Genomic DNA, 57,671 nt, shown 5'->3' on the forward strand with positions numbered 1-57,671 from the left:
GGGAAGTGTACGGCGGTCTGCTGCACTGCTTAAGAGAACTCATCGTTCCAAGTGCGCAGTGCGGAAATGCATTCGCGACCGGCTGCATCCTTGCAGCCAGTCGCGAAGAGGGTGACGACTCGTTGTTCAATGGGGCTTGCGAGCGACGTCGCAATGAATCAGGCGGGATATCTCGATCATATCCACAACGGTTTTGTCATCGACCGCAAAACCGCTGTCTGAAACCCCGGTGTTGCTGTTACTTGAGGGTGACGTCGAGCATCGGCGGGATGTAACCGTAGTCGTACTCGGCCACCACGAACGTCTGCAGCCCTTTTATTTTCATGCCCACCGTTGGAGCCTCGGTGCCACCGACACGAATCTGCGTGCCGGTTTCGTCGGTCGGTACGCTGTCGATGAAGGAGGTCACCAGGCCGTTTGGCATTACATAGTGCGAGTAGGTCTGGAATGGCTGCGAGGACGGGTTGCCCAGCACCAGGCCGGAACCGTTCAGCGGCACGTAAGGGCCGAACAGCGAGTCCGCGACGAAACCGTACACCCCGTCTGGCCCGGTCACACCGTCGGCATAGGTGAAGGTATGGCTGATCGTGAACAGGTAGTACTTGCCATCCTGGAACACGAAGTGCGGGCGCTCGGTCTGGTCGTTGACCCCGACGGCGGTCAGCAGTGGCGGCAACATTTCCCAGTCATCACCGTCCGCGTCGCGGGCCACGGCGATGCCGACACAGGCGGTCTGGAAGCGCGAGTTGCCGACATCTTCATAACCCGGCGGCACGTCGCCGATTTCTGCCTCGCCTACTTTGTGCGAGCCGCGCTCACCGGCCACGTTGCCCTCGAACAGCATGTACAGCTTGCCATCTTTCGGGTCGCGGAAAGGCCATGGGTCGCGGAAACCCCAGAACGCGTTTTGTGCTTCGGTCTGATACATCTTGCCGTCAGCCTCGAACAGCGGCTTGACCTTCTCGAAGCCGACCATGCTGACACCGTGTTCAGTGGTTACTACCCGGCCACGCACCTTGACGATGGTCGCGCCTGGGGTGACGGCGGTGTAATACAGATCCACTTCACCTCGGTCGTTCAACAGGATCGGCGTGCCGGCCCATTCGCGAGCGGTCGGCGAAACGCCTTCGGCCATCACGCGGCCACCGAATTCCCAGTTCTTGCCGGTGCGAGAAAACCAGTAGTACATCTTTGCCCGACCGTGGCGATCGTTCCAATCGCGGAGGATGTCGTAGTTGCCGTCCTCGTCGAGGTACTGCGGGTCGTTTGGATGACGATCGGCCGTCAGGGTGAAGATCACCGACCAGCCATCGACAGACGTCACGTTACCGTCCAAATCGCGCAGGGGCATGGTGTCCCAGATGAACACGTCGTTGTTCAGTACCGGGAAATCCGCGCTGACCAGCGGCTGGGTGGTGGTGGGGTCATCTGCCCGGACTTTCAACGCGTCGGCGCGGGTCCAGAGGCTGGGTTGATGGGGGGTTACACCGAATTTTTCAGTGGTGGTTTTCATAAGGTAATACCTCGTCCATGAATGGATTCAAATAAATGACGCTCTAGAAATACTGTATGCGCATACAGTGAAACCACCTTATAGGGGGTTATGCATGTGGGTCAAGCATAAAAATGCATTTGTGCATAATTTGAGTTTTTGTTGGGGCTGATACGTTTCAGCTGTGAACGTTTGCAGAAGTTAGTTCATGGGGAGATTGACGACGTTGGCTGCACGGTCGGTGCTTTGAACGCAGCTCGGTGGAAGGCGTGCGTAACTGGGCAATGGGTGGAAGCAGTGCATAGGGGGATTGGTTAACTGAGGCTGCGGGTTTTGCGCAAAGGCCAATGCAAGGTGGGGAGCCGAACAAAAAGCTTTGATTTGTCGCCGTCGGCGATATGAAAGGAATCGGGTCGTCTTGAGCTATTCGTGAGGTGGAGAGTCAGCGGTAGTGATGTTGACTGGTGTGCCGCCATCGCGGGCAAGCCTTGCTCCCACAGGGGTTTGACTTGGTTGCGGGGTTGGGTTTACTGGCCTTTTCGTGAACAAGCCCGCTTCCACAGAGGGCTGCCACAACGTGTCGCTGTTTTTTGATTTCTGCGACACGTTCTCTTCTCATGTCGCTGCCGGCGACATGAGAAGAGAACGTGTCGTCAAAATGGCGTTTTAGCAACATGAAAGGTAAAGCGACTCCTTCGGACTGACTCGCCCCTCACCCCAACGTATTCAAACAAACCACCTTCGGCTGGGTCATTTCCTCGTACGCGAAGCGCACCCCTTCCCTGCCCAAACTGCCGTACTTGGAACCGCCGAACGGCATCGCATCAAACCGAAAATCCGACGAGTCATTGATCATCACGCCCCCCGCCTCGATCCGCCGGGCAGCGCTCATCGCGGTGTTGAGATCGTTGGTGAAGATCCCGGCGTGAAGCGCGTATTCAGGTTCGTTAGCCAAAGCGATGGCTTCATCAAACGTGTCGAACGGCTGCAACACCACCACCGGGGCGAAGGCTTCGTTGCGCCAGAGGCGGCTGGAATGATCGACGTTTTCCAGGACGGTGGCGGCGTAGCAGGTGCCTTGGCGGCGGTGGCCGCAGAGTAAGGTGGCGCCTTGTTGCAGGGCTTCGTTGACGACCTGTTCGGCGTTTTGCGCGGCTTGTTGGGTGATCATCGGGCCGATGTCGGTGTTGGCGAGCAGTGGGTTGCCGACGACGAGGGCTTGGGCCTGGTTGACGAAGCGTTCGCGGAAGGCGGCATAGATCGGTGCGTGGATGAGCAGGCGTTGGGTGCCGATGCAGTTTTGCCCGGCGGCCCAGAAGGCGCCGGAGACGCAGCTGTCGACGGCGGCGTCGAGGTTGCAATCGCCCATGACGATGACGGGGGCGTTGCCGCCGAGGTCCATGGCGAGTTTTTTCAGGCCGGCGGTGCGGGCGATTTGTTCGCCGGTGACGAAGCCGCCGGTGAAGGAGATCATTCGCACGTCGCGGGCGGCGACCAGGGCTTTGCCGAGTTCGGCGCCGCCGGTGGCGACGGTGACCACCGTTTCAGGCAGGCCCGCCGCGACCAGGTACGAGACCAGTTTGAGCGCCGACAACGGCGCCAGCTCGGACGGTTTGAGGATCACCGCGTTGCCGCCGGCGATGGCCGGGCCGAGTTTGTGGGCGACCAGGTTCAGCGGGTCGTTGTAGGGGGTGATGGCGACGATCAGCCCCAAAGGTTCGCGGGTGAACCAGCCCTGGCGCGATTCGGCGCCTTCGTAGGCATCGAACGGCACGATTTCGCCGGCGTTGCGTTTGGCTTCTTCGGCGGAGAGTTTGAGGGTGTTGACGCAGCGTTTGACTTCTTTTTCGGCCTGTTTGAGGGTCTTGCCGGCTTCGTCGACGATCAGTCGGGCGAAGGCTTTGGCGTCGCGTTCGATGTTCAGTGCGGCTTGTTCGAGGATGCTGGCGCGGCGATGACGTGGGAGTGCCGCGCAGGCTTTTGCGCCGTTGCGTCCGGTTTCGAGCAGGTGTGGGACTTCTGAGGCGCACACGTCGGCGACGGTGCCGACGATGCTGCCGTCAAACGGGTTGAGGACTTCGATGTGCGGTTCGACGACCGCCAGGGCCAGGCGCGATACGTTCACAGGTTGTGCTCCTGTTTGAGGGTTGCCGATTGGTGGATGTGAATGATGTCCGACAGCAGTGCGAAGGCGGTTTCGGTGCGGCCTGCGCCCGGACCGGAGACAGTGACGGCGCCGAGCAGTTCGCTGGTGAACGACACAGCGTTGGTGGCGCCGCTGATGCTCGCCAGTGGATGGTCGTTGCTCAGCAGGCGCGGCTCGACGCTGGCGCTGATGGAGCCGTCGGCCTGGCGGGTGGCGGCGCCGATGAGTTTCCAGCGGGCGCCGTCGTGGCGGGCTTTTTCGATGTCGTCGAGGGTGAGGGAGGCGATGCCGTTGCAGGTGACGTCGTTGACGGTGAGTTTGGCGTCCAGCAGTTCGTTGGCGAGGATCACCACTTTGAGGCGCACGTCATGGCCTTCGACGTCTGCCGTTGGGTCGGCTTCGGCGTAGCCCAGGGCTTGGGCCTGGCTGACGGCTTCGGCGAACCCGAGGCCGCCTTCCATGCAGGTGAGGACGAAGTTGGAGGTGCCGTTGAGGATGCCTTCGAAACCGGTGATCGAGCTGCCGGCCAGGGACTCTTTGGCGAGGCGAATGACCGGGGTGCCGCTCATCACTGAGCCTTCGTATTCGAAGGCGACGTTGTTGCGTTGGGCCAGGGCTTTGAGCTCGGCGCCGTGCAGGGCGATGGGGCCTTTGTTGGTGGTGACCACGTGTTTGCCGCGCTCCAGGGCCCAGCGGCAGAACGAGGTGGCGGGCTCGCCGTCCACCGGGTTGGTGAAGGTGGCTTCGGCGATGATGTCGGCGCCGCAGTCTTTGATCACCGCTTCATTGAGGGCATCGAGGGTGCCGCCGGGGAGCTGGGCCATGGCGCCCTTGGTGGTGGGCAGTTTGGCCAATGAGGCGGCGTCGAGGCCGTGGCGGTCCATCACCGAACCGAGGAACAGGTCGGTCACGCCGACGATTTTCAGGGTGAAGCCGAGTTCGGTTTTCCACTGCTGGTTGCGCTCGGCAATCAGTTGAGCCAATGCCCGGTTCACACCGCCGAAGCCGACCAGCGCCAGTTTGTATTCAGTCATTTTTGTTATGTCCTTGATCCGGGTGATGAGGTTGTTGGGATCTAGGTTAGGGGGGCGGGGTTGGCAGTGAAATATGCCAATTTGCTCTATTTCTTGGGCGTTTTGACCAGGGGGTGGGCAAAGCGTCAGGCATGAAAAAAAACAACAGGAATCGTTTGGCCAGACACAACCCTTTGTGGGAGCGAGCTTGCTCGCGATGGGGCCAGCTCAGGCAACATTGATGTCGACTGGTGTACCGCTATCGCGAGCAAGCTCGCTCCCACAGGTTTTTTTCAGTGTTTGGGCTATTGGTGTCAGGGCATGCACCTCCGCCGGTTCTTGTGGCGAGGGAGCAAGCTCCCGCTGGGCTGCGCAGCAGACCCAAAACCATGCGGCGCGGTGGGTCAGGTTGATTGAGGGTGACCAGGTTGGGGCTGCTTCGCAGCCCAGCGGGAGCAAGCTCCCTCGCCACAGGTTTGTGGTGGCTGGCTTATCTATGTTTTTTCCACTGGCCGGGCACAAGCTCCTGTGGGAGCGAGCTTGCTCGCGATGGGGCCAGCTCAGGCAACATTGATGTCGACTGGTCTACCGCTATCGCGAGCAAGCTCGCTCCCACAGGTATTTTCAGTGTTTGGGCTATTGGTGTCAGGGCATGCACCTCCCGCCGGTTTTTGTGGCGAGGGAGCTTGCTCCCGCTGGGCTGCGCAGCAGACCCAAAACCATGCGGCGCGGTGGGTCAGGTTGATTGAGGGTGACCAGGTTGGGGCTGCTTCGCAGCCCAGCGGGAGCAAGCTCCCTCGCCACAGGTTTGTGGTGGCTGGGGTGTCTGCGGGCATCAGTAGCAGCGGTGAGCGTGCTTGACCCATTGGCCGGGCACATTCTCCTGTGGGAGCAAGCTTGCTCGCGATGGGGCCAGGTCAGGCAACATTGATGTCGACTGGTCTACCGCTATCGCGAGCAAGCTCGCTCCCACAGGTATTTTCAGTGTTTGGGCTATTGGTGTCAGGGCATGCACCTCCCGCCGGTTTTTGTGGCGAGGGAGCTTGCTCCCGCTGGGCTGCGCAGCGGCCCCAAATCATGCGGCGCGGTGGGTCAGGTTGATTGAGGGTGACCAGGTTGGGGCTGCTTCGCAGCCCAGCGGGAGCAAGCTCCCCCGCCACAGGGTTCACTGTTGTGACGGATAGCGCGCCTAGACCACCGACGACAACACAAACGACGTCACGGTGTTCTCCACCCCCGGCAACGCCGAGATCTCTTTCCACACCTTGTGCACCCGCTCCGGGTTCGCCGCGCCGACTCGCAGCATCAAATCAAATTCGCCGCTCATCACATCGCACTGCAGCACTTCGGGCATGGCCTGCAACGCCTGCAACACCTCGGCGCCGCGCATGCGGTCGTAGCGGTAGACGAAGATCACCGCGTTGATGTTCGACGACGCGTGAGCGCCCTCCCCGGTGCGCACCGTGTAGCCCTGGATCGCGCCGTCGCGTTCGAGGCGTTCGATGCGTTGGCGCACGGCGTTGCGCGAGAGGTTGACCTTGGCCGCCAGCTCGGCGTGGGCGGCGCGGGCGTTGAGGCGCAGTTCGGCGATGATGCGTTCGTCGAGGGGGTCGAGAATTCGCTTCATGGGGCCTCCGGTTATAGGGCGCCGAGCAATTGATGAAGAGCACCGAGGTCGTCCGGCTGGATGCGATGAATCTGCGCCGGGCCTTGCTCGGACATCGTACGCTGTGGCGCCGCCACGGGGATCCCCAACTCACCGAGCAACACCGCCGATTTAATAGGTGATATCTCGCCCAAGGTCACCATCGGCGCCACCAGGCTGCGCCGGTACAAACGCGCCGCGAGCACGCCGGTGGCGGTGTGTGGGTCGATGACGTAACCAGTGTCGCGATACAGCGACGTGATTTCCTCCAGCGTCTGCTCATCGCTGACCGCGTACGAGTCGATGATCATCCGCGCCTGCAACCAGAACTCGTTGGCGATGGTCATTTCACCCTGGGTTTCGAAGGTGTCCATCAACGCGCTCACGGCCTGGTCGTCGTGCCCATAGAGCTCCCAGAGAAACCGTTCCAGGTTGGAAAAGATCGACAAATCCATGGCCGGCGACAGGGTCTTGCTGGCGCGCAATCGCGAGTAGTGGTTCTTCAAAAAGAACTGATGCAGCGCGTCATTCTGATTGGTCGCAACGATCATTTGCGTGATCGGCAAGCCCATCTTCTGCGCGATGTAGCCGGCATAGACTTCGGCAAAACTCGCCGCCGGCACGCTGAAGCCAATGGGCCGCTGACCGCCGCCCAACTGCAGCACGGCGTGGAAATAAAACACCAACTGCGCCATGACACTGACCCAGTTGCTGGAATTGAAACTGATCGCCTCATGCTGCCGGAACAGCTGGGTGACCAAGGTCTGGCATTCATCGAAACTGCCATCGACGGCCACTTGATGAACCCGCGGATGCGCCGTCGCTTGCAGGTCTTGAAGCTGGTCTTGCGGTACGCCGGCCTCGGGATAAATCACCACCACGTCGGTCTCGTCGCAGTGCTTGAAGGCCTCGATGGCGGCCAGGCCGGTGTCGCCGTTGGTGACGCCAATCACCACGGCGCGACGCCCGCGTTTACGCAGGAAGTACTGCACCAGCCGCGCCTGCAACTGCGCGGCAAAATCCTTCGAGGAGCGGGTCGGCCCATGGAACAATTCCAGGACCCATTCGTTGCGATCCACCTGATGCAACGGCGCCAACGAGCGATGGCTGAACTGGCTGCCGGCCTCCTTGAGCACCCGCTTGAAATCGGCCTCGGGGATCGCCTCGCCCACGAACGGACGCATCACTCGATAGGCCAGTTCGTCGTAGGACAAGGTCGACCAATTGGCGATGTCCTGGGGTTCGAAGTGCGGCAATGTGACGGGGACAAACAGGCCGCCATCCTCGGCGATGGCCGACAGCACGACTTTTTCGAAATCGACCTGCACGGCGGAATTTCGGGTACTCACATAGCGCATGGTCAACTCCGTAAAACAGTTCATTTAAAGCGATGCGCCTGCTCCACCAGCCAGGTGGAAAACCGCGCCGCGTCCGGGTGTTGCTCGGCCCCGGAACTGCGCACCAGGTAAAACGATTCGCTGGCTTCGATGCGCTGGGCGAAGGGCTCGACCAGGCGTCCGTCGTCGAGCATGTCACTCACCATCGATGACCGCGCCAGGGCGATGCCCTGCCCCAGTTCAGCCATGCGCAAGGTGCAGACCAGCGTGTCGAATTGCATGCCGGTCGAGGAATCCACCGAGTCGACACCGACCATTTTCAGCCAGTAGCCCCAGCCCTCTTCGTAGCCCAGCACATGCAGCAATGGATGCTTGGCCACGTCCGCCGGCACTTTCAGCGTCGCCATCAAGGCAGGTGAACACACCGGAAACAAGGTGTCCCAGGTCAGCCGCTGGGACACCAGGCCGGGCCATTGGCCGTGGCCCCAGCGGATTTCCATGTCGTCTTCGCCATCCAGCTCCTTGACCCAGATGTTGCTGATGTAGCGGATGTCGACGTGCGGATGCGCCTGGCGAAAATCCACCAGTTTCGGCGCCAGCCAGTGCACGAAAAACGCCAGGCTGCCGCGCACCTTGATTGGCCGGCGTTTGTGCTGGCCAAAGATTTCGTTAGTGCCCACCGCCAGTCGCGTGATTGCATCCTGCACCACCGGCAGGTACGCCTGGCCTTCTTCGGTCAGGCCCAGGCCACGGGGCAAGCGCTTGAACAGCGCCACCCCCAGGTGACTTTCCAATTGGCGGATCTGTTGGCTGACCGCGCCCTGGGTCAAGAATAATTCGTCGGCGGCGTGGGTGAAGTTCAGGCAGCGGGCCGACACTTCGAACGCCCGCAGCCAGTTCAACGGGGGCAACGTTTTTTGCTTCATGGTCTTACCTCGTTAACCCCCACGCACCGGGCACGTTTGCCCGCCCCATCGACGCGGTTTAGAACGCGTCGGACGGTTGTGCCACGAGGGCAACCGACAAGCGTCGCTCGCGGCTTTTGCGGGTAATGTAATACACGAAGTAACACCAGGCGATGAACGGCAAGCCGAAGTACAGCGCCACCCGCTGTTCAGGGTCGAAGGCGATCCCGACACACGCCAGGCTGCAGCACACCAGCGCCCCCAGCGGCACCCACGGATAACCGCGAACGCGGAACTTGAGGTCACGAATATCGCCGCCGTTGGCCACATAGTGACGACGGAAAGCGATCTGGCTCGCGGCGATGCTCATCCACACCACCACCACGGCCAGGCCGGAAATCGACACCAGCGCCAGGTAGATGGTGTCGGCGGCAAACACGCTGCTGAGCAACGATGCCGCACCGCCGGCCATGCTGACGATGATCGCGTTGAGCGGCGTGCCCATGCGAGTCAGGGCCGAGAACTGCTTGGGCAGGTGGCCTTGGTCGCTGAGGGTCCAGAGCATCCGCGAGGCGGCGTACAACCCGGAGTTGGCCGCCGACAACAGGGCGGTGATGATCACGAAGTTCATGATGTCGGCGGAGTACGGAATGCCGATGTAGGTGAACACGGTGACGAAGGGGCTTTCGACCAGACCGGCTTGCTCGCGGGGTAACAAGGTCGCCAGGACAAAAATGGTCCCGACGAAAAACACCGCCAGGCGCAGCACTGTGGTGCGGATGGCGCGTGGCACATTGCGTTGCGGGTCTTTGGTTTCACCGGCGGCGATGCCGATCAGTTCAGTACCGGAAAACGCGAAGGAGACCGCCAGCAGCGTCATCACGATGGGCATGAAGCCGGTAGGAAACAGTCCCTCGCGGGTGAAGTTGCTCAAGCCGATGCTGTGGGCCTGGTCGATGTTCAGCAGGCCGAGAATCGCGCCACCGCCGATCAGCAGGAACACCACCACGGTCAGCACTTTGATCAACGACAACCAGAACTCGGTCTCGGCGAACAAACGCACCGAAATCACGTTGGTGAGGAACACCACGCCGGCAAACAGCGCGCTCCAGATCCACACCGGCGTGTCGGGAAACCAGCGCGACATGAGGATGCCGGCAGCGGTGAATTCGGAACCGATCGCCACCGTCCACGTCAGCCAATACAACCAGGCCACGGTGTAGCCGGTGCCCGGGCCTAGAAACCGCGTGGCGTAGGTGCTGAACGAACCGGTTTCCGGCATCTGCACCGCCAGTTCCCCCAGGCACATCATCACCATGTACACCATGAGCGCGCCGATGATGTAGGCGATCACCGCGCCCATGGGGCCGGCCTGGTTAACGGTGTAGCCGGAGGTCAGGAACAGCCCGGTGCCGATCACGCCGCCCAAGGCCAGCATGACGATATGGCGCGTCTGCATTTCCTGCTTGAAGCCGGCCCGCGTACTCGTTTGTTGTTCTGTTATGGACATGGTTGTTCTCATGAAATGTCAGGGCGCGCATCTACGTCTACGCGAGTCAGACAAGCGCCGCTGAGCTTTTATTATTATTCCTATTCATGAACGCCCCATTCACAGCCTTGTTATGGGGTACCAACTTTCAAACTTCAGTTTGCGGTCTCGATGTGGACTTCATTGAGTTGCGAATCGAGGGTTTTTTTGACGAAGGCGAAGGCCTGTTTCAGATCGTCCAGTAGATCGTCCGTGTCTTCGATGCCGACCGAAACCCGCACCAGGCCTTCGGAGATGCCCAGGGCCAGGCGTTCTTCCAAGGTGTTCTCGACATGGCTGGTGGTGCGGGCCGGGCCGTAGATGGTTTCCACCGCGCCCAGGTTGCCCGCGCAATGGGCGAAGCGCAGGCGCGGCAGCAGCAGCTTGATCGTGTCCATGCCACCGACCAGGACAAAACTGACGATGGCGCCGAAGCCGGACATCTGCGCGCAGGCCACGGCGTGGTTCGGGTGACTCGGCAAGCCCGGGTAATTGACCGCCTCCACCAGCGGTTCGGTGCAGAGGAATTCGGCCAGGGCCCGGGCGCTGTGTTGTTGCTGACGCATGCGCAGTGCCAGGGTCTTCATGCCACGGATGATCAGGTAGGCCGAGAACGGGTCGAGGCTCGCGCCGTTGATTTCCCGGTAATGCCGCACCTGGGCCATCAAGGCTTCGCTGCCACACACCAGGCCACCGAGCACGTCGCCATGGCCGCTGAGGAACTTGGTCGCGCTATGAATCACCACGTCCACCCCCAAGGCCAGCGGGCTCTGGTTCAGCGGTGTGGCGAAAGTGTTGTCCGCCACGACCACGGCGCCGACACGCTTGGCCGCCGCCACCAGGCGCGGGATGTCGAGGATTTTCAGGGTCGGGTTGGTGGGGGTTTCCAGGTACAGCACCTGGCAACCCTTGGCGATTTCACGCTCGAGGTCGTCGTGATCGAAGGTCTCGCACAAGGTCACCGCCACACCGGTGCGCGGCAGGAACTCTTCGAAAATCTTGTTGGTGCCGCCGTAACTGTCCTTGGTCGACACCACGCGATCGCCATGGGCCAGGAAGGTGTAGAGCACGCTGCTGATCGCCGCCATGCCACTGCTGAAAGCCACGGCGGACTCGGCCATTTCCAGCTCGCGAATCTTGGCTTCGAGGGTCTCGACGGTCGGGTTGCTCATGCGGCTGTAGATAAAACCGGGGGCCTTGCCCAAGGCGACGTCGTACCAGACGTCGATGTCGTCGTAACCATACGCGGCGCTGGCCACGATAGGGGTTTGCGTGGCGTTGTAGGGGTGCCTGACTTGCTCCCCACCCCAAACCGCCCGGGTTCCTGCTCCCGCGTTATCAAGCCCTGTGCTGTCAGGTTTATTGTTCATTGAGGCTACTCACACTGAGGGGGTGGACGTTGAGCCATCCACCGAATCTGAGGGCCAATATAGGGAAAAGCCGCGCGCCCGAGAAACGATGTTATCGGTGCCAAAGGGGTGGTTTTTTTAATGGCTGAAGGCGAAGCCGCGACCTGTAAGTCACTGATAAACCTGTGGGAGCGAGCTTGCTCGCGATGGCGGTGGGTCAGCTGCCATTGAGGGTGACTGACACTTCGCTATCGCGAGCAAGCTCGCTCCCACACTGGAAATTGTGGTGACGTCGGGAATGCGTGAGCGCCAGCCCTACAGGCGACCGTTGACTTAAAGGCTGTGCGAATCATCGTGGCGAGGGAGCTTGCTCCCGCTCGGCTGCGCCGTAGGAGCTGCCGAGCGAAGCGAGGCTGCGATCTTTCCAAAGCCAGTTGAGTATCAAGCGAAAGATCAAGATCAAAAGATCGCAGCCTTCGGCAGCTCCTACCGCAACCCAGCGGGAGCAAGCTCCCTAGCCACAGGTTATCGATCGTTCCCACGCTCCCGCGTGGGAATGTCGCCAGGGACGCTCTGCGTTCCGCTTCTGGTTGTGACGCAGAGCGTCACGGGATGCATTCCCACGCGGGAGCGTGGGAACGATCAATAACACTGGGGGCGGCGTTGATTTTTTGCTGTGTGGGCCGCCCTCGTTGATTTATTTTCGACACTTAACTCAACCAATACTTACCTCACGCAACCTTGACTTGTTTTAACGTATCTATCAAAGCACCTTCTAGTTCAGCCCAACTCTTAGCCTCTGTAGAACATACAGGAGAGCCCCAGTTGCAGCCCGACACAAGAAGAACCCTGAAGCATCCACTCTCACAGAACTCAGGATACCAACCAATATCTATTATTTGCTCAAACGAAAAAGAAGCCTGGAACAGATCTTCCTTTAAATCGTCTATACCAAGCAGAACATCCCTTGACTGATCCAATCTTGAAAGATCATCAAAAACCACAGCCCCGCCAAGCTTAGTTACTTCATGCAAACCCACACACTCCCCCTTCACTTTATAAGCTTCCCTGAATGCATCTTCGATGTACGCAGAGCGTCACTGGTTGCATCATTCTTCCAGCTCACAAATTAGCTGGGCAAAGGGTTAATTTTTCGAAACTTAGACTTATAAAAAACGGAGGTCGCATAAGACAGCCCTCCAACTCAATCATTGTTTTCGTTCCATTGATATCAATTATCGCAACCCCATCCTCAGCCATGGAGACTAGAGACGCGCTTAGAAAAATGACCCTATCCTTTATGCTCAATGAAAAACGACCACCGGAAACATCGACATTATTTCCCCACGCAAACTCTTCATCTATCTCAAATTCCACATCATGTTGTTCACCGACTTTCGGAATATCGGCCGACCAAGTCGCGACCGCGCTTCCAAAATCTGTCGAAAAAGCTACTGAGATATTGCCACTGACGCTCCTAACTTCATCTATTTTTATTTTCATTTTTTGCCATTCGCCAAAGAAACGCGCACAACTGTATTGTCAACACCCATCACATTCCCCTTCAACTCATACGTCCATACCCCCTCATGATAATGGTGCTTGGTTGGCTTGCTGTTCATTTCATAGGCACCGTAACGAAAAATCTATTAGGGCTTCCAGAAATTAATACCCTCCATACGCCGCTCGATATCGTCCATATCATCTTCGCCTAGAGTTGTATCAAACCCTTCACTGATGATCTTTCTAATTTTAGCGAGCTTCTGGGTTACTTTTTCATTATCTATGAACTCCGTGGTGGCGCGCTGGTACTTTTCAATTGGCTTATCACCGTAGTAGCTACCCATCTTGTGTAGCGATATCAAAATAAACTCAATTTCAGCTAGAGCTTCAAGTGCAGACTCCCCGGAAATAACGATTTCCTTATTTCTCTCTAACATTACTTTCTCCGCTTAAAGGTTGGATTTTCTAATTTTAGATTCCGCTTGATGGTCAGCTCCATCGTGCCATGCCTTGGGTTTTTGACCCATTCCAGTTTAGATTCGATCATTCCCACGCAGGAGCGTGGGAATGATCGAAGGGGTGGTTTTTTTAATGGCTGAGGGCAAAGCCACGACCTGTAAGTCACTGATAAACCTGTGGGAGCGAGCTTGCTCGCGATGGCGGTGGGTCAGCTGCCGTTGAGGGTGACTGACACTTCGCTATCGCGAGCAAGCTCGCTCCCACACTGGAAATTGTGGTGACGTCGGCACGTGGTTTCGCCCTTGGAAACGCAGCGGTTGCTCCAGTCGCTTGCCGTCGCCGTGCCGGAGCTCGGTGAGTTTGCCGTAGCCGTTGTAGCGCGCGGCCCAAACGACTTCACCTCAGTCTGCCAATCTGCATACGGCTACTTCTTCTAGTTACCATCAAGCGGAGAGGTATCAGTGCGACTCATTACGTCCAGAATATGCTTTAGCCACATTTCACCAGACTCCCAATCCATCCAATAGCAATAATTGCAAGGCATTTTATCCATAATGAATCCTCTCAATTTCTCATCACAAAATTTAATTGTTAATAGTGTCGAGATTTCATTTTTAACCATGTCAACGATTTCAGGCGCAGAGTCCGAAACAAAATTTCTTATTATTTCATCAGGATCTGATGACTCGCACATCCAATCTTGATGAAAGTAGCATCCAAAGAACTGGAAAAGCTCTGGGTATTTATCTTTCATTTTTTTCAATAAATCCTGTAAGTAAATTATATCCGGTTGGTGACCTGTCAGATTTTCTAATAACCAACACCACAACCGACAGTGGTTCTAGATTTCCAGTTTGACGTACAACGCCGACTCCTACTGGAGAAGAGAAGGGTTGCCGTAGAGCAAGTGATGTTCTCAATCTACTACTTAGAAATTCGTCTATCTCTAATTTTCTTGTTTTTAATACACTGGAAACAGCTGACTCTGCCGTAGCCCTATCAGGGAATGTCGACGCAGTAGGTACGCGAGGCTCCAAATCAAGGCGCCTCCTCAGTTGATCTTCAGAGCGCCCCACATGTTTCTCTATTAAATGCCCACCACGAGCCTCATGCGCAGCCAACCCTCCTCCCGGCACAATTTCGCTGAACGGCCCATCAGCCTCAATATCACCAGGACACTGACATGCCAACCCCAACGGATCCACCCACCCCGTCGGGTTCAGGGTGTACCGGTACCCATTGAGCCCACCCACCAACTTGCTCGGGTCGGGCGTCAGGTAGCGGCCAGTCTCGGGATTGTAGTAGCGGTGCCGGTTGTAGTGCAGGCCGCTTTCGGGGTCGAAGTATTGACCCTGGAAGCGCAAGGGTTGCTCAAGTTGTTCGCCGCCTCCGTGCTGCAGTTCAGTGAGTTTGCCGTAGCCGTTGTAGCGCGCCGACCAGACGATCTGGCCGCTGTAGCTGGTCAGTTCCTGGGGCGTGCCCAGGTGGTCGAGGTGGTAGTAGAACGGCGTGGCTTTTTCCGGGCCTTCGCCATCGAGCATCGCCAGCGGGCGGAATGTGCCGGGTTCGTAGACGTAGCTGCGGTGGTGGCGTGGGCTGTTTTCGGCGACGACCTGGTCGCCCTGCCAGAAAAACTCCGTGGTCAGGCCGTCCACGGTCTTGCTGATGCGTCGGCCAAAGGCGTCGTAGCGGTAGGACGTTTCGCGGCCGTTGGCCGTGGTGACGCCAATCAGGCGGTGCTGGCTGTCGTAGCGGTAGGCGCTGACCAGGGCCTGGTCGCGGCGTTCGCGGATCAGGTTGCCGAAGGCGTCGTAGTCGTAGTGGCGGTCGCCCTCCTTCAGCAGGCGGTTGCCCTTGAGGGTGGTCGGGCCGGGGCGGTCCTGCATCATCAGGTTGCCGGCCGGATCGTGGCAGAAGTGTTCCGGCGGTTCGCTGTGGGAAAAGTCGATGCGGGTCAGGCGATCCAGCGGGTCGTACTGGTAGCTGCGGCGGCTTCGGTTGTCGGAAAGGGTTTGCAGGTTGCCCTTGGCGCTGTAGGCATAATCGCGCCAGAACAGTTGTTGCTGTTGGTTCTGCCACACGGTCTGGGCCTTGAGGCGGCCCTGCTCGTCGTAGTCGTAGTCACTGAGCAGCCGGCCCTGCTGGCGTTGCCGTTCACGTCCGCCGACAAAGCGGTGTTCGGTCAGGCGCGTGCCGTTGAGGTCGATGGCGGTCAGTGCGCCACCTGGGGCATGGTGGTAGTCGAGCTGGCTGTCGTCCGGCAGGCGCAGGTGGTTGAGGCGCCCGCAAGCGTCGTAGCGATAACGCAGGGTGCCCCAGCCCTGGTGCTCGCAGACCAGCCGATCCTGGGCGTCGTACTCGAAGGCCAGGGGATGATCGCTGCCGTCGTTGACGTGGACCAGCCGGCCCAGTTCGTCGTAGCGGTATTCGATGGCCTGGCCGTCGGGCAAGGTCTTGACCCGCAGCCGCCCAGCCGCGTCACGCTGGTACTGGGTGAGCCGTTGCGAACCGTCTTCGCCGTGCTCGGTTTTCTCCAGCAGGTGGCCATTGAGGTCGTAGGCGTAGGCGGTGCGTTGGCCGTCGAAGCCGACTTGCTGTCGGATCAAGCCGTTGGGCGTGTAGTCCAGCTGATATTTTTCGCCGGATTCGTTTTCGATTTCGGTCAGCAACAGCCGCGCCGAGTCGTAGCGGTACTTCAGCTCGCTGCCGTCGGGGTTCAGGCGGCGGCTGACCAGGTGCAGGTCGTCGGCGTATTCATAGCGGGTCAGACGGCCCTGTTCATCGCGCTCGGCGGTGACCTTGCCGTAGGCGTTGTAGCGCCAGGTCCGGGTGGCACCGTTGGGCAAGGTCACCTGCAGCAGGCGGCCGACGGCGTCCCATTGGTAGTGCGTGAGCGCGCCGTGTTCGTCCTGACGGCTGAGTAAACGCCCCAGGGCGTCGTAGGAAAAACACCGGCGACTGCCGTCGGGCAGGATCTCTTCGGTCAGTTGGCCCAGGCGACTCCAGGTGAACCGATGTTCGCCGCCGTCCGGGGCATACGTCGCCAGCAGTTGCCCATGGACGTCGTAGGCATATTCCGTGCGCCGGCCGTCCGGATCGATGAGGACGATCACCTCGCCGCGGGCATTGCGCCGGTAGGTCCACACGGCCTTGCCGCGCGAACGGGTGTGCAGGAAACCGTTGCGGTATTCGTAGGACGTCGGCGTCTCATCCGGGGGAAGCAGCGCCACCAGCCGTCCGACGTCGTCGTAGCGGTATTCGCTGACGCCCCCCAGCGGGTCCTGTTCGGCGATCAACCGGCCCTGTTCGTCATAGGCCTTGAGGTGCTCGCCGCCGTCGGGCTCGACCTTGCGCACCAACCGCGCCCGCTCGTCGTGGACATACACCTCCTGGCTGCCGTCCAAGTGCCGGACCGTGACGCTGCCGTCTTCGCCCCAGGTGTAGCGACTGTCCATCTGCGCAAACGAGGCCCAATGCCGTACGCAGCGGGACGCCGGTCCGACGCCTTGCCATTCCCAATAAAAACTCGCGCCACCGGCCAGTTGTCGCTGGAGGATGACGTGCTGGTCGTCGTAGTCGTAGCGTTCGCTTTCACCGGCGGCATTGGTCGCTTCGATCAGTCGGAAACGTCCGTCGTAGCGGTAGGAAACCAGCGTCTGTTCAGTCCGCCAGGCTTCGTCGAGGGTGATAGCGGGATGGAAGCTCTGGTAGTCGACGGCGATCAGGTGGCGCTGCTCGTAACGCAGGCGCAGGGCGCGCCCGGCGCCGTTGTCCAAACGGCAGATGTCGCCATGAATGTTGCGCTGGAGGGTCAGGCGGTTGTCGTAGCGGTCGCTGAGGGCGCTCAGGTGGCCGTCGCGAAAGTGCAGGAATGCTGCGTTTTCCCCGGGCTGGGCGACGATCAGTTCGTCCGCCTCGGTGCCCAGGTAGATCGCCGCGCGGGCCAGGCTGTTGTGGATCGCCGGACGCTGGGCGTTAGGCAGTGGAAAGATCGTGCGGCGGTTTTCCTGATCGACCCAGGTGACCTGCTCGCCGTCGAGTTCCAAGCGATGGGCCAGGGCATGGCTCCAACCACGCCCGAGGCCGACATCCAGGTCGGCGGCGCTGGTGCGGTACAAACGGGTGAAGACGAACGGCAAGCGGCCATCCAGGGTGCCATCGTCGAGGGTCAGCAGTTCTTCGCCGGTGACCATCGACACCGGGCAGCCGCTGGTCTGGGTCTGGGACGCGGTGTCGGCGGGGTCGCCGTTGGGGTTTTTCGATGGGGCGGGGACGTCGTCGTGGGGTTCGTATTTACTCAGTCGCGTAGATGCCTGGGATTTTTCCCGCACGATCGGAGCCGGGTTGCTGACCGACAGCGGCGCGGAATCCCCAGTGGCGATCTGTAACGGTCTGACAGGCGCCGGCCCCACCGACGGTCCTTGACCGGCGATTACTACTGGCTTCAGTACATCGGCATGTTTGTTGAGGCTGTCGCCGCCAAGTTGGCCCAAACGCTGGCTCGATGCCTGCAACCACTCGCGGGCGCGTTCCGAGCGGACATGGCGCAACACTTTGCCGCTCATACGAAGCCCAACGCCCAGCCCACCGGTCACACGCGCCAAGAGGAAGTTGATCAAAATCGAGGCGCGCATTTCCCCCAGGAGTTCGGCCAGGTACTGCGGCGGCAGCATCCGCAGCCAACCGATGAACGCCGCGGTGTAGACGAAGAGCAAGGGCTCGTCGCTGAGGATCATCAGGCCTTTGGCAATTGCCTCCGATGAGGCTTTCAGCAGTTGCTCAAGCTCAGTCTCGGTGAGGTATTCCAGCAGTTTTTCACTGTTGGCCTGTAGATCCGCCAACAGATCGAAGACCTGTTTTACGTCGTCCCATAGCCCAAACAGGGCGTTTTCAAAGCCACGTAGCTGGGCGTCCTGCAATGCGTTGAAGCGCTTTACAAAACCGCTCTCGGAAGACGCCTTCCACAACGGTTGAAACTCGTTCCATTCCGCTTTCAGCCAACCTTCGAGCTCGACGATCTCGAGCTGGTAGGACGCGTACAGCGCCTTGACATGATCGGTCGTGATACCTGGAAAAAAACTGATGCGGTAACGCTGTCCGCGGTCGCATTCGGGTACTTCCAAAATGCCGCTGGGGCCAATGACATGAGGGATCGGATCGCCAAAGATTTCCTTCCCCCGCTCGTCTTTAGTGATCGGTTCCAACACCACTGGTGTGTCGCCGATCGGCACGAAACGCGAGGCTTGGAACATGTGCACCAGCGTCAGCGGGCCTTGTGCCGGACACCTCGCCACCACGGCGCTGACCTGCTTGCCATCGTCTTTCGCGGGTGCGAGCGACACCTCCTTGCCAACTTTAAACACCTGCTTAATGTCTAGCGTCCGATTGGTCCAGAATCTTTCCGCCCAACTGTCGTAGTCACCCAGGCAGCGGCGAAAGTCCTGCAGTACTTCCTCGACATCGGGCGAGTTCATGGCGGCCAAGACCAGCGAACCGATGGCGCCGGTTAATGACGGGATCTTGTCAGGGAACTTCATGCAGGCAGCTCGCGGCGCGGGAGTGGGCGCGAGACTGTGCCGGGGATGGCAGAGGAAATAAGTCAGGTAAAGAAGCGGGGGGTGTAGGGCAATTCTCTAAATTAGGCCAACGTTGCCAGAATTTCGCCAAAACCCCTTGGTTTCTGTCGCGGTGTTTATAGTCATCGACGGGGTTCGCACGCCAAGCGTTTGAATTTAGCGAATCGCCCTACATCCTTTGTCCCCTTCCACTGACTGAATTCAACTGTCATCCACGGCAGAGTCTCGCGTCCGCCCCCGCACCGAGATTCCTGCATGCCCAACTACGACAAAATTCTTGCCCAGGGCAATGTCATTGGTTCGCTGGTGATGGCAGTCATGGACTCGGATCACCCGGATGTCGAGGCGGTGCTGCACGACTTTCGCCACTGCCTGAACGACTACGACGCTTGGGCGGAAGACTTCTGGACCGGCCAAGCGCTAGACATCGAGCAGGTGTTCAAGGTGGGCAACGAGGTGTCCCTCGCGCCCGCAAAAAATGACAGCGAGCAGTTCAGCGCCGTAGTGGCGAGGTGTCCGGCACAAGGCCCGCTGACGTTGGTGCACATGTTTCAGGCCTCGCGTTTCGTCCCGATCGGCAACACGCCGGTGACGCTCGAACCGATTATTGAGGGCGAGCCGGGGAAGGAAACCTTTGGCGAGCCAGTCCCTCACGTCATCGGCCCTAGCGGTATTTTGGAAATACCCGAATGCGACCGAGGCCAGCGTTACCGCATCACCTTTTTTCCAAATGTCACGACCGATCATGTCAAGGCGCTGTACGCGTCCTACCAGCTCGTGATCGTCGAACTCGAAGGTTGGCTGAAAACCGAGTGGAACGAGTTTCAACCGCTCTGGAAGGAATTTTCTGAAGGCGGCTTCGTGAAGCGCTTCAACGTGTTGCAACAAGCTGAGCAGCGTGGTTTTGAAAGAACTGTGTATGGGCTGTGGGACAGCGTCAAACAGGTCTTCGATCTGTTGGCGGATTTGCGGGCCAACAGTGAAAAGCTGCTGGAATTCCTCACCGAGGCCGAGCTTGAGCAACTGCTGAAAGCCTCATCGGAGGCGATTGCCAAAGGCCTGATGATCCTGAGTGATGAGCCCTTGCTCCTCGTCTACACGGCGGCCTTCACCAGTTGGTTGCGGATGATGCCGCCGCAGTACAGAGCCGAGGTCATGGGAGAAATGCGCGCCTCGGTGCTGATCAATTTCCTCTTGGCGGCAGTCACCGGTGGCCTGGGCGTAGGCCTGCACCTGAGCGGCAAGGCGCTGCACTTGATCCGCTCGGAACGGGCCCGCGAGTGGTTGCAGGCATCGAGCCAGCGCTTGGGCCAACTTGGCGGCGACAGCCTCAACAAACATGCCGATGCACTGAAGCCGGTAGTCATCGCCGGCCGAGGGTCGTCAGTGGGGCCAGCGCCTGTCAGGCCGTTGCAGATCACCGCTGGGGATTCCGCGCCGCTGTCGGTCAGCAATCCGGCCCCAATCGTGCGGGAAAAATCCCAGGCCGCTGCGCGACTGAGCAAATACGAACCCCACGACGACGCTTCCACCCAATCAAAAAACCCCAACGGCGACCCCGCCGACAGCGCCGCCCAGACCCGCACCCACGGCTGCCCAGTATCGATGGTCACCGGCGAAGAACTGCTGACCCTGGAAGACGGCACCCTCGACGGACGCCTGCCGTTTGTCTTCACCCGCCTCTACCGCACCAGCGCCGCCGAACTGGACGCAGGCCTCGGCCTCGGCTGGAGCCATGCCCTGGCCCATCGCCTTTTGATCGAAGGCGAGGAAGTCATCTGGATCGACCAGGAAAACCGTCGCACCTCGTTCCCCCGACCGAACCTACAACGTCCGGCGATCCACAACAGCCTGGCCCGCGCGGCGATCTACCTGAGCAGCGAGCCGGACGAACTGATTGTCGCCCAGCCCGGCGAAGGCCCCCCTTTCCTACACTTTCGCAACGGTCATCTGATCGCCCTGAGCGATCGGTACGACAACCGCCTGACCATCCAACGCAACATCTACGGCGATATCAGCCGCCTGGACAACGGTGCCCAGCGCAGCCTGCGCCTGCGTTACGAGCATCGTCACCTGGTCGCCATCGACTACCAGAGCTTTCACCCCGAACGGCTGCCAGATGAAGCCTGGCGCACCGAACAGACGCTGGCGACCTACCGCTACGACGCGCGTTGGCGACTCATCGAAGCGACCAACGCCGCCGGTGAAAGCGAACGCTACGACTACGACGACCGACACATAATCCTGCAGCGACAACTGGCCGGTGGCGCGAGTTTTTATTGGGAATGGCAAGGCGTCGGCCTGGCGGTCCGCTGCGCTCGGCACTGGGCTTCGTTCGCGCAGATGGACAGCCGCTACACCTGGAGCGAGGACGGCAGTGTCATTGTCCAGAACCTCGATGGCAGCCAGGAAGTGTACGTCCACGACGAGCGGGCGCGGCTGGTGCGCCAGGTCGACCCCGATGGCGGCGAGCACCTCAAGGCCTATGACGAACAGGGCCGATTGATCGCCGAACAAGACCCGCTCGGCGCGGTAACCGAATACCGCTACGACGAAGTCGGACGGCTGGTGGCGCTGATTCCGCCTGAAGGCGAGCCCACTTCCTACGAATACCGCAACGGTTTCCTGCACGCCCGGCAGCGGGGCAAAGCCGTGTGGACCTACCGGCGCAATACCCGAGGGGACGTGATCGTCCTCATCGAGCCGGAAGGCCGGCGCACGGAATATGCCTACGACGCCCATGGGCAACTGCTGGCGACGTATGACCCGGACGGCGGCGAACATCGCTTCACCTGGAGTCGCCTGGGCCAACTGACCGAAGAGATCCTGCCCGACGGCAGTCGCCGGTGTTTTTCCTACGACGCCCTGGGGCGTTTACTCAGCCGCCAGGACGAACACGGCGCGCTCACGCACTACCAATGGGACGCCGTCGGCCGCCTGCTGCAGGTGACCTTGCCCAACGGTGCCACCCGGACCTGGCGCTACAACGCCTACGGCAAGGTCACCGCCGAGTGCGATGAACAAGGGCGTCTGACCCTCTACGAATACGCCGACGACCTGCACCTGATCAGCCGCCGCCTCAACCCCGACGGCAGCGAGCTGAAATACCGCTACGACTCGGCGCGGCTGTTGCTGACCGAAATCGAAAACGAATCCGGCGAAAAATATCAGCTGGACTACACGCCCGGCGGACTGATCCGACAGGAAACCGGCTTCGACGGCCAGCGCACCGGTTATGCCTACGACCTCAACGGCCACCTGCTGGAAAAAACCGAGTTTGGCGCCGATGGCAACCAACGAATCACCGCGTACCAACGCGACACCGCCGGCCGCCTGCTGCGCAAAACCTTGCCGGACGGCGCGACGATCGATTACCGCTACGACGCTCTCGGACGCTTGGTCAGCGTCGACGACGGCCACTGGCCGCTGGCCTACGAATACGACGCGCAAGACCGGCTCGTCGTCGAACACCAGGGCTGGGCCACCCTGCGCTATCGATATGACAGCGTTGGCCGCTTGATCCATTGCCGCCTGCCCGACCACAGCACCCTCGACTACCGCCACGCACCGGGCGGCGCGCTGTTTGCCATCGACCTCAACGGCACGTGCCTGACCGAACACCGTTACAAAGGCGGGCGCGAACGGCAACGCCAGCAAGGCCTGCTGCTCAGCGATTACACCTACGACGAACAGGGTCGCCTCAAAGCCCAGACCGTGTGGCAAACCCAGCAGCAACAACTTTTCTGGCGCGACTATTCCTACAGCGCCAATGGCAACCTCGCCGCGCTGTCCGACACACGAAACCGACGCAGCTACCAGTACGACGCGCAAGATCACCTGCTGCGCATCGACTACACCCACAGCCAAGCCCCGGAACATTTCGCCCACGACCCAGCGGGCAATCTGCTGATGATGGACCGCCCCGGCCCGACCACCCTCAAGGGCAACCGCCTGCTGATGGAGGGCGACCGCCACTACGACTACGACGCCTACGGCAACCTAGCTCGCGAACGCCGCGGCAAAGCCCAGTGCCTAATTACCGAGTACCGCTACGACAGCCAGCACCGCCTGATCGGCGTCACCACCCCGGACGGCAACGAAACGTCCTACCGCTACGACGCCTTCGGCCGACGCATCAGCAAGACCGTGGACAGCCAGACCACCGAATTCATCTGGCAAGGCGACCAAGTCATCGCCGAAAGCAGCAACAGCCACTACCAAAGCTACGTCTACGAGCCCGGCACCTTCCGCCCCCTCGCACTGCTCGAAGGCGAAGGTCCGGAAAAAGCCACGCCGTTCTACTACCACCTCGACCACCTCGGCACACCGCAGGAACTGACCAGCCACCAAGGTGAAGTGGTTTGGGCGGCGCGCTATAACGGCTACGGCAAACTCACCGGACTGCTGCACGGCGACGGCAAGCGACTGGAGCAACCGCTGCGCTTCCAAGGGCAGTACCACGACCGGGAAAGCGGCCTGCATTACAACCGGCACCGGTACTACAATCCGGAGACAGGGCGGTATCTGACGGCGGATCCGAGCAAGCTCAAGGGAGGGCTTAACGCCTATCGCTACACCCTGAACCCGACGGGGTGGGTGGATCCGTTGGGGTTGGTGGATTGTCCGGGGAATGATGGGTGTAAAAAGCCGGCGGTTGGGGAGCAAGATCCGGCGGCTAAAGTCGGGGTGGATGAGGGATCTCCACCACCTCCGGCACCACCAAAACCAGACAAATGGAGTCGGCACCCTAAAAGTATCCAAGACCAGATGGCCCTAGAGTCTGCGAAAGCGGACAAAGGCCTTGTAATTATTGAAGAACTAGACGATCCAAATTACTACAAAATGGAGAAAATGGAACTAAAAGTAAAATCAAAAAACAGGAATGACTCCGTAGTGCATTATGTTCGTGACCCGAGCACAGGCAAACTGATGGACTTTAAATTTAAAAAGCACAGTACCGACGACATAAAGCCATGGGGCAATGACCCCTCGGTACCACCTGGGATTTTTGAGAAATGAAAGCCACATGCATATTGAACAATCTAAGTAGTAGCGCTCTGACGCCAGAAACAGCTGCCCGTCTGAAACGATATATATCCTTCCCCGATGGTGAGTTGAATCTCGTGATTGGCAAAGAATATATTGTTTATGGGGTGGAGTTTCGAGACAACTGCCCTTGGTTATACATCTGCATTGATGAGTACGATGAGTACCCAATACCGCTTGCAGCAGACTTCTTCAAAATCACTGACGGACGCCTTTCATCCCACTGGCAGCTCAACTTTAAAGTGACCAATACCGGAAGAAACAAAACCCAGTTAGTTTTTTTTGAATGGGCTACTGATAACTTATTTTATGAAAACCTTATCTCGGGCGACGATCACGCTGAGGTCATTTTCGACAAGTATAGAAAAATTATGGACGCAGAGTAGCTAGGACAGTTTACTGATGCGCACTTCCGGCAGGCAATCCCATAAAATGATCGCCAAAAAAATAACTATTGAGCTTCACGGAAAAATCAATCACGCAACTCTTGAATACGACAGAGGAGATATAGCTCTGACAGTAAAAATTCCTGGAAAATCAGAGAAAACATACACAGGCCTTGATTACTACACATGCCTCGGCAAGGTACGACAAGATTTCCCCAACATTAAATTTCTGTGCAAGGGTTCGAAAATCAACGTCTACCCTTCGCGTATGTGCTCGCAAATGGCTAGCGGACTAGTAGCTTACGAAGTCTCTTGGGGCAAAGCCGCAGGCAGGGAGAACATAGTCCAAATCTTTGATTACGAGGACAAAAATTTAGTCACCGACATTAACATTCAGCTAGATTATCACAAGCGATGGCTGCTATCTCTACACGAAGACTCGTGACACCTGCAATGATATTGATGGTTCATTATGCACGTGAATTCTCAAGTGTAGGACTCTAACCGCGTAAAAAATTATGCCATTGCATGCCGGGGGGAGCACACATACCGCAATCACAAACACCGCGCCATAAGCCACTGCTCTTCCCCCCAAGCCTCAAAACGCTCCAGCACGTCCCAACCCAGCTTGGCGTAATAATCACGTTGGCTGTGGGTGTGCAGGAACAAGGTGATGATTCCAGCCTCTCGCGCATGGCTGCAGATGCCTTCGATCAACTGCGCTGCAAGCCCTCTGCGTCGAGCCTCTGGGGTGATGAACACACACGCCAGCCACGGGCCCAGCTCAGGCTGGTCAGGCAGGTCGTGGCTGGCAAGTGAAGCGCCGCCGAGCAACTGGTCGTGTTCCATGGCGATCAGGCACTTCCAGCGGCCATCGTGCTGCCCCGCAGCGAATTCCTGCTGCCAACTGGCGAGGGATTGCTGGGCGAATTCATAACTGAACTCCCGATGGAGCCACTCGGCCATCTGGTCGCTTTTATCCATGTGGTTAGTGAGCCAATCCATCTGCAGCATTTGAAACACTCCTTGTATTTAGTCAGCCGGCTGCTGACCCGCTTTGCTCGAAAGAAGACACCCGCGAGCAGGGTCCGTTAACCCGTTTATGATCCGAGAGTGTTACAGCGTCCGAATCAACGCTTCGGCGTGCAGACGAAACACAACATAAGCTTCATCAAAGCTCGGGCGGACATTGCCAAAAATCAGCGGCATGAGCTTCGCGTCATACTGGCTACGAATCTGCGCATCCGAACTCGCCTGATGGAGAGCGCACTGCATGACATTTCCCGGATCGTCAGCAAATGGAGGAAACTGCCGACCAAATTCGAGCGCATCAAACTCCACCAGACGTTTGAAACCGAGAGCGGCTCGTTCGCCGACAGCCAGATCGCCACGGCTTATGCAGTAAACATCATAGATATGCCGCACCAACGTATCGTCCCACGGCTGGAGCATCGCTCCGGCTTGGTGTTGGGCGTAGCGGCGAAGAAACGAAATGACTTTCTCCGCAAGCGTTTCCTCAACCGCTACGCAGGCAATATCACCCAATCGCCCAGACCTGGCGGCGAGTCGATTGACCAGGTACTCCAGCGGCTGCTGAGTCACTTCAAACTGTGGGATTCGCGCAGTCAGCTCAAGGCTTAGATAAGGGCGCAAACTGGTGTCGTGAGGGTATTGCGGAGCATATTGCCAACGACTGGCGAAGTATCGGTTTTCATTCCGGGCAACACGCGCTTCCACTATTGCCTCGAAACCGAGCTCGGCGAGGACATGACAAACCTGAGCCTTCAGGTTGCTGAGATGCCGCTTCTGAGCCGAGGCACTTAACGCATCAGGCTCGTCCAAAACGATCTTTAAGTCGACGTCCTCCGACATACGCTCGATCAGTTGGTAAGCCTTCGACAGGCTTGTGCCGCCGCAAAACACCAGGCGAACACCTGGAAACCGCATCCCCATCAGAGCTTGCAAAGCATCCGTCAGGGGACGTCTTTTTCCAGGATGCTAGCCGTAAGCAGCCCGACATCGACCTCAGCCAACACCGCATCGATTAACTCGACCTGTTCAGGCGTGATGATTTTCATAAACGACGTACCGACCACCGAAGCCGAGCTTGCGATTAATACGCCGTGAACCTGTGTCAAAAACGATGCCGGCGGGTAGCTGCAAGCTATCGCTGGCGTTGTATTCACGCACTGCGCGTCCCGCCGTGATCTTCACGCCAAGCTTTTGCAGAACCAAAGGTGCCAAGACTTCAAGGGGGCGAACCGGTATCGGCTTGCCCGTAAGCACACTGGCCTTGGCCTTTGCGAAGACACCCACGCCGAGCTTGACCAATACACCGTTGGCCACCAGATGACGCAGCGCTCGGGATACCTGCGCGGGGCTGCCGAAGTCGGAAAACTCGGAGCGTAGAAACACATCGTCCTTTCGCAAGGCGATTGATCTTTTAAGCCGCTCTTCGATAACCATGGCTTACCTCCCGGCAGCACCTAACAAAAATTAACTCTCAACAGATTGTTTTATAAGGAGATTTAAATACAAATAGTGCTCACAGCTCGCTCAGTATAAATCAGAGTCAAAACATCGGCCAATGCAGCCTTGAAACAGGATCGCATGCACAGCGCACAATTCATTTCAGGCACAAAACCTGTAGGAGCGAGCTTGCTCGCGAATGCGGTGGGTCAGCCGCCATTGAGGTTGACTGAAACACCGCATTCGCGAGCAAGCTCGCTCCCACATTGGTTATTTCTTGCACAGATCATGGGTTTTAGATGCCTATCCGCGCTCATTCTCGAGAAATACCCGCCTGCAAGCCCTCAACCTATCGTAATCTCGCACCTGTATAAGCCCAGCCCCGCAACCGGCCGAGATCTCACCCCGATGCCCTCCATCTACCAACTCAAACCCGCCTTTCAAAACCTGCTGCGCCCCATGGTCCAACGCCTCTACAACAACGGTGTCACCGCCAACCAGGTCACGGTGCTCGCCGGCATCGTTTCGGTATTGGTCGGCGCGGTCATCGCCTGGTTTGCCAGCCATCCGTGGATCTTCGTCCTGGTGCCGATCTGGATGTTCCTGCGCATGGCGTTGAATGCCGTGGATGGCATGTTGGCGCGGGAGTTTGGCCAGCAATCGCATCTGGGCGCCTACCTCAATGAGCTATGCGATATCATCGCCGACGCGGCCCTGATCCTGCCTTTTGCCCTGTTTGCCGATTCCAGTCTGTTGCTCGTGTTGTTGGTCACGCTGTTGGCGTTGTTCAGCGAATACGCCGGCGTGCTGGGGGCAATGGTGGGGGCTTCGCGGCGCTATGACGGGCCGATGGGCAAGAGTGATCGCGCCTTTGTGTTGGGCGTGTTGGCGACCGGCATTGCCCTGGGTTGGCTCGGGGCGCTCTGGGTCGATGGTGTGATGGCGGTAGTTGCCGCCCTGCTGGTTTATACCTTGGTCAATCGGGTCCGTCATGGCCTGGGCCAAGTGAAGGAAAACGCTCCCTCAGCATAAAGGAACTTGCAATGCGCGAAGCCCAGGAACTGACGTTCACCACCCACGATGGCGTGGAGTTGTTCTACCGGCACTGGCCGGCTGTCGACGCGGCCGCGGGTGAGCCCCGCCAGGCTGTGTTGTTGTTTCATCGTGGTCATGAACACTCCGGGCGCATTGCGCACCTGGTGGATGAACTGGACCTGCCCGGGTTCGACTTCTTTGCCTGGGACTCACGCGGCCATGGCCAGTCGCCTGGCGAACGGGGCGACAGCCCGAGTTTTGCCACCAGTGCCCGGGATGTGCAGACTTTCTGCGATCACATCGGCGCGGCGCATCAGATCGACGAAGCGAACATCGCCGTGGTCGCACAAAGCGTCGGCGCGGTGATCGCGTCCACCTGGGTCCACGACTACGCGCCGCGCATTCGCTCGCTGGTGCTGGCGTCGCCGGCGTTCAAGGTCAAGCTCTACGTGCCGTTCGCCCGTTCGGGCCTGGCGCTGATGCGCAAGTTCCGTGGCAATTTCTTCGTCAACAGCTACGTCAAGGCGAAATTCCTCAGCCATGACCCGGAGCGCGTGGCGTCCTACGACAGCGATCCGTTGATCACCAAGGCCATTTCGGTGAACGTGCTGCTGGGCCTGTACGAAGCCGCCGACCGCGTGGTGGCCGATGCCCAGGCGATCCAGGTGCCGACGCAACTGTTGATCTCCGGATCGGACTTTGTCGTGCACCGCAAACCCCAGGAGCAGTTCTTCGAGCGCCTGGGCAGCCTGCACAAAGAGAAACACATCCTGCCGGGCTTCTTCCACGACACCCTCGGCGAGAAGAACCGCGCGCCGGCCGTTGCCAGTGCCCGCCGCTTCATCCTGCAGAACTTTGCCCGACCGCTGGACCGCCCTTCCCTGCTGGACGCCGATCGCCTGGGCGCGACCTGCGCCGAAGCCGAAACCCTGGCCACGCCGCTGCCGCACAACTCGCTGCGCGACCTCTACTGGCGCATGACCCGCGCCAGCATGCGCTTTGGTAGCAAGTTGTCGGCCGGGGTGAAGCTGGGCTTCGACACCGGGTTCGACTCCGGCAGTACCCTGGACTACGTCTACCGCAACCGCCCCACCGGCACCTCGGCGCTGGGCAGGATGATTGACCAGAACTACCTGAACTCCATCGGCTGGCGCGGCATTCGCCAGCGCAAGCTGAACGTCGAGGAGCTGCTGCGCCTGGCGATGGCCGAATTGCGCGCCCAAGACCGCGAGGTGCGCATCGTCGACATCGCCGCCGGCCATGGCCGCTACATTCTCGAAGCACTGCAAGGCGTCAGCCCGTTGCCCGAGTCGATCCTGTTGCGCGACTACAGCGACATCAACGTGCGCGACGGCGGTGCGCTGATCGTGGAAAAAGGCTTGGGCGATATCGCGCGATTCGTCAAAGGCGATGCCTTCGACCGCCAGGATCTGGCGGCGCTGGAGCCGAAACCCACCCTCGCCGTGGTGTCGGGCCTGTACGAGCTGTTTGCCGACAACCAACTGGTCGGCGGCTCCCTCGCCGGCCTGGCCGAAGCTGTGGAGCCTGGCGGTTTCCTGGTCTACACCGGCCAGCCGTGGCACCCGCAACTGGAACTGATCGCCCGCGCCCTCACCAGCCACCGCGCAGGTCAGGCCTGGGTGATGCGTCGACGCACCCAGGCGGAAATGGATCAATTGGTTGAGGCGGCGGGCTTCCGCAAGATCACCCTGCGGGTCGATGAATGGGGCATTTTCAGCGTTTCGCTGGCCCAGCGAGTGCAGTAATGAGCGCCGTCATCGCCCCGGCCCGCGAGCCCGCACTGCTGAAACCGGCGGTGCTGTGGCTGCTGTTGCTGGCGCCGCTGTTCTTCACCACCTATGGCTTCGCCACCTGGGTCACGTCCCAGCGTGACGACGTCGGCACGCTGGTGTTCGCCTGGGAAAGCCACATGCCGTTCATGGCCTGGACCATCGTGCCGTACTGGTCGATCGATCTGCTGTACGGCCTGTCCTTGCTGTTGCCCACTAGCCGCGAAGAACTCAAGCGCCACGCCTTGCGCCTGCTTACGGCGCAGGTGATTGCGGTCAGTTGCTTTTTGCTCTGGCCGTTGCGCTTCACCTTCCCCCGCCCGGAAATGGACGGGGTGTTTGGTTGGTTGTTCGAAGTGCTGGCGGGTTTCGACAAGCCGTTCAACCAGGCGCCGTCGCTGCACATCGCGTTGCTGGTGGTGCTGTGGGTCTGCTATCAGCGGCATCTGCAGGGCTTCTGGCGCTGGGTGATGCACGGTTGGTTCGCGTTGATCGGCGTGTCGGTGCTGACCACTTATCAACATCACTTCATTGACCTGCCCACGGGCGCGTTGGCCGGTTGGCTGTGTGTCTGGTTGTGGCCGCTGGACCGACCGAGTCCGCTGCTGAGTACGCGGCTGGCGACGGATCCTGCCTGCCGACGCTTGGCCCTGCGTTATGGCTTGGGCGCGGCGGCGCTGTTCATCCCGGCGTTTGCCTTGGGCGGCGCGTGGCTCTGGCTGATCTGGCCGGCGGTCGCGGTGCTCGTGGTGGCGCTGAATTACCTGCTGTTCGGTGCCGACGGTTTCCAGAAGCGTGCCGACGGCCGCTTGAGTCCGGCGGCGCGCTGGTTGCTGGCGCCCTACCTGGCGGCGGCGTGGATCAATTCGCGCAGCTGGACGCGCAAGCATCCGCAGCCGGACCAGGTGGCGGATAACGTCTGGCTGGGGCGAATCCCCACGCCGATGGAGTTGAAGGACAGCGCGTTTACCGGCGTGCTCGACCTCTGCGCAGAACTGTCCATGGACAGTACGGGCGTTGCCTATCGCTCGTTGCCAGTGCTCGACCTGACCGCACCGACCGCCGAGCAATGCCTGAAAGCGGCAGAGGCCATCGAAAGCCTGCGCCAGCACGGTCCGGTGCTGGTCTGCTGCGCCCTGGGTTATTCGCGCAGCGCCACGGCGGTGGTTGCCTGGTTGTTGCACAGTGGGCGGGCAGCGAACGTTGACGCGGCAATCGTGCAAATCCAGCGCGCTCGGCCGCGTATCGTCTTGCACGCGGCACACCGTCGCGCGCTGGAGCAGTTATCCACAGCACAGGGGAATGTCCATGATCACTGATATGGAGCTCCACACCGTGGCGAGCCTGTTGCGCCGGGGGCATTCGCTGGACCAGCTGTCCACCGGGCTGACGCTGCTTGGGGCGCTGCTGGGGTTGGGGCAGTGGCTGGTGGGCGTTATCGATCCGTGGTTGCTGCTGTTGAGTGCCACACTGATCGTCCTCGGCGTGCTGGAGAAATACTGGGCGCTGCGCGTGGCATTCGATGCCGATCTGTTCCAGCGCATGGCTGACAGCACCCAATCCCTGGCCGAACGCACCTATACCTTGGACCAGGCCCTCACCTCGCTGGGCCTGCAACCGGCCGCACGTGCCGGCCGTCTCTGGACCGAACGCCGGCACGGCGCGTTGTTGCTGCTGCGTCGGCAATCGCGGTTGCTGGCCATACAAGTTGTCTTGGTACTGGGCTTCATCCTGGCCAGTCCCTGGTTAGCTTCAGGTATGTAGGAGCTGGCGAAGCCTGCGATCTTTTGATCTTGATCTTCTGCTCTCGACTCAATGGGCTGTGGAAAGATCGCAGCCTCGCTTCGCTCGACAGCTCCTACAAGAGCCCAGCGGGAGCAAGCTCCCTCGCCACAGTTATGCTTATGTTTCTCAGGACAAGGAATCCTCATGTTCGAACCCGTGGTCGCTAACCTCATCACCTCCGCCGCCCGCATGGTCACGGGCGCTCGCAGCCTGTGGCTCGGCTGCGCGCCGACGCCGGTGCAACGGATCTACTTCGCCAACCACAGCAGCCACGGTGACTTCGTGTTGCTCTGGGCCTCGCTGCCGCCGGCGCTGCGCAAGCTCACCCGCCCGGTAGCGGGGGCCGATTACTGGCAAACCAGCCCGATGCGTCGCTACATCATCAACCGGGTGTTCAACGGCGTGCTGGTGGACCGTGAGCGCAAGGATCCTTCCTACAGCCCATTGCAGCCGATGCTCGATGCGCTGGAAAACGGCGACTCGCTGATCATCTTCCCGGAAGGCACACGCAATCCGGAGGAAGGCCTGTTGCCCTTCAAGAGCGGAATTTATCACTTGATGAAAAAACACCCCGAGGTCGAGGTGATCCCGGTGTGGATCGCCAACCTCAACCGCGTCATGCCCAAAGGCCGCGTCCTGCCTCTGCCGCTGTTGTGCACCACCAGTTTCGGTGCGCCGCTGTGCATCGAGGAAGGTGAAAGCAAAGAGCAATTTCTTGAACGCAGCCGCGCCGCGCTGCTGGCACTGGCCCCGGAGCACGTCTGACATGGATCGATATACCCTGATGTTGTTTGGCGGGATCGGCGCCATTCTGGTGCTGGCTTCGTTGATCGGTTTCATTCTCAGGCTGCGGACCAAAGGCGCGCCGAACTCGGTTATCGATAACCTCAACGCCCGGATCAATGCCTGGTGGATCATGGTGCTGGTGATCGGCATCGCGTTCTGGCTCGGCAATGCCGCGGTGATCCTGTTGTTCTACGCGGTGTCGTTCTACGCCCTGCGGGAATTCCTGACCCTCACACCCACCCGACGCAGCGATTATCCAGCCCTGGTGGCCGCGTTCTACCTGGCACTGCCGCTGCAATACCTGTTGATCTACTACGACTGGTACGGGCTGTTTTCGATCTTCATTCCGGTGTATGTGTTCCTGCTGCTGCCGATCCTGGCGTCCCTGGGCGGCGACAGCACGCACTTCCTGGAGCGCGCTTCCAAGGTTCAGTGGGGCTTGATGATCGCGGTGTTCTGCATCTCCTTCGTCCCGGCCCTGCTGACGTTGGACATCGCCGGTTTCGAAGGGCGAAACCTGTTGCTGATCGCGTACCTGGTGATCGTGGTGCAGCTCTCGGATGTGTTGCAGTACGTCTGCGGCAAGCTGTTCGGCAAACACAAGATCGCGCCGAACCTGTCGCCCTCGAAAACCGTGGAAGGGTTTGTCGGCGGCATTTTCCTGGCCTCGTTGATCGGTGGCGCGCTGTGGTGGATCACGCCGTTCAATCCTTGGCAGTCGTTCCTCATCGCCTTGCTGATCAACTTGCTGGGGTTTGCTGGCGGCATCGTCATGTCAGCGATCAAACGCGACCGCGGCGTCAAGGACTGGGGCCACATGATCGAAGGCCACGGCGGCATGCTCGACCGGTTGGACTCGGTGTGCTTCGCGGCGCCGATCTTCTTCCACCTGGTGCGGTACTGGTGGACCTGAGGAAAGTTCTTCTGTGAACACCTAAATCTGTGGGAGCGAGCCTGCTCGCGATAGGGACATGTCAGTCAACATCAATGTTGGCTGATCCACCGCCATCGCGAGCAAGCTCGCTCCCACAGGGGGTTCAGTGTTTGACCCACTGGCACACAGCTCTTGTGGCGAGGGAGCTTGCTCCCGCTGGGCTGCGAAGCAGCCCCAGAACCAAGCACCGCGGAGTGTCAGGCTGATTGAATTGGCCGTTTGACTGAACACATAACCCTGTGGGAGCGAGCTTGCTCGCGATAGGGCCAGGTCAGTCAACATCGAATCGGCTGATCCACCGCCATCGCGAGCAAGCTCGCTCCCACAGGGATTCAGTGTTTGACCCACTGGCACACAGCTCTTGTGGCGAGGGAGCTTGCTCCCGCTGGGCTGCGAAGCAGCCCCAGAACCAAGCACCGCGGAGTGTCAGGCTGATTGAATTGGCCGTTTGACTGAACACATAACCCTGTGGGAGCGAGCTTGCTCGCGATAGGGCCAGGTCAGCCAACATCGAATCGGCTGATCCACCGCCATCGCGAGCAAGCTCGCTCCCACAGGGGGTTGGGTGTGGAGGGGTTAATCAGTCGAGGATCAGATGCGGCAGGAACCGGCTTGAATCCTTGGTGATCAAGCTGTTGTCTTCCCGCACGCCGATGCCGGCGGCCTGGTCGCCGATGACCCAGGAGCCAACCAGCGTGTAGCTGTCGTCAAAGCGTGGCAGTGGCGCGAATTCCTGGAGGATGAACGGCGCGTCGGTGTAGGGGCCGTCTTCTTTTACGATCAGGCCATCAGCGGTTTGCAGCTCGATGTTGGCGCCTTCCCGGGAAAAGAACGGCTTGCGCACCCAGCCCTTGGGCACCGCTTTGCTCGTGTCGGTATCCAGGTGGGCCGCGAGCAGGTTCGGGTGGCCTTTGTTGAATTCCCACAGCAGCGGCAGGATGCCTTTGTTCGAGATGATCGACTTCCAGGCCGGCTCGAAAAACTGCGTATCGCACTGGGCAATCGCTTCACCAAACGGCTCGTGGAAGATGAACTCCCAGGCATGCAGCTTGAACAGGTGCGGAATCCAGCGCTCTTCCAGGTCGACAAAACGCCCGTCACTGTTGAGGCCGATGTCTTCGATATCGATGTGCCGCGATTCAATGCCGACTTTTTCCGCGATCAGGCGCAAGTAGTCCGTGGTGCCCTTGTCTTCCACCGAGCCTTTCATCGAGGCGAAATAAAACGGCTCTTTGAGCTGCAACTGGGCAAAGGCCTGGTGCAGCTTGGTGTCGATGCTGTTGAACTGGTCGGCATGCTTGGGCAGCAAACCGCGCTCGATGCATTGCTCCAGCCAGCCCCACTGAAACGCCGCCGCCTCATAGAGGCTGGTCGGCGTGTCGTAGTTGAGTTCCAACAGCTTGGCGGGGCCCGTGCCGTTGTAGGAGAAGTCCATACGCCCATACAAATGCGGGTGGCCTTCGAGCCATGAAGTGCGCACCAGGTCGAAGAACGGCGCGGGAATGCTCAGGCGCTCCAGCAATTCTTCGCTCTGGACCACGCGGGCCACGAGGTCCATGCACATGTCATGGATCTCGGTGGTCGGGTCTTCCAGGTCGTCCTCGATCTGCTTGAGGGTGAACTGGTAGTACGCGCTTTCGTCCCAATAGGGTTCGTCGTCGATGGTGTGGAACAGAAAGCCGAGCTGCTCGGCGGTCTGTTTCCAGTCATGACGTTCTGCGCAATGGATCTTCTTCATGGCGCTGGTTCCTCAACCGCCGGAGCTGCTCGAACCGCCCCAACCGCTGCGGGCACTGGACTTGCTGCCGAAACCGCCACGAGACGTGGAGGACGCGACGGCCATCGCCTTGCTGCTCTTGATGGAATCGGTGTAGCTGCCGTACCGCGCCTGGTTGGACTTGGTAAAGGTCGAGCCACTGGACACACGCTGGCTGAGGGTCGAGGACCCGTAGTCGCCGCGATCATCGCGGTAGCGGTAGACCGGCTCGGAGTAATAACTGCTGCGGTTGCCGCTCAACATATTGCCGATCAGCATGCCGGTCAGCAGATTGCCGAAGCCTGAACCACCGACGTTCGCTTCCGAAGCCGGCAACTTGGCCCGGGCGGCATCGACCTCGGACTGCGTGACTTCGCCATCGGCGTTCAGCTCGAAACCACCCAGCTTGGGAAGGAACTTGCCGGCCGAGTCCTGCTGGCACCAATCGGGCACGAAGTCGGCATCGCAATCAGCCTGGCTGTCGTACACCGGCGCGATGCGACGATGCTCACCCATGGCGGTCATGTAGGCGGTGGAGCAAATATCCACCGGCAGCTTTTCATCGACACATTGCTGGACCGACTGGAAGTTGTACTTCTTCTGCAACTTGTAGGTTTTTTCCGTTGGCCCGCAGCCGGATATCGCCAGGGCGACCGACGCGGCCAGCGAAAGCTGGACGTACTTGCTTCGTTTCATCGGGTTCTCCGTGGCGCAATCAGTTCGTGGAAGGCGTCATGCACGCGGCGTTCAACATGCCGACGCTGATGGCCACGGCGGCGATGTAGATACCCGCGGCGATTTCACCGTTCTTGATGCGCGCGGAAGCGCCCTTGAGCACCAGGCTGGTCACCAGGAACGCCAACAACTGGACGACAGCGGCGATCACCGCCCAGACAACGAAATCCAGCATGCTGATCGAATAGGCAATCACGTTGCTGGCCGGAATCGCGAAACCGATGACGGCGCCGCCCAGGGCGATGGCCGCCGCCACGTTGCCCGAACGGATCAGCTCGAACTCTTTGTGCGGCGTGACGCGGGTGTAGATGAACTGGAACAGCGCGAACAGCACGGCGGCGCCGAGGATGTACATGACAAAGCCAAGCACGGCGGCTTTGTTCAGGGAAATAGAGAGCGCTTCAAGCATGGACTTCTTCCTTATTCAAAGAGTGTTCAGGTCAGTGGTGTACAGCGAAATACCCAGCGAAGTGCTCAGGCTGACGGTGCCTTCGGCGTCCTCTTCGACGGAGAACAGCAAGAACTCCCGGCGATCCGTCAGGCCAGTGTCGCGGGCGTACAGCATCGAACGGTGCTCGACGCTGTAGGACTCATCCGGATTGCTCACGCGCTCGCTCAACGTCACCAGTTCTGTCTGGCCAGCCTCGGTGCCCCATTCGCGGGTGTACTCGACGCCGTCGTGGGTGTAGGTCGGCAGGCCGATCAGGCTTTCAGGACCGGCCAGGCGCCGCAACTCCGCTTCACTGTTGATCGTGACGTAGCTGAGGTAGTTGAACAGGATCACCGACTCGACCTGCCCGGCGATATCGCCACTGGTGTGCACTTGCAGCCAGTAGTCTTCGTCGTTCATGTAGCAGCGCGACAGCCAGTTCGACTGCCCGAGGTCGACGATGCCCAGGCTCCAGATCTGTTGGGAGCCGGGGATGACCACGCTGCTGTTGCCGTCGAGCAGCAACTTGAGCGTGGAGTCGAACATGACTTGCTTGCCGGAGGCCAGGCCCAGCGGCCCGGTGACAGGCGAGTTATTGCTGGCTGTCGTGTTCGCGTTCGGGGCCTCAAGCCCCATCAACTGTTTAAACCACCCCATGGGAAATTTCCTTGAGACGCGTGGAGGCGATGTAGAAGAGTTCTCCGCCCACGACGCGGGTGGCGCCGGGCGGGTTGATCGACGGGTGTCGGGCGCCCTTGGCGCGGTAACCAATCAGCGTAGCGTTGTGCTGTTCTTTCATTCGGGCATAAAGGTCGCCGAACGTCGCTTCAAACGCCTCGGGCAGTTTCATCAGGTACTGGGTGGCGCCTTGGCCGACACAGAGCAATTCATTGATGACCACCGACGAGCCCGGGTCCTGGGAGGCACGCACCAGCATTTCGATGGCCATGCTGGAGGTGCATTCCAGGCTCGGCGCATAGGCGCTGGCGAGGGCGGCGATTTCGCTGTCATTGAAATGCGCGACCACATGTCCGGCGGGGCCCAATTGATTGACCGCCAGCACGGTGGCCAGGGTCAGGTCGTCGGAATGGGTGCGCACCAGCACGCGTTCGGCACCCGGCACGCCGGCACGCTGCAACAGCGCGACGGAGGACAGGCTGTCGCCCTTGATGAACACTGTCTTGCCGGGCATGGGGTTTTCTTCGAGATCGCAATCGCAGATGACGATCAGGTTGTCATTGGAGGTTTCGTCCTGCAGCAGCAGTTCGATGACCCGCTCGCTGGAGGCGCCCTCCCAACCGATGAGCACCGTATGGCCGACCTTGCCGGTGAAATCGCCTTTGCCCTTCATGCCTTTTCTCCATACATCGATGACGCTGCTGGTGGTTTTGCCGATGACCGTCGTCAACAGGGCAATGCCCCCGAGCATGATCCAGGTCGCCACGAAAATTCGCCCGGCGGATGTCTGTGGCAACAGATCGCCATAGCCGACGGTGAGCGTGGTGGTGAGATAGAAGTAGATAAACGTGGCGGCGGCGATGAGGTGTTGCTCGCCCAGCAGCACCAGGCCGATCCAGGCCGTGGCCAGGTGCACGCCCAACGCAATGGCCAGGCCCGCCCAGCCGAACCGATGGAAGAAGGACGACGCGTACGTGCGCAACAAAAGGAAAATCGACATTCGTCCCTGACTCCGTGGGGCTTCGTTCCTGGCGGGATCATCACTCTGGCGTCTGAGGGCTCGAGCGTAGTGGCCGGACAGCATTAAACCTGTTGCGCGGCGTGGATAAAAGTACCCGCACCACAATTAAATCCATGGCGTGCCGGAGACTATTGTGGCGAGGGAGCAAGCTCCCTCGCCACGGGTTCACTCAGGACAACGTGTACCGATCACTCAGCCGATTTTTTCTTCAGGCGTTCCAGGATCGCATTGGCGCTGCCTTCGTTCGGCGTGATGCCGGCGTCGCGCAGCTTGCGCTCCAGGTCGGAGCCGGTCGAAGCCTCGGCCAGTTCGTCCTGGGCTTGCAGCTCAGCGGCACGTTGCTGTTGCTTGGCTTGCAGGCGGTTGAGCGTACCGACGGCGGTTTCCAGCTTGCCATTGGCGCCGCCGCTGGCGATCGAAGCACTGACCTGGGCCTTCTGCACGCTTTCGCGGGCCTTGGCCATGTCCACTTGCTGACGCAGGCTCTTGATCCGGCTTTCGGCCTTGGTGATGTCTTTGCGCATGTTGTCCGCGTAACCGCCGAATTCGGTCGCGTGCTTCTGCTCGGCGTCCAGTTCGTTGGTCAGGGTCGAAATGGCTTCGGCCACTTCCAGCGCCAGGTCTTCGCGGTTGGCCTGGATCGCGGCCAGGGCCTTGGCTTCCAGGTCCTTGATCTTGGCGTTGTATTCGCCGACGCGATCAGTCGCCAGCTTGTGCTTGGCCATGATGGTGACCAGCTCACGCTTGGCGTTGGCCAGCGCGCTGTCGGCATCACGGATTTCCTGGTCGAGGATGCGCAGGGCCTGTTGGTCGACGATCGATTCACCGACTTCGCTGGCACCGCCACGCAGTGCGGTGAACAATTTGCTCCAGATGGACTGAGTCATTGGATAGTTCCTGTTCAGTGAATTAATTGAAGAAGCGTTCGAAGGCTTCGCTGGCGCGCTGGACGTTGTCGACGAGGGTTTTGACCTCGGTCACGACGTTGGTCAGGCTGGAGTCGGAGCTCAACGCACCGAACATGTTGTAGACGACCTGTCCGTTGGGCATGGTCTCGATGCCGATGGACGACAGCGGGAACATTTCCCGGCTGCGCAGCACGGCGTCATTGAATGCCGCGACATCGTTGATCGACTCGACGTCCACCAGAACGGTATCGACGATGATCTGGTCGCCCACCACTGCGATGTAGATCGGCAGGCCACCAAAATCATTCATTTCCAGCTTGATGCTGGACTCGGAACCTTGGACGAGAGAAAGAGTGATGTCGTTCGCGACCACGTCGTCCAGGGCCTGAAGGGCGCTGTAGAGGCGATCGATGTTCCAGTTATTACCTGCGCTCATGTAATCCTCCGACATGAATGAGCCAGCCAGAATCGGTTGGCGTAGCTGTTTCTCCATTTGCTTGAGCAGGCTTCGGTTTTCGGGAAGCACCCAAGTCTCGTGTTTCACATACCCGGCGGCACTCAGGCCCGCGCGCATCTGCTTCATGTAGAAGCTCGACGGTTTTTTCGCGGAGGGTTTGGCGCGCTCTCCCGTGCGGCTCGCTGAATCGGTTACAGACCCGTCTGGCGGATCTGATGGAGAGCTGGTTGACATGGTACTGACCCCACTGTGAAAAACTCACGCGTGAGAAACACTACAGGTACTTTCCAAACCTCACAATAGCTCACGCGTGAGATTTTTTGTCACAAATGCTCCCACAGAAAACACGCCGTAGGAGCTGTCGAGTGCAACGAGGCTGCGATCTTTCTCCAGACACTTGAGTCTCAAGCGAAAGATCAAAAGATCGCAGCCTGCGGCAGCTCCTACACAAGCCCAGCGGGAGCAAGCTCCCTCTCCACAAGGGTTGCTTACGGATAGCTAAAGCTTTTAACCAACGTCAGTTCACCCACCGCCCGCATCGGCACCACGAAGGTTTCCATCTTCTCGTTCGGCGTGCCTTCTTCGGTGATCACGGTGACTTGTGCGGTGGTCAGGGCTTGTTGCGCTTGTTCTCCACCGCCCTCGCCCTCTTCGTCGCCCTCCTCACTGCGATAACCGCCGCCGTAGTAGTTCACATACACCAGGTACTGGCCTTTGATCGGCGCGGGCATGGCGAAGATTTCCGGGCCGTAGCCGGTGGTGACGTCGACGTCGAGGGCGGCGCCGTTGGCAGCGGTGCGGTCGCCGTACCAGATGTGGGCGCCGTCCGGGGTGACCAGGTGCAGGTCCAGGTCGGTGCCGTCGCTGTCCCAGGTCAACAGGACCCGCAGCTTGGCCGGTGTGGCGCCGCCGCTGGTGTTGAGAAATTGCGTACGGTGGCGCTGCTGGCCATCGGCACTGCGCACTTCAACGCTGTTGCTGCCATTGGGGAACGAGAACGGCCGGTCGAAGCGACCTTCCTCATCCAGCTTCAGCGGCAGGCTGACGCCGTTGACGATGAGTTGGCCCGGCGCGTTGCTGTCCTTGGGTGCGCTTTTGATCTGCCCAGTAATGCGCGCGGTGTTGGCCTGGCCTGGGGGCGTGTTGACCGACGAAGCCGGGTAGTTGACGGTCTGGCTGAAACTTTCGCCTTCACCGCCCGGCGCACCGCTGCGCCAGCCGCCAATCGGAGTGTCGAGCTTGACAGTGTCGGCGGCCATGGCCGAGGGCAACGCGGTCAGGGCGCAGAGCAACAGCAAGACCTGTGGATAACGGAGTGTCATGGTCTATTCCAGCAAGAGGTGACGGGCAAGCCCTTCGATATAGGTTTCGTCCTGGCCGTTGGGATGAGCTTCGAAGGCCAGGTGCAGATATTCATGTGTCAGGTCGAGACGATCCTGCAGCGACAGCACGCCGCGCACGTAGATGCGCTGGCGCTCGCGGTCGACATAAGGCCGGCCGAAGGCGACGCGGCAGACGGCGAAAGCGCTGATTTCGTTGTAGCCCACTTCACTTTCCAACCGCTCACGCCAGCCCCGGCGCTGCTTCAGCAGCCAGTCCTGGGCGGCAGGCAGCGCTTCGCAGGATGCCACCGGGTTGTCCCAGCGGCTGAGGCTGGCACGTGGGTAGGCGTGCAGCAGAATGGCGTCGTAGCGTTGGCCGGCGCTGGCTTGCTCCACCGCTTGTGCCCAGGACAGTTTGTCCGGCCCAGACTGGTCGGAGTGGTAGGTGACATCGGTGCCGGCCAGGACCAGGTCGCTGGTCCAGGCGGCAATGGCGCGGGTTTCGGGCGCCGCCGGGCGTGGCGCGACACGCTGGCGATGGCTGCTGTCGTCGATGCTCAGGCAATCGCCGTTACGCTGGGCGTTCTGCAGCAAATAGGTGCGGATCGCCACGGCCAGGGCCTTGGCGGCTTCGGCAGGCTCGGCCTTGGCTTCGCGCTGCAAGACCCGGGCGACGTATTCCTCCCGGTCCAGACGCGCCACCAGCTTGCCGGGGATCAGGAACAGCTCGCCATCGCTGTGGATGTCCAATTGATTGCCGTTGCTGAATTCGACGCGGTAATCGCCGCGCAGTTGGCCCGGCGAGGCCGGACGGTCACCGGACATCACCCGTTGCAACGGATAGCGGGCAAACAGGCCGACTTCCACGCAACGCCCGGTTTCCGTCGGCCAGCGCACTGGCAATGCCGCCGCCAACCCTTCGCCGTAGACCTTCAGGACCTGCTGGCTGGTGCCGCGGCCACCGGCCCACACCGGGGTGCCATCGGCCAGCCAACCGGCGAAACCGCCCTGTCGCGATGAAGGCCCCTGGTCACCCAGCCAGCTCCAGGTCTTGACCCGCAGGCGACTGCCCAATTCGCCGACCAGCCGCCCGTCGGCCGCGCTAAGTGCCACATCCAGCAGCACCCGGCGGGCCTGCTCCTGGGCCGGTAGCGTGGCCAGGGCCTTGAGCAACTGCGCGACGGGCACTTGCGTCTGGGGTTGCAAGGTCGGCAGATCCAACAACCATGCCGGCGCCTGACGGGCCTGCCAGTAATCACGCCAGTTCGAAGCCGACAACCCGAGCCGCTGCGGCTCGAAATACAAGCCGCAGGATTTCACCAGGGCCTGGTCACGACCGATGCTCTGCCCGGCGTTGCAGCAATAGACTTCTTCCTTCGACTCGCCGCGGCACTCATAGACCGGTTCGCGAGCGTCGGTGTCCACCAGCCAGGCGTAGACAAACAGCTTCCACAGGCTGCCCAGTGGCGCCTGCAAAGTGTCGGGCAATGGTTGGCGATCCAGCACCTGGGTCTGGCTCACGCGCAGCAATTGACCATCGAAGGCCAGGCGCAACGGCTCGTCCTGCGCTGTTGCCAGCGCAGGGATCAAGCACAACAACCACCCAACCCACAGCCTGCGCATGTCAGTTGACCGTGATCTGACCGAGCGCCGGTTTCTGTTCCCGCGCCTGATGTTGCGGCGCGTAGACCTGGGTGAAGCGCACCGGTGGCAAGCTGAACTGGCCTTTCTGGGAGAAACGCACCAAGTGCCGCAGGCGCAGCTCGCCACTGAGGGCATCCACCGGCACCGCATACGCCATCTGGCCGGGCTCGAAGCGGGCTTTTTCCAGGGACGTCGGTTCGCTGTCGGCCTTGCCCATCAACTGGATACCCCAGGTGGTGCGCTCCACATCGGCACCCGGCGGCAGCGGCACTTCGAGCATGCCGTAGCGCAGTGGCGTCGGCGCCTTGCTGTTGATGATCACTTCATCCAGGTAGAGGCTGTCGCTGGACAACGGTTTGTTGCCCACAGCTTCGAGCTTGAAGGTGAAGGCCTCGTCGCCCGGCACCAGACGCGACAAGCGCCGGGTGATGGACACGGCCATCGGCGCTACCGGCGGTTGCTGGCTCTGGAAGCTCAGTGCCGCTTGCAACGGACGCTCCTGGGCGCCGGTCAGGGTCAGCATCGTTGGAAGCTGAGCGCCCTGCCACTGCCAGTAGGTTTCACCGGTCGCGCCCTGCTTGGCTACCCAGCCTTCGCCCGGTGCCAGGGCCACGGCCGGTGCCGCCTGTTCAATGCTGCGCTGCAACCAGGTCAGGGCCAGGGCCCGTTCCAAGGTGGACTGCTGCGGCAACACGCGCTCCAGCAATGCAGTGGCGCGGGCCTGATCGAAGCTCTGCAACGACAACACCAGGGCTTCGACGAACGGCTGCGAGCTGAGCTCCAGTTGCTGTTGCGCCGCATCGGCTTGACGGCTGAAGGCCGCCGGCAACGGTACCTTGGCCTGTTTTGCCAGGGACGCGGTCAGGACACGGGCACTGGCCAAGCCAAGGGCCGAGTCCGGGGCGTTCATGACCAGGCTGTCTTCGCCACTGTCCAGCACACTCTCGGTACTGTCTTCACTGGCCTTGGCCAGGTCATCCATCAGACCGCTGAGCAAGGTGTTCACCGGCAATTGCATCTGCTTGGCGAACGACAGGATCAGCGCACGCTGCAGCAGCGGCGTATCGCCGGCCTGCTTGGCGTAGACCTCCAGCACCCGTTGCCAGTGTTCCGGCGGCAGGCTCAGGTTCAGGGCCTTGCTGGCGTGCCAGTCGGCGTAATAGGCATAGGCGGTGAGGAATGCATCCGGTTCACCGTCCTGGCCCCACCAGGTAAAGCTCGCCGAGGGGCCGGCCATCTGCACCAGGCGCAAGCGACTGTTTTGCATGATCAACCGCAAGCGGTCACGGATCTGCGGGTTCGACGCCAGGGTCGGATAGGCAATGCTCAACGGCAACAAACGGCTGGCGGTCTGCTCGACGCCACCGTATGGATAGCTCAGCAGGTCATCCAGGGCCGAACGGAACAACGCTTGCGGGCTGTCGTCCAGGTGCAGGCGAATATCGCTGGCGTCGGCCGGCAGGGTCAGCGGGGTGTCGCCGCTTGCCACATCGAGGCGCTGGCTCTGGGTGACTTGCCAGCCATTGCCGCTGGCGTTCAAGCGCATGGCCAGGGCGTCCTGGGTTTCGCCGTTCAATTGCAACTGCACGTTCAAGTCGCCACTGCTCAGCTCCAGGGCCGGCAGCGCCACGTAGTTGATGCCGCTTTTCAGGTCCACCGCCATGCGCTGTTCAGCGCCGGCGTAGCGGATCAGCAGTTCGGCCTTCAGTGGTTTTTCAGACTGGCTGAACGCGAACAGGCCCAGTTGCGGCTTGTCGCCCGTGCGGAAACGGGTCGGGCCGCTCCATTTCAGGTACAGCGGTTTTTCCGAGGCGATGAACTGCTTTTTCTGGCCCACTTGGCCGTCGTCGGCAATGGCCTTGGCCGTGATGCGCCAGCGAGTCAGGGAGTCCGGCATCTTGAAGGTGAACCGGGCCTTGCCGTTGGCGTCGGTGACCAGCTCCGGTTGCCATGCAGCGGTGTCGACGTCTTCACGACGTGGCCGCTCAAGCACTTTGACCCCGCGTTCGCTGCGGTTGGCCTTGCCCGGCGCGCCAGGGCTGCCTGGCAGCGCCACGTCGTAGCTGATGAACGACAGGCTGGCACTGGTGCGCACGTTGTTGCGACGCGGGTGATAGAAGAACTGATCGATGGTCGGCGCCACTTCCGGTTGCAGGGCGTAGACCATTTCGTCCACCACGCTGACCGTCAGGTGCGCCGGGATCGCCTTGCCGGCGAACTGGGTGCTCAGGTCCACGGTCACCGTGTCGCCCGGGCGGTAGGTGGCTTTGTCGGTGACGACGGCAACGTCGATCTGCGGCGTGACCACCTTGATGCCGGCGTTCTGGAAGCTGTACTGGCCGCCCTTGGTGTACAGCACCGAGAAGGTCAGGTTGGGCGCGAAGTTATCCTTCACGGCAATGCGCGCGCGGTATTGGGTGTCGCTGAGTTTTTCCATCTTCAGCCAGTCGCCGCCCTTGGACAGCAGCGCCGTGGCCTCGACTTTGTCCCGCTCAAGCGACAGCAGCGCATCGCTGACCGGCTCCGGGAAGGTGATCAGCGCCAGCGCTTCGTCACCGGTCTTGTATTCAGGCTTGTCGAAGACGATCTCGACCGTGCCCGGCACGGCCTTGATGCCTTCACCGGTCACTGCATGGGCGGCGGCGCCAATGACCCGGCCGTGGTCGTCCTTGAGCGTCAGGTTGTAGGTGCCAGGGCGGTCGAAGGTCAGGCTGAAGCCCTTGTCCTTGGCCGCCAGCTTGCCTTCGCCAGTGCTCTGGTCTTCCAGGCGCACCCAGGCATAGCTGCCTGGCGTCACGGCTTTGGCTTGTTCGTTGCCGCCTTCGTTGGCGTAGCTGAACGACACCTTCTGGCCGGCGGCGCTGAACCGCTGGGGAGCGCTCAGGCGGAAATTCGCCGCGCCACGGTCGATGAGGATTTCCTTGGTGGTCTTGACCCGATACGCCGCGCCATCGCTGGCGAACACGGTGAGCGTGTAGCGGCTCGGTTTGTCGGCGGCCGGCAAATCGAGGGTCGCGTTGCCCTTGGCATCGGTGGTCACTTCGCTGCTGGTCAGCTCGACCGGGAATTGCCCCAGGTATTGCAGCTCGTTATCGACCATCGACAGTTGCTGGGCGCGCAGACTCAGGCTCACCGTGGCATTCACCACAGGTTTGCCGTCCGGGTACAGCAGCACGAGGTTGCCCTTGACCGGCTCGCCGGTGCGGTAGTCCTGCTTGGCCAGGTTCAGGGCGATCTCGAAGTGCGGCTTGATGTATTCGGCTACACGAAAGGCGCTGCTGTAGAGCTGGTCCTTATAGCTGAAGCGCAGTTCATAGCCGCCGGCCACGGCGTTTTCCGGCAGTTGGAAGCGGCCTTGGGTGCCGGCCTTGGAATCGAGTTTCAGGGCCAGGGTTTGCAGCTCGGTGCCGGTGGCGTCCAGCACGCTGACATTGACGTCGGCGGCGCTCGGTTGCACCGAATCACGGGCGTTCTTGAACTCACGACCAACGATTTTCAGCGATACCCAATCCCCTGGCCGGTACAGCGGCCGGTCGGTGAAGGCATAGAGCTTGGTGTCGTAGATTTCGCTGTCGTAGTAGAAGTTTTCCGAGACGAATACCCCGCCCTCCTCGTCTTCACCAATGACGAACGAACGCTCCGGGCTGACGTGCTTGAGGCGCAGCAAACCATCTTCATCGGTGGCACCGCTGCTCATCACGCCCAGGCCGTCGGTCCACAGTACGTTGACCTTGGGCACCGAACGCCCTTCATGCTTGCGTGCGGCCCAGACCAGCAACTCATCACCGGCAATCTTGCTCACTGCCACGGTGTTGGAGACGAAGACCATGGTGGTTGCGCGGTATTTGCCGATCAGCGCTTCCACCAGGTACAGGCCTGGCTTCAACTGGCCCAGCGGCACGTAGACGTTGCCCGGCGCGACGTTGACGAACTCGCTCGACGAGCCGGCCAGGTTGACGCCCGCAGGCGGCTGGATCGGCTTGGCTTCCCAGAGCGGATAACGGAACTGGCTGACCACCGGCAAGCCCGGGATCAAGGCGAACTGTGGCGGTGCGTCGTACGGGGTCGGCGCGACCAGGGCGTCACCGATCTTCAGCTCCGGCACTTCTTCGGTAACTTGTTGGCGCGATTCGTAGGAAAACGCCCGTTGCATCACTCGACGAGACTTGCGGTACCAGTTGTCCCACAGGTACGCGAGGGTGTTCGACAGGCCTTCGCCCTTGAACTGGCCGTCGCTGACCACGCGGTGCAGGTTCTTCTGGCGCTTGAGGAATTCCAGCGGCTTGTCGATGCGATAGACGCGGATATCGGCGCCGCCGTAGGGCTCCATGCGGAACCGGCGGTAGTCGCGGCCCGGCGCTTCGAGGCGAACCATGGCCTGCTCGTCGCTGGCAAAGCTGCTGTCGGCCAGCAGGAAGAAACTTTCACCGGACACCGGCGTGTAGCCGCTGGGCTCCACCGTGTCTTCGGCGTTCACGACAGGTGCCAGTAACAAGGCAAACAGCAGGGGCAATTTTGAACACAAGCGCAGCATGCGGGCACCGGTCATTGGGAGAGAAAGTTGAGTCGATAGACGCCGATGAAGTTGGGGTTGGCTGCGTCGGGTATCCATCGGGTGTCCTTCCAGTTCATGAGTTGTTGCAGGCTTGCGGAGCGCATGCCGTTGTCGGTAGGGGTTGTGGTGCCGGTGTGATAGGCGATGTAGCGGCCCATCCAGATCATCAGGTGCTGGTCGTCGCCCTGATCGAAGAACATCAGGTCGCCGGGACGGGCCTGGGCCACATCGCGGCCCACCAGGTGACTGTTGAACTGGATCAGCTTGATGGCGTTGACGTAGGGCCCGAGCTTGCCGCCGCCCTGCTGCCATTGCTGGGCGAGGCGCCGTTGCGCATCGCTCAGTGGCAGTTCCGGCGGCAGGTAGCGATTGGACAGGCCATTGCTGCGCAGCCATTTTTCATCGTGGACCTTCAGCGCTTCATTGGCGGCAAAGCGCACCAGCCCGGCGCAGTCCTGCTGATACCAGCGCGGGCTCGGGCCTTTGGTCAGCTGTTCCTGGGCGATGCGCACGAACCAGGCGCGAAAGACCTGGGATTGCTGCACGTCCAACGCCGGCGCCTCGACGGCAAGCGCAGGCCCGCCGAGCAGCAACGCCAGCAGCAGCGTCAACGCGGGGTTGCGGATCAGTGCCGTCACAGCGCTTTCCATTCCAGCGGCAGCCATTGCCAGTGGCCATCCGGCTCGCTGCCTTCAGGCAACGTCAGGGCGTATTTGCCGTAGCCGCCGAGGGTGCGCAGTTTCGGGATCAGGTAGGTTTGCGCGGCGTTGTAGAACACCGGCTCCATGTCCTGGGGCAAGCTGTCGAGGGTTTCGCGCTGCATCAGTTGCGCCATGGAGTCCGGGCCGAAGTAGACCGGCATCAGCAGGTCCTTGGGCACCACGTCGGCCATGGGCGGGAAGCGTTTGTCGAGGGTGCCGAGGGCCTTGTCCACGAGTTTGTCATCGAGGGAGAACAGCAAGGTCGAACCGTGGCGCGCCAGGCTGACCCGCAGGAAGGCCTTGCCGGTAATCGCGTCAGGCTGTTCCGCTTCCTTGGCCAGGTAGGGACCGAAATTGGAGCTGACCTGACGCAGCCACTGATGCGTCGGGCCTTGCTGCTTCTCGACCACCGGGAATGCATGTTCGGCGACGTTGTTTTCATAGGAGCCGACCATCGAACCGAACAGGTTGCCCAGGTCGGCGTCGAGCTTGCCGTCGTCTTCATTCAGGCTCGCCACCAACAGCGGCGTGTACAGCCGCGAATCGGCGTACCAGCACAGGCCTGCTGCGCCGGCCACATGGTCAACCATGGCCTGGGCGGCTTTTTCGTCGGCGCCGAGTTTTACCAGCAACGGTTTCTGCTGCTCGGAGGCCAGGGGCAAGGCCACGCAGGCACTGGCGCCCATGGGCATGGCTTGCCAGATTGGCTTGAAGTCGAAGTCCGGCTGGTTTTCCAGCTCGTCCATCGCCAGGAAGCTGTGCCAGCCCTTGTCGTCCATGTCGAAACGCAAGCCGGCGAAGTTCGGGATGAAACGCTGGTAGCCCATGGCGAGCACGCTGGCGTTGACCGAGATGCGTTGCTTGACCTCCGGCGCCTTGGGCGGCAGGCCGAAGGCTTCGGGGAACAGTTTGTCGCCGTTGAGCAAGGCGGCCAGGGCGGTCGTCGAAACGCTGCCCGGCTCAACCGCGGAGCCGCTGGCCGGGTCATACAGCTTGGTCGGGTTGGACAGCACCACCAGCTTGTCGCCATGGGAGGCGAAGACCAGGGATTTGCTGGCGTTGTAGCTGAGTTGGTAGAGCGCGACGTCGTCACCGCCCACCTTCAGGTCGCTGAGCTTGCTCAACTGAGTATCGTCCAGGGCGACTTTCGCCAACGGCTCCAGGACCTTGGCCAGGCCACCGCGGTCCATCACCAACAGGAAGTCCTTGAGGCGACCGTCCGCACCGCGCCACAGCGCGACATCGGCCGGCTGGTCGAAAAGTTCTTCGATCAGGCTGTCCTGCAGCTTGAGGTCGTGCTCGTAGATAATCCGGCGCAGGCTGCCGATCAGCCCGAGACGGTCGGCATGAGCCTCATAATAGAAGACGAAGTCCTCGGTGAGCGTGGCCTTGAGGAACGGTACCGCCAACAGGTCCTTGGGCAACTGGCTCAGGGAATGGGCCTCGAGCAAGCCGTCGGGACGGCTCAAGCCGAGTTTCTCCAGCGCCAACTCCATGGGTGGCGCCTTGGGCTTGTTCATGAACCAGCCCAGCCCGGCGGCCACACCGGTTACCAGGCACAGCCCGATCAGTATCGCCGGCCAGCGGCGCACAGGTTTGGCGACAGGTGTCGGCGTGGTCGGGGAAGCAGTGTTGTCGCTCATATTCACAAGGGCCTGTTCATCCGAGGAGCGGATACTTAGTAATTGAAAGTCTTGACCAGCAACAGATCGCCAATGGCGCGCAGGGGCACGACAAAGGTCTCGCGTTTTTCATTGACGGTGTTTTCGTTGAGCACCAGGTTGATCTGCGAGGTGATCACCTCGTTCTGGTTGCTGGATTCGTCGAAGTTGTAGCCGCCGTCGCCGTAGTTGCCCCAGTAGTTCACATAGACCAGGTAGGTGCCGTGCATCGGCGCAGTCATGGTGAACATTTCAGGGCCGGGGCCATCGACGCCATCCGGGTCGAGACCGCCACCGTTGCTCAGCGCCGGCTGGCCGAAGAACGCATGTTGGCCGTCGGGTGTGACGATATGCAGATCGAGTTCGGCATTGGGGTCGTCCCAGCCCAGCACCACGCGGATCTGCGCCGGGGTGCGCAGATTGTTGGCTTCATAGAATTGCACGCGCTTGAGGGACTGGCCTTCGGAGCTGCGCACCTCGACGCTGTTGGAACCGGCGCCGAACGCATACGGCCGGGCGAAACGCCCCTCGTCGTCGGTATAGAGGTTCAGTGGATTGCCGTTGACCGCCAGGCTATGGGGCTGGCGAGCCGTGCCCATGTCTTTGATCCGGCCCTCGATCATCGTGCGGTTGCGCTGCACGCCCCGGTCGATGGGCGGGGTGGGATAGGCGACCTGCGGGTTTTCGGTGCGATCGAGCAAGCCGCTGTAGCGCCAGCCGCCCACCGGCTCCGACATCTCGGCAGAAGGCTGCGCCCACGCCAACGGCGCGCCGAGCAACACGATCAATAAAGAAAGAAAACGCACGTATGCCTCCTGCCATGCACGACGCAACCCGGCGCCAATCCTCAGCGCTGCTTGTCATTATTCGGGCTTCGTCTGAAGGCCCCGTCGCAAGGGGGCCGTAGATGGCGCGAAGAGTATCGATTTGACGGTTTTTTCACAATCGGGGAACGCGCGATTCTGTGTGGGAAATCACGTACTGAGGGGGGCGTGAGCCGAATAGAGGGTTTATTCGGCTCACCAGATGAGCCGAATACGGAAACTGACGTCACTTCTGACGCAATACCGTGCTTGCTCCCGTTCGACTACGCCCTGTAGGAGCTGGCGAAGCCTGCGATCTTTTGATCTTTCGCTTGAGATTCAAGTGTCTGGGGAAAGATCGCAGCCTCGTTGCACTCGACAGCTCCTACACAGCTCCTGCACAGCCCAGCGGGAGCAAGCTCCCTCGCCACAAAAGCAATGGATCATGGCAGGCGTTTACCCCGTCCTGATTTGCCCCAATACCCCATGTCTGCTAGTGTCGCGCCGGTTTAACAGTCAACCGGAATAGCCGCCATGGCCCGCAAAAAAGCTGCACTGGATTTCGAACAATCTCTGGCCGACCTGCAAACGCTGGTCGAACGGCTGGAGAACGGCGAATTGTCGCTGGAAGACTCGCTGACCGCCTTCGAGCAGGGTATCGGCTTGACTCGCGACTGCCAGGCGGCGCTGGCCCAGGCCGAGCAGAAGGTGCAATTGCTGCTCGAGCGTGACGGTGAGCTGACCGAAGAACCTTTCGACGCGGAACAGCCTGAATGATCGGCGCCTATCAGGCCAGCAGCCAGGCCCGGGTCAATGCTGCATTGGATAGCTTGTTCAGCGCCCCGAGCCCGGAACTGGCACGGCTGTACGAAGCGATGCGCTATAGCGTGATGAACGGCGGCAAGCGTGTTCGGCCGCTATTGGCCTACGCCGCGTGCGAAGCCTTGGGCGGCCAGGCCGAGCAGGCCAACGGCGCTGCCTGTGCGGTGGAGTTGATCCACGCGTATTCGCTGGTGCACGACGATTTGCCGGCCATGGACGACGACGACCTGCGTCGCGGCCAGCCCACTACTCACAAGCAATTCGACGAAGCCTGCGCGATCCTGGCCGGCGACGGTTTGCAGAGCCTGGCCTTCACCGCCCTGCTGGATCCGGCCCTGAGCGATTGCCCGGCACAGGTTCGCCTGGACATGGTCAGCGCCCTGGCGCTGGCGGCAGGCCCTGCGGGGATGGTCGGCGGCCAGGCCATCGATTTGGGCTCAGTGGGCCTGAAGCTGGACCAGAGTGCCCTGGAATACATGCACCGGCACAAGACCGGCGCCTTGATCGAGGCCAGCGTCCGGCTCGGCGCCCTGGCCAGCGGCCGGGCCACGCCCGCCCAGTTGCAAGCCTTGCAGACCTACGCCCGAGCCATCGGCCTGGCGTTCCAGGTGCAGGACGACATCCTCGACGTCGAAAGCGATACCCAAACCCTGGGCAAACGCCAGGGTGCCGACATCGCGCGCGACAAGCCGACCTACCCGGCCCTGCTCGGCCTCGACGCCGCCAAAGCCTACGCCCTGGAGTTGCGCGACCAGGCCCTGGCCGCGCTGCGACCCTTTGACGCGGCGGCCGAGCCGTTGCGCGACTTGGCGCGATATATCGTCGAACGACGCAGCTGATACAGGGTCAACCCATTCATAAGTGCGTATCGGCCAAGTTCCGGCCAACGCGTGGGCAGCTTGCGATGCATAAGGTAAACTGCCGCCTCTTTCTATACCTATAACGATTCGCCTGATGCCCACGACGTTTCAAGAGATTCCCCGCAAGCGCCCGACCACGCCCCTGCTGGACCGCGCCAACACGCCGGACGGCCTGCGTCGCCTGGGTGAAGCCGAGCTGGAAACCCTGGCCGATGAGTTGCGCCTGGAGCTGCTCTACACGGTCGGCCAGACCGGTGGGCACTTCGGCGCGGGCCTGGGCGTCATCGAGCTGACGATCGCGTTGCATTACGTGTTCGACACCCCGGACGACCGGCTGGTGTGGGACGTCGGGCACCAGGCCTACCCGCACAAGATCCTCACCGGTCGTCGCGAGCGCATGGGCACGCTGCGTCAGAAGGACGGTATCGCCGCCTTCCCGCGCCGCTCCGAGAGCGAATACGACACCTTTGGCGTCGGTCACTCCAGCACCTCCATCAGCGCCGCCCTGGGCATGGCGATTGCCGCTCGCCTGCAAAACAGCGAGCGCAAGGCCATTGCCGTGATCGGCGACGGCGCACTGACCGCGGGCATGGCCTTCGAGGCGCTGAATCACGCGCCGGAAGTCGACGCCAACATGCTGGTGATCCTCAACGACAACGACATGTCGATCTCGCGCAACGTTGGCGGTTTGTCCAACTACCTGGCGAAGATCCTCTCCAGCCGCACCTACGCCAGCATGCGCGAAGGCAGCAAGAAAGTGCTGTCGCGCCTGCCCGGCGCCTGGGAAATCGCCCGCCGTACCGAAGAATACGCCAAGGGCATGCTGGTCCCCGGCACGCTGTTCGAGGAACTGGGCTGGAACTACATCGGCCCCATCGACGGCCATGACCTGCCCACGCTGATCGCCACCCTGCGCAACATGCGCGACCTCAAGGGCCCGCAGTTCCTGCACGTGGTCACCAAGAAAGGCAAAGGCTTCGCCCCGGCGGAAGTCGACCCGATCGGCTACCACGCCATCACCAAGCTCGAACCCCTGGACGCTCCGGCGGCCGCGCCGAAAAAGGCCGGCGGACCGAAGTACTCCGGCGTCTTCGGCCAATGGCTGTGCGACATGGCCGCCGCCGACCCACGCCTGGTGGGCATCACCCCGGCGATGAAGGAAGGCTCGGACCTGGTGGCCTTCAGCGAACGCTACCCGCAACGCTATTTCGACGTGGCGATTGCCGAGCAGCACGCCGTGACTCTCGCCGCCGGCATGGCCTGTGAAGGCGCCAAGCCGGTGGTGGCGATCTATTCGACGTTCCTGCAACGGGCCTACGACCAACTGATTCATGACGTCGCCGTACAGAACCTCGACGTGCTGTTCGCCATCGACCGCGCCGGCCTGGTGGGCGAAGACGGCCCGACCCACGCCGGCAGCTTCGACCTGTCGTTCCTGCGCTGCATCCCCGGCATGCTGGTGATGACCCCGAGCGATGAAAACGAGCTGCGCAAGATGCTCACCACCGGCCACCTGTTCAATGGCCCGGCGGCAGTGCGCTACCCACGTGGCACCGGCCCGAACGCGACGATCTCGACCGACCTCGAGCCGATCGAGATCGGCAAGGGTGTGATCCGCCGCCAGGGCAAGCAAACCGCCCTGCTGGTGTTCGGCGTGCAACTGGCCGAAGCCCTGAAAGTCGCCGAGACCCTGGACGCCACCGTGGTGGACATGCGCTTCGTCAAACCCCTGGACGAAGCCCTGGTGCGCGAGATGGCCGGCAGCCATGACCTGCTGGTAACGATCGAGGAAAACGCCATCATGGGCGGCGCCGGCGCGGCGGTCAGCGAATTCCTGGCGCGGGAGAACATCCTCAAGTCCGTGCTGCACCTGGGCTTGCCGGACCTCTATGTCGAACACGCCAAGCCGGCGCAGATGCTGGCCGAATGTGGGTTGGATGAGGTGGGGATCGAAGCGGCGGTGCGCCAGCGGCTGCAACTGCTGGGCCTGTAATTTTCAGACCACACAGTTCCCCTGTGGGAGCGAGCCTGCTCGCGATAGCGGTAGACCAGTCGATATCTACACTGACTGACACACCGCTATCGCGAGCAAGCTCGCTCCCACATTGGTTTTTGTGTGGACCCAGTCATCACGGAACACCCATGAAACTGCGCCTAGCCCTCACCCTCTCCCTGCTCCCCACCCCCGACCTGCTGGCTGACACCTTCGAGCGCGACCAGGCCCTGAAGCTGCCCGACATCGTGATCAGCGCCAACCGCCAGGTCGAAGCCCGCAACGACAGCAGTGCCGCCAATACCGTATTCACCCGCGACGACATCGATCGCTTGCAACCGGCCAGTGTCACCGACTTGCTCAGCCGTGTGCCAGGCGTGCAGGTGGCACCGCTGGGTGGGCGTGGCAGCCTGCCGGGGATTTACATTCGCGGCACCAAATCGGCCCAGAGCCTGGTACTGGTGGACGGTCAGCGCATCGGCAACGCCACCTCCGGCGACAGCAACCTGCAACGCCTGAACATCAACCAGATCGAGCGCGTGGAAGTCCTGCGCGGTTCGCGCTCGGTGATCTACGGTGCCGATGCGGTGGGTGGGGTGATTCAGATTTTCACCCGCCGCGGCAACGAGCAAGGCCTGCAACCGCGCCTGCATGTGGGGGTCGGCAACCATAAGACCTGGGAACGCAGCCTGGGCCTGTCCGGCGGCGACGACCAGACCCATTTCAACCTCGGCGCCAGCCTCGACGAGAGCGCCGCAAACAATCGGACCCGCGAGTCCTACGCCAGCGACCGCGACGACGACGCCAACCGCAACCAATCCTTCAGCCTGAGCCTGAGCCATGCGGTCAGCGATGACCTGGAAGTCGGCCTGAACCTGCTGGATAACCGCGGCAAAAGCGAATACGACAACCCGTTCGGCCGCTTCGACCCGACCACTTTCGAATCCCTGCCCCAGCAACCCTACAGTGAGTTTGCGGTGAGCAGCTTCAGCACCTATGTGGACGGGCGAATCAACGAGGCCTGGAAATCACGCCTGGAACTGGGCCACAGCGAGAACCGTGAAAAGACCTTCGACAAGCTCAGCGACGTCCGCGAAGTGTTCAACACCTACCGCGATTCCGTGACCTGGCAGAACGACGTGACGCTGAACGAGCGCAACAGCCTGATCGTCGGCGGTGACTGGTATCAGGACCGGGTCAACAGCAGCACGCCGTTCGACGAAGACAGCCGCTGGAACCGTGCCGCGTTCATCCAGCACCGCTTCCAGGCCGAAACCTTCTCCACCGAACTGGGCCTGCGTCGCGACCAGAACCAGCAATTCGGTGGCCAGAACAGCTGGAGCGGCACGCTCACCCTGCCGATCAACCCGGACAACGACGTATTGCTGACCTACAGCGAAAGCTTCCGCGCGCCGACCTTCAACGACCTGTACTACCCGGACTTCAGCAACCCCGACCTGAAACCCGAAACGGCCAAGAGCTACGAGCTGCAATGGCGCAGCCAGCTGAGCGACAGCGCCCGCCTGGAGACCTCGCTGTACCGAACGGACCTGGAAGACGCGATCATCTTTGGCAGCAACTCACGCCCGCAGAACGTCGCCTCGGCGCGGATCAACGGTTTTGAGATGGCCTACCTGCAGGATGTGTTCGGCTGGCAGGGCAACCTGGGCCTAGCCATCATCGACCCACGCGACCGCGACAGCGGCCACACCCTGGCCCGCCGCGCCCGGCGGACCTTGAGCCTGGACCTGGACCGCCAATTCGATCGCCTGGGCCTGGGCACCACCTGGCAAGCGGTGAGTGGCAGCTACGACGATGAAAACAACCGCAATGCCCTGGGTGGCTATGCCCTGCTCGGGCTGCGCGGCAGTTGGGCGTTGACCCGGGAGGTCAAGCTGGAGATGAAGGTGGATAACCTGCTGGACAAGAGTTACAGCCGGGCGTTGTATAGCCATGAGGGTCAGCAGTATGGGTATCGGGAAGAAGGTCGGGCGTGGTTGCTTGGGGTGACGTGGACCCCGGAACTCTGATCCAGAGCCAGCCGCGCCTGGGCTGGCCTCATCGCGAGCAAGCTCGCTCCCACAGTTGATCTTCAGTGGCCACAGGTTTTGTGTTCACAACACAATCCATGTGGGAGCGAGCTTGCTCGCGATGGCAGGCACCGCGGTCTATCTGTCTGGCGCAATCAACTCACACAACCGCGCCGTCGCCTCGATCATCTGCCCACTGGGCCGCTCCAGCCCTTTGTCATTGACCAGCAACAACCGCCCCTGCGCCACCGGCCAGGTTTTCCAGGCATCGAGCTGCGCCTGCTCCGTGGCCAGGATGACCTGAGGGTTGCGTTGCAGCACCGCTTCCACACTCACCTGCGGGGCTGGCACGCTCAGGTCGGCAAAGACGTTGCGGGCCCCGCACACCGCCAGCGCATCACTGATGATCTGCCCGCCCCCGACGGTGTACAGCGGCCGGTCCCAGACCTGGTAGAACACCGGCAACGGCGGGTCCCGTCGATAGCGCTGGCGTAAGGCCTCAAGACGCACACGCAACTGCGCCGCCCGGTGCACGCCCCGCTCCGGGCGGCCGAGCTGCAGGGCAATGTCTTCAATTTGCGCGATGAGTTGGTCGAGGCTGCGGGGCTCGGCGACATAAATGGGAATACCCAAGCCCTTGAGCTGCTCGCGCTGGGCCGGGCCGACACTGCCGGGCCAGAGCAGGAGCAGGTCGGGCTGGAGGCTGAGCAAGCGCTCCATGTCCAGTTGGCCGTATCGCCCTACGGAAGGCAGGTCTTTAAGGATTGGCGGACGATCGCCGCCATCCAGCACGCCCACCAAGAGGTCGGCGGAGCCCAGTTCAACGACGATTTCCGACAACGACGGCGCGAGGCTGACGACCCGCGAAGCCGCCATCGTCGAGGCGCTGACGGCCAGCAGCAAGACCGCCAGCCAGCGGTTCATCAGCCGAGTTGGCGCGGGATGCGGTACAGGTAGAACAACACGGCGGTCGACAAGGCCAGCAGCATCAACGGCACCGCTTCCAGGCCAACGAACACCGCAAGGGCACCGACCCAGGCCGGTAGCCCGGCCACCAGGAAGGCAGCCCGACGACGGGCCGCCAGGTCAATCCAGGCCTGAGGTTCTTCGGGCGTGTCGAGGGCTTTCTGGGTGGTGATCAAGGCTTTTTTATAAGGTCCGAAGAATCGCAGGCTGACAAACATCGACGCCACGCCGGCAATGAACAGCGGCATTGCCAGCACCGGCAGAATCGCTTCGCCCTGGCCGAACACCGCATTGATCACGAACAGTGGCAGCAAGGCCAGGGCCAGGTATTTCCACCAACTGACGGACAGCCGCCGCCGGACCTGACCGCGCGTCACGCCCGGTCAACCTCGCCTTGGTGCTCGTTACCCATCATGTGGTCGAGCTTGCTGGCCTTGGTCGCCAGGTAGAGTTTGTTGTGGGGGTTGTGGCCGGTGTGCAGCGGCACACGCTCAGCCACAACGATGCCCATGTCGATCAAGGCCTTGACCTTGCGTGGGTTGTTGGTCATCAGCCGCAGGGACTTGATACCCAGGTGTTCGAGCATCGGCAAGCAAATGCTGTAGTCACGCAGGTCGGCGGCAAAGCCCAGGCGCTCGTTGGCCTCCACGGTATCGGCGCCGCCATCTTGCAGTTCATAGGCGCGGATCTTGTTCAGCAGGCCAATACCACGCCCTTCCTGACGCAGGTACAGCAACACACCACGGCCTTCACGGGCAATGGCCTGCAGCGCGGCCTCGAGTTGCGAACCGCAATCGCAGCGCTGGCTGAACAGGGCGTCGCCGGTCAGGCATTCGGAATGCAGGCGGCCCAGCACCGGCGCACCGTCGGCGAAATCACCCAGGCTCAGCACGACGTGCTCGCGGCCGGTGGCTTCATCGAGAAAACCATGCATGGTGAATTGCGCAAAGGGCGTTGGCAGCTTGGAAGCGGCAACAAAAACGACAGGCACCGGTGTGCTCCTGATCTAGTACTGGAGATTCGCAGAGGCGGGCATTGTAACAGCACGATCCGACCGACGCTTAGGCTGAATTATCGCTAGTGATCATCGATAAGATTGATCATGGCTTCGGTGGCTTGCCATTCTCGTCGAAAGGATAGGGTTG

The 57,671-nt window shown here is 60.9% G+C and carries 46 protein-coding genes (1 of these 46 running past the window's edge); 13 read left to right on the forward strand and 33 right to left on the reverse strand.

Going from position 1 to position 57,671, the window contains the following annotated elements; translation table 11 throughout:
* Positions 1-238: 238 nt before the first annotated feature.
* The 13 genes from LOY50_RS25265 to LOY50_RS25325 all read right to left on the reverse strand — a co-directional run bounded on the left by LOY50_RS25265 (position 239) and on the right by LOY50_RS25325 (position 18,914).
* Positions 239-1,513 carry a glycoside hydrolase family 68 protein gene (locus tag LOY50_RS25265; RefSeq protein WP_258636281.1) on the reverse strand — a complete coding sequence of 425 codons (1,275 nt, stop codon included), beginning with the start codon at positions 1,511-1,513 and terminating at the stop codon, positions 239-241.
* Between the two features lie 691 nt (positions 1,514-2,204).
* Positions 2,205-3,617, reverse strand: coding sequence for an aldehyde dehydrogenase family protein (locus tag LOY50_RS25270; RefSeq protein WP_258689471.1), 1,413 nt, complete (start codon positions 3,615-3,617; stop codon positions 2,205-2,207).
* Positions 3,614-4,672 (reverse strand): homoserine dehydrogenase, encoded by a 1,059-nt coding sequence (locus LOY50_RS25275; protein WP_258689472.1) that lies wholly within the window; start codon positions 4,670-4,672, stop codon positions 3,614-3,616. Before LOY50_RS25275 ends, LOY50_RS25270 begins: the two co-directional genes overlap by 4 nt.
* 1,168 nt (positions 4,673-5,840) lie before the next feature.
* Positions 5,841-6,278 (reverse strand): Lrp/AsnC family transcriptional regulator, encoded by a 438-nt coding sequence (locus LOY50_RS25280; protein ID WP_003205952.1) that lies wholly within the window; start codon positions 6,276-6,278, stop codon positions 5,841-5,843.
* A gap of 11 nt (positions 6,279-6,289) precedes the next feature.
* Positions 6,290-7,654, reverse strand: coding sequence for a threonine synthase (thrC, locus tag LOY50_RS25285; protein WP_258689473.1), 1,365 nt, complete (start codon positions 7,652-7,654; stop codon positions 6,290-6,292).
* 20 nt (positions 7,655-7,674) lie between these two features.
* Positions 7,675-8,559 carry a LysR substrate-binding domain-containing protein gene (locus tag LOY50_RS25290; RefSeq protein WP_258689474.1) on the reverse strand — a complete coding sequence of 295 codons (885 nt, stop codon included), beginning with the start codon at positions 8,557-8,559 and terminating at the stop codon, positions 7,675-7,677.
* Positions 8,560-8,617: 58 nt separating this feature from the next.
* Complete coding sequence (locus LOY50_RS25295; RefSeq protein WP_253469742.1) at positions 8,618-10,048, reverse strand: amino acid permease; 1,431 nt, start codon at positions 10,046-10,048, stop codon at positions 8,618-8,620.
* A 134-nt stretch (positions 10,049-10,182) separates the two neighbouring features.
* Positions 10,183-11,436 carry a cystathionine gamma-synthase family protein gene (locus LOY50_RS25300; protein ID WP_258689475.1) on the reverse strand — a complete coding sequence of 418 codons (1,254 nt, stop codon included), beginning with the start codon at positions 11,434-11,436 and terminating at the stop codon, positions 10,183-10,185.
* A gap of 710 nt (positions 11,437-12,146) precedes the next feature.
* Positions 12,147-12,455, reverse strand: coding sequence for a hypothetical protein (locus LOY50_RS25305; protein WP_258689476.1), 309 nt, complete (start codon positions 12,453-12,455; stop codon positions 12,147-12,149).
* An 82-nt stretch (positions 12,456-12,537) separates the two neighbouring features.
* Positions 12,538-12,918, reverse strand: a complete 381-nt coding sequence (locus LOY50_RS25310; protein ID WP_156395727.1) for a hypothetical protein — start codon at positions 12,916-12,918, stop codon at positions 12,538-12,540.
* Positions 12,919-13,064: 146 nt separating this feature from the next.
* The gene (locus LOY50_RS25315) at positions 13,065-13,355 is read right to left on the reverse strand and encodes a hypothetical protein (protein WP_258689477.1); all 291 of its coding nucleotides are present in this window, start codon (positions 13,353-13,355) and stop codon (positions 13,065-13,067) included.
* A 455-nt stretch (positions 13,356-13,810) separates the two neighbouring features.
* Positions 13,811-14,131, reverse strand: a complete 321-nt coding sequence (locus LOY50_RS25320) for a contact-dependent growth inhibition system immunity protein (protein WP_258689478.1) — start codon at positions 14,129-14,131, stop codon at positions 13,811-13,813.
* The gene (locus LOY50_RS25325) at positions 14,121-18,914 is read right to left on the reverse strand and encodes an RHS repeat-associated core domain-containing protein (RefSeq protein WP_258689479.1); all 4,794 of its coding nucleotides are present in this window, start codon (positions 18,912-18,914) and stop codon (positions 14,121-14,123) included. Before LOY50_RS25325 ends, LOY50_RS25320 begins: the two co-directional genes overlap by 11 nt.
* A 294-nt stretch (positions 18,915-19,208) precedes the next feature.
* Here LOY50_RS25325 and LOY50_RS25330 point away from each other — a divergent pair, with 294 nt between their 5' ends.
* The 3 genes from LOY50_RS25330 to LOY50_RS25340 are packed head-to-tail and all read left to right on the forward strand — an operon-like array spanning position 19,209 to position 24,830.
* Positions 19,209-23,972, forward strand: coding sequence for an RHS repeat-associated core domain-containing protein (locus tag LOY50_RS25330; RefSeq protein ID WP_258689480.1), 4,764 nt, complete (start codon positions 19,209-19,211; stop codon positions 23,970-23,972).
* On the forward strand, positions 23,969-24,385 hold the full coding sequence (locus LOY50_RS25335; RefSeq protein ID WP_258689481.1) for a hypothetical protein: 417 nt from the start codon (positions 23,969-23,971) through the stop codon (positions 24,383-24,385). Before LOY50_RS25330 ends, LOY50_RS25335 begins: the two co-directional genes overlap by 4 nt.
* 16 nt (positions 24,386-24,401) lie before the next feature.
* On the forward strand, positions 24,402-24,830 hold the full coding sequence (locus tag LOY50_RS25340; protein WP_258689482.1) for a hypothetical protein: 429 nt from the start codon (positions 24,402-24,404) through the stop codon (positions 24,828-24,830).
* A 110-nt stretch (positions 24,831-24,940) separates the two neighbouring features.
* Here the strand turns inward: LOY50_RS25340 and LOY50_RS25345 are convergent, their stop codons facing one another.
* The 3 genes from LOY50_RS25345 to LOY50_RS25355 form a co-directional block, all read right to left on the reverse strand.
* Positions 24,941-25,399, reverse strand: a complete 459-nt coding sequence (locus LOY50_RS25345) for a GNAT family N-acetyltransferase (protein WP_214512520.1) — start codon at positions 25,397-25,399, stop codon at positions 24,941-24,943.
* Positions 25,400-25,501: 102 nt separating this feature from the next.
* Positions 25,502-26,350 (reverse strand): nucleotidyl transferase AbiEii/AbiGii toxin family protein, encoded by an 849-nt coding sequence (locus LOY50_RS25350; protein WP_258689483.1) that lies wholly within the window; start codon positions 26,348-26,350, stop codon positions 25,502-25,504.
* A 93-nt stretch (positions 26,351-26,443) separates the two neighbouring features.
* On the reverse strand, positions 26,444-26,851 hold the full coding sequence (locus LOY50_RS25355) for a DUF6088 family protein (RefSeq protein WP_003205962.1): 408 nt from the start codon (positions 26,849-26,851) through the stop codon (positions 26,444-26,446).
* A gap of 411 nt (positions 26,852-27,262) precedes the next feature.
* Here LOY50_RS25355 and LOY50_RS25360 point away from each other — a divergent pair, with 411 nt between their 5' ends.
* From LOY50_RS25360 to LOY50_RS25385, 6 genes are all read left to right on the forward strand, one after another.
* Positions 27,263-27,886 (forward strand): CDP-alcohol phosphatidyltransferase family protein, encoded by a 624-nt coding sequence (locus LOY50_RS25360; protein WP_214512521.1) that lies wholly within the window; start codon positions 27,263-27,265, stop codon positions 27,884-27,886.
* 11 nt (positions 27,887-27,897) lie between these two features.
* Positions 27,898-29,655, forward strand: coding sequence for a bifunctional alpha/beta hydrolase/class I SAM-dependent methyltransferase (locus LOY50_RS25365; RefSeq protein WP_258689484.1), 1,758 nt, complete (start codon positions 27,898-27,900; stop codon positions 29,653-29,655).
* Entirely contained in the window at positions 29,655-30,998 is a 1,344-nt protein-coding gene (locus LOY50_RS25370; protein WP_258689485.1) for a phosphatase PAP2/dual specificity phosphatase family protein, read from the forward strand. Before LOY50_RS25365 ends, LOY50_RS25370 begins: the two co-directional genes overlap by 1 nt.
* Positions 30,988-31,443: a hypothetical protein gene (locus LOY50_RS25375; RefSeq protein WP_253469763.1), complete on the forward strand. Its 456-nt coding sequence runs from the start codon at positions 30,988-30,990 to the stop codon at positions 31,441-31,443. The genes LOY50_RS25370 and LOY50_RS25375 overlap by 11 nt, the downstream gene beginning before the upstream one ends.
* Before the next feature lie 165 nt (positions 31,444-31,608).
* A complete protein-coding gene (locus tag LOY50_RS25380; protein WP_214512525.1) occupies positions 31,609-32,229 on the forward strand; it encodes a 1-acyl-sn-glycerol-3-phosphate acyltransferase in 621 nt (206 codons plus the stop codon).
* Position 32,230: 1 nt separating this feature from the next.
* On the forward strand, positions 32,231-33,163 hold the full coding sequence (locus tag LOY50_RS25385) for a phosphatidate cytidylyltransferase (protein WP_003205974.1): 933 nt from the start codon (positions 32,231-32,233) through the stop codon (positions 33,161-33,163).
* A 601-nt stretch (positions 33,164-33,764) separates the two neighbouring features.
* Here the strand turns inward: LOY50_RS25385 and LOY50_RS25390 are convergent.
* The 13 genes from LOY50_RS25390 to LOY50_RS25450 all read right to left on the reverse strand — a co-directional run bounded on the left by LOY50_RS25390 (position 33,765) and on the right by LOY50_RS25450 (position 49,858).
* On the reverse strand, positions 33,765-34,922 hold the full coding sequence (locus LOY50_RS25390; RefSeq protein ID WP_258689488.1) for a glutathionylspermidine synthase family protein: 1,158 nt from the start codon (positions 34,920-34,922) through the stop codon (positions 33,765-33,767).
* A gap of 12 nt (positions 34,923-34,934) precedes the next feature.
* A complete protein-coding gene (locus tag LOY50_RS25395) occupies positions 34,935-35,636 on the reverse strand; it encodes a DUF1190 domain-containing protein (protein WP_253469768.1) in 702 nt (233 codons plus the stop codon).
* Between the two features lie 19 nt (positions 35,637-35,655).
* A complete protein-coding gene (locus LOY50_RS25400) occupies positions 35,656-36,084 on the reverse strand; it encodes a DUF350 domain-containing protein (protein WP_014340424.1) in 429 nt (142 codons plus the stop codon).
* 15 nt (positions 36,085-36,099) lie between these two features.
* Entirely contained in the window at positions 36,100-36,762 is a 663-nt protein-coding gene (locus LOY50_RS25405) for a DUF2491 family protein (protein WP_214512528.1), read from the reverse strand.
* Positions 36,749-37,783, reverse strand: a complete 1,035-nt coding sequence (locus LOY50_RS25410; protein ID WP_253469771.1) for an ion channel — start codon at positions 37,781-37,783, stop codon at positions 36,749-36,751. Before LOY50_RS25410 ends, LOY50_RS25405 begins: the two co-directional genes overlap by 14 nt.
* Before the next feature lie 209 nt (positions 37,784-37,992).
* Positions 37,993-38,691, reverse strand: coding sequence for a PspA/IM30 family protein (locus LOY50_RS25415; RefSeq protein ID WP_003205987.1), 699 nt, complete (start codon positions 38,689-38,691; stop codon positions 37,993-37,995).
* A gap of 22 nt (positions 38,692-38,713) precedes the next feature.
* Complete coding sequence (locus LOY50_RS25420; RefSeq protein WP_214512530.1) at positions 38,714-39,295, reverse strand: YjfI family protein; 582 nt, start codon at positions 39,293-39,295, stop codon at positions 38,714-38,716.
* Positions 39,296-39,657: 362 nt separating this feature from the next.
* Complete coding sequence (locus tag LOY50_RS25425; RefSeq protein WP_253469774.1) at positions 39,658-40,491, reverse strand: YfaP family protein; 834 nt, start codon at positions 40,489-40,491, stop codon at positions 39,658-39,660.
* Positions 40,492-40,494: 3 nt separating this feature from the next.
* Positions 40,495-42,114, reverse strand: a complete 1,620-nt coding sequence (locus LOY50_RS25430; RefSeq protein ID WP_258689489.1) for a DUF2300 domain-containing protein — start codon at positions 42,112-42,114, stop codon at positions 40,495-40,497.
* 1 nt (position 42,115) lies between these two features.
* Positions 42,116-46,684 carry an alpha-2-macroglobulin gene (locus LOY50_RS25435; protein WP_258691276.1) on the reverse strand — a complete coding sequence of 1,523 codons (4,569 nt, stop codon included), beginning with the start codon at positions 46,682-46,684 and terminating at the stop codon, positions 42,116-42,118.
* A complete protein-coding gene (locus tag LOY50_RS25440; protein ID WP_214512533.1) occupies positions 46,681-47,340 on the reverse strand; it encodes a DUF1175 domain-containing protein in 660 nt (219 codons plus the stop codon). The genes LOY50_RS25435 and LOY50_RS25440 overlap by 4 nt, the downstream gene beginning before the upstream one ends.
* Positions 47,325-49,034, reverse strand: coding sequence for a DUF2138 domain-containing protein (locus LOY50_RS25445; protein ID WP_258689490.1), 1,710 nt, complete (start codon positions 49,032-49,034; stop codon positions 47,325-47,327). The genes LOY50_RS25440 and LOY50_RS25445 overlap by 16 nt, the downstream gene beginning before the upstream one ends.
* Before the next feature lie 35 nt (positions 49,035-49,069).
* Positions 49,070-49,858: a YfaP family protein gene (locus LOY50_RS25450; RefSeq protein WP_214512535.1), complete on the reverse strand. Its 789-nt coding sequence runs from the start codon at positions 49,856-49,858 to the stop codon at positions 49,070-49,072.
* A 531-nt stretch (positions 49,859-50,389) separates the two neighbouring features.
* Here LOY50_RS25450 and LOY50_RS25455 point away from each other — a divergent pair.
* The 4 genes from LOY50_RS25455 (at position 50,390) to LOY50_RS25470 (ending at position 55,560) form a co-directional block, all read left to right on the forward strand.
* Entirely contained in the window at positions 50,390-50,632 is a 243-nt protein-coding gene (locus LOY50_RS25455) for an exodeoxyribonuclease VII small subunit (protein WP_003185917.1), read from the forward strand.
* Complete coding sequence (gene ispA / locus LOY50_RS25460; RefSeq protein ID WP_214512537.1) at positions 50,629-51,516, forward strand: (2E,6E)-farnesyl diphosphate synthase; 888 nt, start codon at positions 50,629-50,631, stop codon at positions 51,514-51,516. Before LOY50_RS25455 ends, ispA begins: the two co-directional genes overlap by 4 nt.
* A gap of 115 nt (positions 51,517-51,631) precedes the next feature.
* Complete coding sequence (gene dxs, locus LOY50_RS25465; RefSeq protein WP_258689491.1) at positions 51,632-53,530, forward strand: 1-deoxy-D-xylulose-5-phosphate synthase; 1,899 nt, start codon at positions 51,632-51,634, stop codon at positions 53,528-53,530.
* A gap of 149 nt (positions 53,531-53,679) precedes the next feature.
* Positions 53,680-55,560 (forward strand): TonB-dependent receptor domain-containing protein, encoded by a 1,881-nt coding sequence (locus LOY50_RS25470; protein WP_258689492.1) that lies wholly within the window; start codon positions 53,680-53,682, stop codon positions 55,558-55,560.
* A 138-nt stretch (positions 55,561-55,698) separates the two neighbouring features.
* Here the strand turns inward: LOY50_RS25470 and LOY50_RS25475 are convergent, their stop codons facing one another.
* The 4 genes from LOY50_RS25475 to LOY50_RS25490 all read right to left on the reverse strand — a co-directional run.
* The gene (locus tag LOY50_RS25475) at positions 55,699-56,484 is read right to left on the reverse strand and encodes a cobalamin-binding protein (RefSeq protein ID WP_258689494.1); all 786 of its coding nucleotides are present in this window, start codon (positions 56,482-56,484) and stop codon (positions 55,699-55,701) included.
* The gene (locus LOY50_RS25480) at positions 56,484-56,903 is read right to left on the reverse strand and encodes an MFS transporter (protein ID WP_258689496.1); all 420 of its coding nucleotides are present in this window, start codon (positions 56,901-56,903) and stop codon (positions 56,484-56,486) included. The genes LOY50_RS25475 and LOY50_RS25480 overlap by 1 nt, the downstream gene beginning before the upstream one ends.
* Positions 56,900-57,517: a GTP cyclohydrolase II gene (ribA, locus tag LOY50_RS25485; protein ID WP_258689497.1), complete on the reverse strand. Its 618-nt coding sequence runs from the start codon at positions 57,515-57,517 to the stop codon at positions 56,900-56,902. Before ribA ends, LOY50_RS25480 begins: the two co-directional genes overlap by 4 nt.
* A 109-nt stretch (positions 57,518-57,626) precedes the next feature.
* Positions 57,627-57,671, reverse strand: the end of a protein-coding gene (locus LOY50_RS25490) for an ABC transporter substrate-binding protein (protein ID WP_253469793.1). The gene runs 714 nt beyond the window's last position; only the last 45 of its 759 coding nucleotides appear in the window; its start codon lies off the right edge, out of view; it ends in the stop codon at positions 57,627-57,629.

The organism is Pseudomonas sp. B21-010, from assembly GCF_024749325.1.
Taxonomy (GTDB): domain Bacteria; phylum Pseudomonadota; class Gammaproteobacteria; order Pseudomonadales; family Pseudomonadaceae; genus Aquipseudomonas; species Aquipseudomonas kilonensis.

What these genes read in the sequence shown, in the direction of transcription:
- LOY50_RS25265 (WP_258636281.1), bottom strand. Translation starts at nt 1,513, where the DNA reads ATGAAAACCACCACTGAAAAATTCGGTGTAACCCCCCATCAACCCAGC.
- LOY50_RS25275 (WP_258689472.1), bottom strand. Translation starts at nt 4,672, where the DNA reads ATGACTGAATACAAACTGGCGCTGGTCGGCTTCGGCGGTGTGAACCGG.
- LOY50_RS25280 (WP_003205952.1), bottom strand. Translation starts at nt 6,278, where the DNA reads ATGAAGCGAATTCTCGACCCCCTCGACGAACGCATCATCGCCGAACTG.
- thrC (WP_258689473.1), bottom strand. Translation starts at nt 7,654, where the DNA reads ATGCGCTATGTGAGTACCCGAAATTCCGCCGTGCAGGTCGATTTCGAA.
- LOY50_RS25290 (WP_258689474.1), bottom strand. Translation starts at nt 8,559, where the DNA reads ATGAAGCAAAAAACGTTGCCCCCGTTGAACTGGCTGCGGGCGTTCGAA.
- LOY50_RS25295 (WP_253469742.1), bottom strand. Translation starts at nt 10,048, where the DNA reads ATGTCCATAACAGAACAACAAACGAGTACGCGGGCCGGCTTCAAGCAG.
- LOY50_RS25300 (WP_258689475.1), bottom strand. Translation starts at nt 11,436, where the DNA reads ATGAACAATAAACCTGACAGCACAGGGCTTGATAACGCGGGAGCAGGA.
- LOY50_RS25310 (WP_156395727.1), bottom strand. Translation starts at nt 12,918, where the DNA reads ATGAAAATAAAAATAGATGAAGTTAGGAGCGTCAGTGGCAATATCTCA.
- LOY50_RS25315 (WP_258689477.1), bottom strand. Translation starts at nt 13,355, where the DNA reads ATGTTAGAGAGAAATAAGGAAATCGTTATTTCCGGGGAGTCTGCACTT.
- LOY50_RS25320 (WP_258689478.1), bottom strand. Translation starts at nt 14,131, where the DNA reads ATGAAAGATAAATACCCAGAGCTTTTCCAGTTCTTTGGATGCTACTTT.
- LOY50_RS25325 (WP_258689479.1), bottom strand. Translation starts at nt 18,914, where the DNA reads ATGAAGTTCCCTGACAAGATCCCGTCATTAACCGGCGCCATCGGTTCG.
- LOY50_RS25330 (WP_258689480.1), top strand. Translation starts at nt 19,209, where the DNA reads ATGCCCAACTACGACAAAATTCTTGCCCAGGGCAATGTCATTGGTTCG.
- LOY50_RS25335 (WP_258689481.1), top strand. Translation starts at nt 23,969, where the DNA reads ATGAAAGCCACATGCATATTGAACAATCTAAGTAGTAGCGCTCTGACG.
- LOY50_RS25340 (WP_258689482.1), top strand. Translation starts at nt 24,402, where the DNA reads ATGCGCACTTCCGGCAGGCAATCCCATAAAATGATCGCCAAAAAAATA.
- LOY50_RS25345 (WP_214512520.1), bottom strand. Translation starts at nt 25,399, where the DNA reads ATGCTGCAGATGGATTGGCTCACTAACCACATGGATAAAAGCGACCAG.
- LOY50_RS25355 (WP_003205962.1), bottom strand. Translation starts at nt 26,851, where the DNA reads ATGGTTATCGAAGAGCGGCTTAAAAGATCAATCGCCTTGCGAAAGGAC.
- LOY50_RS25360 (WP_214512521.1), top strand. Translation starts at nt 27,263, where the DNA reads ATGCCCTCCATCTACCAACTCAAACCCGCCTTTCAAAACCTGCTGCGC.
- LOY50_RS25365 (WP_258689484.1), top strand. Translation starts at nt 27,898, where the DNA reads ATGCGCGAAGCCCAGGAACTGACGTTCACCACCCACGATGGCGTGGAG.
- LOY50_RS25370 (WP_258689485.1), top strand. Translation starts at nt 29,655, where the DNA reads ATGAGCGCCGTCATCGCCCCGGCCCGCGAGCCCGCACTGCTGAAACCG.
- LOY50_RS25375 (WP_253469763.1), top strand. Translation starts at nt 30,988, where the DNA reads ATGATCACTGATATGGAGCTCCACACCGTGGCGAGCCTGTTGCGCCGG.
- LOY50_RS25380 (WP_214512525.1), top strand. Translation starts at nt 31,609, where the DNA reads ATGTTCGAACCCGTGGTCGCTAACCTCATCACCTCCGCCGCCCGCATG.
- LOY50_RS25385 (WP_003205974.1), top strand. Translation starts at nt 32,231, where the DNA reads ATGGATCGATATACCCTGATGTTGTTTGGCGGGATCGGCGCCATTCTG.
- LOY50_RS25390 (WP_258689488.1), bottom strand. Translation starts at nt 34,922, where the DNA reads ATGAAGAAGATCCATTGCGCAGAACGTCATGACTGGAAACAGACCGCC.
- LOY50_RS25395 (WP_253469768.1), bottom strand. Translation starts at nt 35,636, where the DNA reads ATGAAACGAAGCAAGTACGTCCAGCTTTCGCTGGCCGCGTCGGTCGCC.
- LOY50_RS25400 (WP_014340424.1), bottom strand. Translation starts at nt 36,084, where the DNA reads ATGCTTGAAGCGCTCTCTATTTCCCTGAACAAAGCCGCCGTGCTTGGC.
- LOY50_RS25405 (WP_214512528.1), bottom strand. Translation starts at nt 36,762, where the DNA reads ATGGGGTGGTTTAAACAGTTGATGGGGCTTGAGGCCCCGAACGCGAAC.
- LOY50_RS25410 (WP_253469771.1), bottom strand. Translation starts at nt 37,783, where the DNA reads ATGTCGATTTTCCTTTTGTTGCGCACGTACGCGTCGTCCTTCTTCCAT.
- LOY50_RS25415 (WP_003205987.1), bottom strand. Translation starts at nt 38,691, where the DNA reads ATGACTCAGTCCATCTGGAGCAAATTGTTCACCGCACTGCGTGGCGGT.
- LOY50_RS25420 (WP_214512530.1), bottom strand. Translation starts at nt 39,295, where the DNA reads ATGAAGCAGATGCGCGCGGGCCTGAGTGCCGCCGGGTATGTGAAACAC.
- LOY50_RS25425 (WP_253469774.1), bottom strand. Translation starts at nt 40,491, where the DNA reads ATGACACTCCGTTATCCACAGGTCTTGCTGTTGCTCTGCGCCCTGACC.
- LOY50_RS25430 (WP_258689489.1), bottom strand. Translation starts at nt 42,114, where the DNA reads ATGCGCAGGCTGTGGGTTGGGTGGTTGTTGTGCTTGATCCCTGCGCTG.
- LOY50_RS25435 (WP_258691276.1), bottom strand. Translation starts at nt 46,684, where the DNA reads ATGACCGGTGCCCGCATGCTGCGCTTGTGTTCAAAATTGCCCCTGCTG.
- LOY50_RS25440 (WP_214512533.1), bottom strand. Translation starts at nt 47,340, where the DNA reads ATGGAAAGCGCTGTGACGGCACTGATCCGCAACCCCGCGTTGACGCTG.
- LOY50_RS25445 (WP_258689490.1), bottom strand. Translation starts at nt 49,034, where the DNA reads ATGAGCGACAACACTGCTTCCCCGACCACGCCGACACCTGTCGCCAAA.
- LOY50_RS25455 (WP_003185917.1), top strand. Translation starts at nt 50,390, where the DNA reads ATGGCCCGCAAAAAAGCTGCACTGGATTTCGAACAATCTCTGGCCGAC.
- ispA (WP_214512537.1), top strand. Translation starts at nt 50,629, where the DNA reads ATGATCGGCGCCTATCAGGCCAGCAGCCAGGCCCGGGTCAATGCTGCA.
- dxs (WP_258689491.1), top strand. Translation starts at nt 51,632, where the DNA reads ATGCCCACGACGTTTCAAGAGATTCCCCGCAAGCGCCCGACCACGCCC.
- LOY50_RS25470 (WP_258689492.1), top strand. Translation starts at nt 53,680, where the DNA reads ATGAAACTGCGCCTAGCCCTCACCCTCTCCCTGCTCCCCACCCCCGAC.
- LOY50_RS25475 (WP_258689494.1), bottom strand. Translation starts at nt 56,484, where the DNA reads ATGAACCGCTGGCTGGCGGTCTTGCTGCTGGCCGTCAGCGCCTCGACG.